This window comes from Candidatus Laterigemmans baculatus (assembly GCF_010367455.1).
Taxonomy (GTDB): Bacteria; Planctomycetota; Planctomycetia; order Pirellulales; family Pirellulaceae; genus Laterigemmans; species Laterigemmans baculatus.
The window spans coordinates 1-57,671 of sequence record NZ_WRPR01000017.1; the positions used below are offsets into that span (position 1 = coordinate 1).

Annotated in this window: 38 protein-coding genes (1 of these 38 running past the window's edge); 21 read left to right on the forward strand and 17 right to left on the reverse strand. The window is 65.6% G+C overall.

The window, feature by feature from the left end; genetic code table 11:
• The first annotated feature begins 810 nt into the window (after positions 1-810).
• Positions 811-1,113 (forward strand): flagellar biosynthesis anti-sigma factor FlgM, encoded by a 303-nt coding sequence (locus tag GNK13_RS03550; protein WP_164101067.1) that lies wholly within the window; start codon positions 811-813, stop codon positions 1,111-1,113.
• Positions 1,114-1,275: 162 nt separating this feature from the next.
• Positions 1,276-1,758 carry a Fur family transcriptional regulator gene (locus tag GNK13_RS03555; RefSeq protein WP_235934749.1) on the forward strand — a complete coding sequence of 161 codons (483 nt, stop codon included), beginning with the start codon at positions 1,276-1,278 and terminating at the stop codon, positions 1,756-1,758.
• Positions 1,759-2,346: 588 nt separating this feature from the next.
• Here GNK13_RS03555 and GNK13_RS03560 read toward each other — a convergent pair.
• On the reverse strand, positions 2,347-2,784 hold the full coding sequence (locus GNK13_RS03560; protein WP_164101069.1) for a hypothetical protein: 438 nt from the start codon (positions 2,782-2,784) through the stop codon (positions 2,347-2,349).
• A gap of 227 nt (positions 2,785-3,011) precedes the next feature.
• Between GNK13_RS03560 and GNK13_RS03565 the strand changes: the two genes are divergently transcribed.
• Entirely contained in the window at positions 3,012-3,902 is an 891-nt protein-coding gene (locus GNK13_RS03565; RefSeq protein ID WP_164101070.1) for a tetratricopeptide repeat protein, read from the forward strand.
• A gap of 291 nt (positions 3,903-4,193) precedes the next feature.
• Positions 4,194-4,571, forward strand: coding sequence for a hypothetical protein (locus GNK13_RS03570; RefSeq protein WP_235934750.1), 378 nt, complete (start codon positions 4,194-4,196; stop codon positions 4,569-4,571).
• Positions 4,572-4,602: 31 nt separating this feature from the next.
• On the opposite strand, the gene GNK13_RS03575 is transcribed toward GNK13_RS03570, so the two are convergent.
• The 3 genes from GNK13_RS03575 to GNK13_RS03585 are packed head-to-tail and all read right to left on the reverse strand — an operon-like array spanning position 4,603 to position 8,656.
• The gene (locus GNK13_RS03575; protein ID WP_235934751.1) at positions 4,603-5,571 is read right to left on the reverse strand and encodes a CNNM domain-containing protein; all 969 of its coding nucleotides are present in this window, start codon (positions 5,569-5,571) and stop codon (positions 4,603-4,605) included.
• Complete coding sequence (locus GNK13_RS03580) at positions 5,568-6,857, reverse strand: CNNM domain-containing protein (protein ID WP_164101071.1); 1,290 nt, start codon at positions 6,855-6,857, stop codon at positions 5,568-5,570. The genes GNK13_RS03575 and GNK13_RS03580 overlap by 4 nt, the downstream gene beginning before the upstream one ends.
• Positions 6,858-6,859: 2 nt before the next feature.
• Positions 6,860-8,656, reverse strand: a complete 1,797-nt coding sequence (locus tag GNK13_RS03585) for an ABC transporter permease (protein ID WP_164101072.1) — start codon at positions 8,654-8,656, stop codon at positions 6,860-6,862.
• A 321-nt stretch (positions 8,657-8,977) separates the two neighbouring features.
• Between GNK13_RS03585 and GNK13_RS03590 the strand changes: the two genes are divergently transcribed.
• The gene (locus tag GNK13_RS03590) at positions 8,978-9,172 is read left to right on the forward strand and encodes a Flp family type IVb pilin (RefSeq protein WP_235934752.1); all 195 of its coding nucleotides are present in this window, start codon (positions 8,978-8,980) and stop codon (positions 9,170-9,172) included.
• Between the two features lie 87 nt (positions 9,173-9,259).
• On the opposite strand, the gene GNK13_RS03595 is transcribed toward GNK13_RS03590, so the two are convergent.
• Together GNK13_RS03595 and GNK13_RS21410 are read right to left on the reverse strand one after the other, a co-directional pair.
• Positions 9,260-10,540, reverse strand: a complete 1,281-nt coding sequence (locus GNK13_RS03595) for a 1-acyl-sn-glycerol-3-phosphate acyltransferase (protein ID WP_164101073.1) — start codon at positions 10,538-10,540, stop codon at positions 9,260-9,262.
• Positions 10,541-10,559: 19 nt separating this feature from the next.
• Entirely contained in the window at positions 10,560-12,389 is a 1,830-nt protein-coding gene (locus GNK13_RS21410) for a serine/threonine protein kinase (protein WP_235934753.1), read from the reverse strand.
• 143 nt (positions 12,390-12,532) lie between these two features.
• On the opposite strand from GNK13_RS21410, the gene GNK13_RS03605 reads away from it, so the two are divergent.
• The 9 genes from GNK13_RS03605 to GNK13_RS03645 all read left to right on the forward strand — a co-directional run bounded on the left by GNK13_RS03605 (position 12,533) and on the right by GNK13_RS03645 (position 19,121).
• Positions 12,533-13,342, forward strand: coding sequence for a TIGR04282 family arsenosugar biosynthesis glycosyltransferase (locus tag GNK13_RS03605; protein ID WP_164101074.1), 810 nt, complete (start codon positions 12,533-12,535; stop codon positions 13,340-13,342).
• A 2-nt stretch (positions 13,343-13,344) separates the two neighbouring features.
• Positions 13,345-14,475 carry a glycine oxidase ThiO gene (gene thiO, locus GNK13_RS03610; protein WP_164101075.1) on the forward strand — a complete coding sequence of 377 codons (1,131 nt, stop codon included), beginning with the start codon at positions 13,345-13,347 and terminating at the stop codon, positions 14,473-14,475.
• 119 nt (positions 14,476-14,594) lie between these two features.
• Positions 14,595-15,347 carry an FAD-dependent oxidoreductase gene (locus tag GNK13_RS03615; protein WP_164101076.1) on the forward strand — a complete coding sequence of 251 codons (753 nt, stop codon included), beginning with the start codon at positions 14,595-14,597 and terminating at the stop codon, positions 15,345-15,347.
• A 108-nt stretch (positions 15,348-15,455) separates the two neighbouring features.
• Complete coding sequence (locus GNK13_RS03620) at positions 15,456-15,665, forward strand: flagellar FlbD family protein (RefSeq protein ID WP_164101077.1); 210 nt, start codon at positions 15,456-15,458, stop codon at positions 15,663-15,665.
• Positions 15,666-15,678: 13 nt separating this feature from the next.
• Positions 15,679-16,440, forward strand: a complete 762-nt coding sequence (locus GNK13_RS03625) for a motility protein A (RefSeq protein ID WP_164101078.1) — start codon at positions 15,679-15,681, stop codon at positions 16,438-16,440.
• 54 nt (positions 16,441-16,494) lie between these two features.
• Entirely contained in the window at positions 16,495-17,253 is a 759-nt protein-coding gene (locus tag GNK13_RS03630) for an OmpA/MotB family protein (protein ID WP_164101079.1), read from the forward strand.
• Positions 17,254-17,269: 16 nt separating this feature from the next.
• Positions 17,270-17,833 (forward strand): dihydrolipoamide acetyltransferase, encoded by a 564-nt coding sequence (locus GNK13_RS03635; RefSeq protein ID WP_164101080.1) that lies wholly within the window; start codon positions 17,270-17,272, stop codon positions 17,831-17,833.
• 43 nt (positions 17,834-17,876) lie between these two features.
• A complete protein-coding gene (gene fliN / locus GNK13_RS03640) occupies positions 17,877-18,359 on the forward strand; it encodes a flagellar motor switch protein FliN (protein WP_164101081.1) in 483 nt (160 codons plus the stop codon).
• A gap of 18 nt (positions 18,360-18,377) precedes the next feature.
• Positions 18,378-19,121: a FliO/MopB family protein gene (locus GNK13_RS03645; RefSeq protein WP_164101082.1), complete on the forward strand. Its 744-nt coding sequence runs from the start codon at positions 18,378-18,380 to the stop codon at positions 19,119-19,121.
• A gap of 253 nt (positions 19,122-19,374) precedes the next feature.
• Here GNK13_RS03645 and GNK13_RS03650 read toward each other — a convergent pair whose 3' ends face one another.
• The gene (locus GNK13_RS03650; RefSeq protein WP_203328906.1) at positions 19,375-20,334 is read right to left on the reverse strand and encodes an N-acetylglucosamine-6-phosphate deacetylase; all 960 of its coding nucleotides are present in this window, start codon (positions 20,332-20,334) and stop codon (positions 19,375-19,377) included.
• Positions 20,331-21,092 carry a glucosamine-6-phosphate deaminase gene (locus tag GNK13_RS03655; protein WP_235934754.1) on the reverse strand — a complete coding sequence of 254 codons (762 nt, stop codon included), beginning with the start codon at positions 21,090-21,092 and terminating at the stop codon, positions 20,331-20,333. Before GNK13_RS03655 ends, GNK13_RS03650 begins: the two co-directional genes overlap by 4 nt.
• A 93-nt stretch (positions 21,093-21,185) precedes the next feature.
• Here GNK13_RS03655 and GNK13_RS03660 point away from each other — a divergent pair, with 93 nt between their 5' ends.
• From GNK13_RS03660 to GNK13_RS03680, 5 genes are all read left to right on the forward strand, one after another.
• Positions 21,186-22,532, forward strand: a complete 1,347-nt coding sequence (locus GNK13_RS03660) for an NRAMP family divalent metal transporter (RefSeq protein ID WP_164101083.1) — start codon at positions 21,186-21,188, stop codon at positions 22,530-22,532.
• Positions 22,533-22,635: 103 nt separating this feature from the next.
• A complete protein-coding gene (gene fliP / locus GNK13_RS03665) occupies positions 22,636-23,643 on the forward strand; it encodes a flagellar type III secretion system pore protein FliP (protein ID WP_235934755.1) in 1,008 nt (335 codons plus the stop codon).
• Positions 23,644-23,799: 156 nt separating this feature from the next.
• The gene (locus tag GNK13_RS03670; protein ID WP_164101084.1) at positions 23,800-24,066 is read left to right on the forward strand and encodes a flagellar biosynthetic protein FliQ; all 267 of its coding nucleotides are present in this window, start codon (positions 23,800-23,802) and stop codon (positions 24,064-24,066) included.
• Complete coding sequence (locus GNK13_RS03675; protein ID WP_164101085.1) at positions 24,066-24,842, forward strand: flagellar biosynthetic protein FliR; 777 nt, start codon at positions 24,066-24,068, stop codon at positions 24,840-24,842. Before GNK13_RS03670 ends, GNK13_RS03675 begins: the two co-directional genes overlap by 1 nt.
• Before the next feature lie 13 nt (positions 24,843-24,855).
• Positions 24,856-25,932: an EscU/YscU/HrcU family type III secretion system export apparatus switch protein gene (locus GNK13_RS03680; RefSeq protein WP_164101086.1), complete on the forward strand. Its 1,077-nt coding sequence runs from the start codon at positions 24,856-24,858 to the stop codon at positions 25,930-25,932.
• A 185-nt stretch (positions 25,933-26,117) separates the two neighbouring features.
• Here GNK13_RS03680 and GNK13_RS03685 read toward each other — a convergent pair whose 3' ends face one another.
• The 4 genes from GNK13_RS03685 to GNK13_RS03700 form a co-directional block, all read right to left on the reverse strand.
• A complete protein-coding gene (locus tag GNK13_RS03685; RefSeq protein ID WP_164101087.1) occupies positions 26,118-26,564 on the reverse strand; it encodes a hypothetical protein in 447 nt (148 codons plus the stop codon).
• 7 nt (positions 26,565-26,571) lie between these two features.
• Positions 26,572-31,293 carry a tandem-95 repeat protein gene (locus GNK13_RS03690; protein WP_164101088.1) on the reverse strand — a complete coding sequence of 1,574 codons (4,722 nt, stop codon included), beginning with the start codon at positions 31,291-31,293 and terminating at the stop codon, positions 26,572-26,574.
• A gap of 127 nt (positions 31,294-31,420) precedes the next feature.
• Positions 31,421-34,123 (reverse strand): dockerin type I domain-containing protein, encoded by a 2,703-nt coding sequence (locus GNK13_RS03695; protein ID WP_164101089.1) that lies wholly within the window; start codon positions 34,121-34,123, stop codon positions 31,421-31,423.
• 269 nt (positions 34,124-34,392) lie between these two features.
• Complete coding sequence (locus GNK13_RS03700) at positions 34,393-47,454, reverse strand: dockerin type I domain-containing protein (RefSeq protein WP_164101090.1); 13,062 nt, start codon at positions 47,452-47,454, stop codon at positions 34,393-34,395.
• Between the two features lie 477 nt (positions 47,455-47,931).
• On the opposite strand from GNK13_RS03700, the gene GNK13_RS03705 reads away from it, so the two are divergent.
• Entirely contained in the window at positions 47,932-48,942 is a 1,011-nt protein-coding gene (locus GNK13_RS03705; RefSeq protein WP_164101091.1) for a hypothetical protein, read from the forward strand.
• A 146-nt stretch (positions 48,943-49,088) separates the two neighbouring features.
• Here the strand turns inward: GNK13_RS03705 and GNK13_RS03710 are convergent, their stop codons facing one another.
• The 3 genes from GNK13_RS03710 to GNK13_RS03720 form a co-directional block, all read right to left on the reverse strand.
• The gene (locus tag GNK13_RS03710) at positions 49,089-49,619 is read right to left on the reverse strand and encodes a hypothetical protein (RefSeq protein WP_164101092.1); all 531 of its coding nucleotides are present in this window, start codon (positions 49,617-49,619) and stop codon (positions 49,089-49,091) included.
• Entirely contained in the window at positions 49,609-50,649 is a 1,041-nt protein-coding gene (locus GNK13_RS03715; RefSeq protein ID WP_164101093.1) for a DUF1559 domain-containing protein, read from the reverse strand. The genes GNK13_RS03710 and GNK13_RS03715 overlap by 11 nt, the downstream gene beginning before the upstream one ends.
• Before the next feature lie 385 nt (positions 50,650-51,034).
• Complete coding sequence (locus GNK13_RS03720) at positions 51,035-52,006, reverse strand: dihydrodipicolinate synthase family protein (protein WP_164101094.1); 972 nt, start codon at positions 52,004-52,006, stop codon at positions 51,035-51,037.
• Between the two features lie 209 nt (positions 52,007-52,215).
• Between GNK13_RS03720 and GNK13_RS03725 the strand changes: the two genes are divergently transcribed.
• Positions 52,216-54,630 carry a hypothetical protein gene (locus GNK13_RS03725; RefSeq protein ID WP_164101095.1) on the forward strand — a complete coding sequence of 805 codons (2,415 nt, stop codon included), beginning with the start codon at positions 52,216-52,218 and terminating at the stop codon, positions 54,628-54,630.
• Between the two features lie 92 nt (positions 54,631-54,722).
• On the opposite strand, the gene GNK13_RS03730 is transcribed toward GNK13_RS03725, so the two are convergent.
• Entirely contained in the window at positions 54,723-57,200 is a 2,478-nt protein-coding gene (locus tag GNK13_RS03730; RefSeq protein WP_164101096.1) for a sodium-translocating pyrophosphatase, read from the reverse strand.
• A gap of 238 nt (positions 57,201-57,438) precedes the next feature.
• Positions 57,439-57,671, reverse strand: partial view of a hydroxysqualene dehydroxylase HpnE gene (gene hpnE, locus GNK13_RS03735; protein WP_164101097.1) — the 3' portion only. The gene runs 1,228 nt beyond the window's last position; the window shows 233 of its 1,461 coding nt (coding positions 1,229-1,461); the start codon falls outside the window, past its right edge; its stop codon occupies positions 57,439-57,441.

Genomic DNA, 57,671 nt, shown 5'->3' on the forward strand with positions numbered 1-57,671 from the left:
ACACGGAAGGGCACGGAAGAAAGAGGGCGGGGAAAAGATGTGTCGGGGCGGGGGGGCCACGGACGGACACGGAAGGGCACGGAAGAAAGAGGGCGGGGAAAAGATGTGTTGGGGCAGGGGGGGCCACGGACGGACACGGAAGGGCACGGAAGAAAGTGGGAAAGAGAGAAAGAGGGATCAATAAGTCTTCGAACTCCCTCTTCATCCGCGTTCTCCGTGCTATCCGCGGTCCCTCTCCTTTCCGTGCCCTTCCGTGTCCTTCCGTGGCCACCATTCGTACCCTTCCGTGTCCTTCCGTGTCCTTCCGTGTCCTTCCGTGCCCTTCCGTGGCCACCATTCGTGCGATTCGTGTCATTCGTGGTTGTATCCCCGGCCAGGTGCGGAGCTCGATTTCGGTAGCGGCAGGCCGCTTGAGGGAATCTGCGCCGAATTGGGGAAGTTTTTCGGGATCGCTCTAGGATTGGCTTGGCGGACTTTGCTACCGTGGGCGATCCTTGGGATGTGGGGACCGAAGTCAGATTCGAGCCGCATTGGAGTGAAGGTTGGGGGCTCGGTGGCCGATGAATACAGTCAGCTTCCGACACCAATATCGCGCTTGCGAAGTCTTGAACTGCTACGGATTGCACATTCCGGGACACGGAAAGCGGCGCCCGAAATCAGGAAGCTGGCGAAGGAACACGCGTCTCCGCATTTGCGCGGAACGGTTCGCGTGGTGCGCCTTCGTCCGGGTTTTGCGTAACCGCGCCGCCAGCGACCGCACCACGGAGGTGCTTGGGTCGCGTCTCCCAGATGCATTGGAGCAATCCGACCATGCAAGTTTTTGGTCCTTTTCGTGTGAACACCGCTCAAGGCCCCCAGGGTCCGAGCCGGATTTCGCAACCGCGCACCAGCGAAGCTCCCGCCTCGCGTTCCGCTGGTCCGGTCGACCAACTCGACCTCTCGGCGGCCGCTCGTGCTGCCAGCAGCGGTGAAGTTTCGGGACCGGCAACGGTTGGTGGGGATATGCGATTGGACAAAATCGCATCGCTGCGTCGCCAGATTGCCGACGGCAGTTACGACACACCCGAAAAGATGGACGCGGCGCTCGGTCGCCTGTTCGATTCGCTCGGCTAGCCGAGCGGTCTCGCGGTGACGGTTCCGGTTGGGGGATCGTCGCGAGGCGGGTAAACTGTCGTGACTGGGCCGTTGCCGCGAGCCGGCTCCCGCAGTGCACGATTCTCTAGCTTACCCGCCTCAGGGCTTCAGGTTGTTGTTGTGGATGTTGCCGAAGGTTCATTGGAACGCGTTCCCGTCGCCCTTTCGCCGGAAAAGCGTTTTGAAGAGTACCTGCAAAGCCGCAGCTTGCGGCAAACGGGCCAGCGACGCTTTCTTGTCGAGCAGGTTTTCAGCACGCATGAGCACTTTGACGCGGACAGTCTGATCGACCAGTTGCCCCGCAAGGGGGAACCGAACTACGTCAGCCGTCCGACCGTCTACCGCACGCTCAAAGAATTTGTCGACGCCGGGCTGCTGCGCAGTTTTCAACTCGACGGACGGACCGTCTACGAGCACGACTACGGCTATCCCCAGCACGACCATCTGTACTGCACCAAGTGCCGCAAGCTGACCGAGTTCCGCAGCGAAGAACTGCTGCGGCTCCGAGACGAGGTCGCTGCTGAGCACAACTTCCGCGTCGCCAGCCATCGCCTGATCATCCAAGGCGTCTGCCAAGCCTGCTCGCGAAAGCGCCGTAAAAAGCGGAAGCAGGATCTGATCTAGGGGCACAAAAAAGCCCGGCCGGACGCGAAGTCCGGCCGGGCTTTTTCCACCACGAAGCGGGTCCACTCCCAGTCGATGTGGGAGCAAGCGGAATGGCCGCCACCCATCGGCGACCGCTAACACCCTAAGACGCGGTGCGCAAGTCCTTGCGAATCGGAAACTGAAAGACGCGGGGGTTTTGCTTCGGGCCACCGCCCGGCCCCGGCTCTCGTCTGTCCCGGTTCCACGCGAGCCAGTTTCATCAAGAGGTCAATCACAGCAGTCGCTGGCTCGTTGAAGCAGCGTTAATAGCAGCCGCCGTACCAAACATTGCTGAGTTGGCGAGAAATTTTTTCCAGCGCGGTTTCTGCCCCATTTCTCGCGATCAGCACCCGCTACCGCCGCTTGGGCCCAGGCAGCTACGGCAGGGGGAGCGTGCAAAAGTTACAACGCTTTGCAGAAATGGGTACGACCTATAAATCAGCCGCCACGCGCTAGCGTCCGGTTCTGGCCGCGTCGTTGAGAACCGGGGGCTAGCGCCCGGCGGCTGATATATAACCCGCGGCTAGCGCCGTCGGCTCAGGAGGTTTCGGCGTGAACCGAGCCGCCTTATCCAAGCGACTCGCGGAGCGATTGGAGCATGGCCTGAAAGACTGGCTCGAGCCGATCAAAGTCGCGCGACTCCCCCTGGATCTGAACCAGCAGGACTTCGTCGCGATCGGCGATTCCCAGCAAGCGGGTCTCGACCAGCAGATCGAGGTAGTAAAAGCTCAGCTCGGCGCTTGCGTCGCGGGGGGTGGCCGTTTCGTCTTCCAGCGGCGTGACCTCGATCTCCTGATACTCGCCCTGCATCGCCGCAATCGCTTGGTCGACCACCTTTTGCGGCGAGACGTTCCCGGTGTAACGATTGACCGAGAAAAACGCTTTCTCAGGCGTCTCCAGCATCACGCCGGCGGTCGACTCCTCGCCGGGCTCGGTCTGCTCGACGATTTTCCAATTGTCCGGATAGAGAAACCGGACTCCAAAACCCTCGAACGAACTGGGCATAGCAACCGCGGCAATGGCGAAACAGGGGGAAGAAACCGAAGGAATTATACGGTTCCCCTCCCGCGTGCAAACCGGGACCGGCCGCCGCGCCGCCGCCGGCTTCGGCTTGCCCGGAGCGGTTCGATTTTGGTAGATCCGGGGGCGGGCTGCGTGCCGATGGAAGAGCGTGGGGGGGAACAGGGCGGATGCGGAGCCGAGCGAAGCGAAGGGCCGGAGCGGTCTCTCTGGTGGCAGCGTTATTGCTGCTGACCAGCTCCGCAGGCTGCCGCGCGATCCGCAAACACGTCGAGAGTCGCCAGGGGATCGCCGCCCGCAAACTCTCCCGCCAGGGCCTCGAGGCGATGCACGAGGGGCGCTGGAATGCCGCTGAAGAGCTGTTCTCCGGGGCGCTCGAGCTGAGCAAGCTCGACGACCGGGCCCAGTGGGGCATGGCCGAGTCGCTGTGGACCCGCGGCGAACAGCTCGATGCGATCGAGCACATGGAGCAGGCGGTCCGGCTGAGCGGTTCGGATCCACAGCTGGTCGTTCGGCTCGGGCGGATGTACTACGAGGTCGGCCGCTTCGAAGATGCCGCGCAGCAGTCGGAGGAAGCACTCGTCAGCGGCCGCTCACTCCCCGAGGCATGGAGGCTTCGCGGCGATATTTTGGGCAAACGCGGAGCCGATGACGCAGCGCTTGCCGCCTACCACCGGGCGTTGGCCCTGCAGGCCGATTATCCGGAGGTGCAGGTCGCGATCGCCGACGTCTACCACCGCCAGCGGCGCTACGATCGACTGCTGGCAACGCTCGACCGGCTGCGGGACAACGTCACCGCCGATGCCTCGCCGATCCGCGCCGAAATGCTGCGGGGCATCGCAATGGGAGAACTGGGGCGCCCTCGCGAAGCCGCCCAGTGCTTTGCCGCGATCGCCGAACGGAGCCCTGGCGATGTCGAGATCCTGCTGAAGTTGGCCGAAGCGGAGTACCAAGCGGGAGATCTGGCCGCGGCCCGCCACGCCCTCGACCGCGTGCTGCAGCTCGACTCCGAGCACAGCGAAGGGCTCGCCCTGGCCGCCCGGATCAACGACCCCCAGCAGCGGCTGGCACGCGAGCTCGAGAAGCCGACGAGCAACCACTGAGCAGAGTCGCCTTTCGCTCCGCAGAGTCGCCTTTCGCTCCGCAGAGTCGCCTTTCGCTCCGCGAAAGTAGCGTTGCCCTCCGCCACTTTCGCGGAGCGAAATGCGACTATCGCCACTTTCGCGGAGCGAAAGGCGACTATGGAGACGGTGTCAAAAAAACTGTTTCCCTGGCGTTTGCCGCGACGCATTCGGCGACCTAGGGTTTCCATGAGTCGAGCTATCGACATCGGGGAAGGCAATTCTCCGACTGCTGTCCAAGCTCTTTCCATCCATCGTCCCGGTGGTCCACCCATGCATTCCATGCCAGCGAGTACCACGCCCGCCAGCCCGCTCCCCGCGAATCCCCTGCCGCCGAGCCCCCTGTCGCCAAACTGTGACTCGGCAATTCCCGCTGCGGAACCGGACGCCCTGGGCCTCGGAGCAGGGAGTGGCGGCGATCCGCCCTCGTTCGTCGAACGGCGGCAGAACCACCAGCCGTCCCCGGCCGGGGAACGCCGGCAGTTTGCCAGCAGCCATCAAGGTCTCTCGCCGGCTGCCCGCGAGCTGGCTCTGGCGATCGATCGGTACAAGCTCGAACACCGGCGACGCTACGTGACGTTCGAAGAGATGCTGCAAGTGATCAGCGCCCTCGGCTATCAGAAACCCGAAGGGCAGTCGCCGGCTTCGTAGTGCGCCACGGCCGAACGTGCGGGTCGCCGCCTCAATCCGCGGGGGTTGGGGCCAGCAGCGGCTGGAGCAGTTGGCGGCGGGTGACGACCGCTCGCAGCGAACCTTCTTTGCTGCGGAGCAAGGCCACGTCGGAACCCGACTCGCAGAGTTCCAGCAAGACCGAAAAGTGCTTTTGCGAAGCTCGCCCCTGGACCACCGGCTGCAACGTCGGCGGGCTCTCCGGCGGGGCGGCTACGAGTTCGGCGTACCAGTAGTAGCCAATGATCTGGTCTTCGCTCTGGACCAGCACGATCGGGTGCCCCTGGCGGCGAGCCGCCGCCCGGGCCGCCGCCCGGTCAGCGGTGAGGTCGACGACCGCCAAGCGTTCGCGGGGAACGCCGAACCGGATCGCCCGCTGGTTGCCGACCTGGAACACATTCTGAGCCAACGTCCGCTGGGTTCCGGCGAGCAGCCCCGCTTCGTGCCCTTCGCGGAGGACTTGTTCGAGCTCGGCGCGGGCCATCCCCATCCGCACGCGGAACGGTGCTTGGCCGGTCAGCAGGCTGAGCAGTTGGCCGAGCAGACCGAGGACGATCGAGACCGGCATCAGCAGCACGGTGAAGAACAAAAAGGGACCGCCGGCCAGCTTCAGCAACCGGTACGGGGCGTTGAAGAAAAGGTATTTTGGGAGCAGCTCGCCGCAGACGAAAATCAACGGCGTCAGCAGGATCGGACCGAGCAACTCGACCGTCGCCCCTCCGCCCGGCCAGAGCGCGGCGGCGGCCAGCACGACCGAGAGGCTGGTGAAATAGTTGGCGATGTTGTTCCCGACCAGCGTCGTGGCGACGAACAGGGCGGGGTGGTTCAGGAGCCATACCAGCCCGCGGGCCACCCGGCTCCCGGAGAGCGCGTCGAGCACCAACCGAATTCGCGAGACGCGGTACATGCCCGTCTCGCTGCCGCTGAAAAAGGCGCTCAGGGCGAGCCCCACCGAAAAGAAGAGGAGGGCCAGGAGCATCATCCGGCGGCTTCTCCCTCGCCGGGGGTCTCGCGGATCTCGACCCGCAACTGGCCGCGTCCGCTCGTCTCGACGACCTCGAGCTCAAAGCGATCCCAGCGGCAGCTGTCACCGAGTCGCGGGAGCCGCTCGTTCTCTTCTTGCATCAGCCCCGCGATCGTGACGTATCGACTCTCCGGCGGCGTCGCGTGCAGATGGTCCGCCAGCCGGCGGACGCTCATCATGCCGCTGACCCGCCAGACCCCCGGGCGAATCACCTCGAAGTTGACATCCGCACCCTCTTCGATCGCCCGCCCTCCTTCGTTCCCCGACTCCGGCGAACCGACTCCGTGCAGCCGCAAGATCCCTTCGAGGATCATGTCGATCGTCACCACGCCGATCGTTTCGCCGTACTCGTTGATCACCGCGGCGACGTGCCGATCGGCGGAGTGCAAGGCGTCGAAGGTGTAGGCGACCGTGGCCGACCAGGGGACGTAGAGCACCGGCTCGATCGCCTCGCCGAGATCGTCCAACTGGCTCGGCCGCAGCGTACGGATTCCGATCGAGGAGATGATTTCCTCGCTGTCCGGTTCGATGATCAGCAGGTATCCGCCGGCCGGCAAGCCATTGGCGAGCGCGTCGATCTGGAGCGGCATGCGGTGCAGCTGCAGGTGTCGCCGCGGCAGCATCCACTGGTCGACGCGGATCTCGGTCAGCTGCATCAGTTGCCGCAACGCTGCCCGTTCGCGGGCGGCCAGCGCGGCGTCGCCGGTGCCGAGTTCGATCGCCCGCTCGATGTCGCTGACCTCCAGCTCCCGCTCGGCTCGGAACCCGGGCCAGATCAGCCGCCGCGCGATGGTGTTGGCGAGCTGGACCGCCGGCAGGAGCGGCGTCACGATGCGGACTGCCAAAACCACCAGAGGGCCTGCGATCCGGCTGAACCGCATCGGGCTGAGGACCGCGATGCTCTTGGGCAACATCTCGCCAAAGAAGATGATCGCCATCAGGCTGGCCGCGGTGAACAGCAGCGCGGCAGTCGGCTCCCGCGACTCGAGCCTCGCTCCGACGATCGAGGTGATCGCGAAGTAGGTCATGTTGATCCCGAGGTTCCAGAACAGCACGGCGGAGAGAAGCCGCTCGGGATCCTCGAGCAGTCCGACCGCCGCTCGGCCTCCACTGCCCGTCCGGGCCAGCGCGCGGCGATCCCGCGGCCGGAGGGAGAACAGCGCCGCCTCGCTGCCACTGAAAAAGCCGCTCAGGACCATCAGCCCGGTCATCGGTGCGAGCCAGGGCAGGATTGCCTGCCACATTCCTAAAGCCCCTCCTCGCTGCCGCCGTGCGAATGGCTGTCGGCGACCGAGAATTCGCTCAGCGCCGGAACCAGCATCGCCGCGGTTGCAAAGCCATAACCGGTGATCACCGTGGCCGCGACCGGCAACTGGTCCTGCTGCAATAGAAACTGAGTGATCGCGTAGTAGGTCACCAGCGGCAGCTCGATCGCGGCGGCGAAGATCGCCCCCGACGGGTTGCGCCAGCCGAGGGCCGCGTAGAGCGCCGCCCCGCCGCCCAAGATGATGATCAGGAACGGGGCCAGTTGCAGCTGGAACGCGCCCCGGAAACTGACCATGATCACCATGCAGATCGCGATCCCCACGCAGAGGAAGAACACCGTCCCGAGGCTCACCAGCGTCGCCGTTCTGCCGATCGGGTAGCTCAATCCGCAGTGGATCCCGAGCGTGGCGACGAAGATGTACAGCACTGCAGCTCCGAGCATCGCGTACACCGCGTTCTCCGCCGTCACCACGTCGCTGATTGCCAAGTAGACGATCAGGGCCATCGGCAACAGGACCATCTCCTTGGTCACGTACAGCACGCCCAGCAATTTGCCGAACAGGAACTCGCGGGGGCTGAGGTCGGTGACCATCAGCAGATCGAGCGCCAGCGCATCGCGCTCGCTGGTGATCGAGTTCACCGCCAGGGCGTTGACGATCACCAAGCTGACGACTCCCAGCGCCGCCATCGGCAACGTCGCCGCCGGCAGCACCCGGCCGCTGACTTCGGGACGCTCGACCGCGGCTCCCGAACGAATCGCCGTCCAGATCGTCACCGCGGCCAGGGCAAAGACCAGCAGGTAGGCGGCGCGGATCAGGATGATCTTGCTGCCGTAAGCCCGCGTTCGCACCTCCCGCCAGAGGATCGGGTTGGACCACACCCGGCGCGGCTCGCGGACCTTCCACGTCGCCGCGGCCGGCTCCTGGGCGGCTCCCGCACTCGCGAGCCCGGGTGGCGGTTCCTCGCTGCGAGGGGCGGCGTGTCCACGGACTTCGCGGGAGGGATTCCAGACTCGCACGCGAAGAATGCCCCAGCCCGTCACGAGCGCCGAGAGGCCGAGCATCAGCAGCGTGTAGGCCAGGGCGGGGCGGGCGATCCAGCGGCCGGTCTCCTGCAGCGGCTGGGCGGCCGAAAGCAGGGCCCGGATCGGGCTCAAGAGGCCGGCCAGTTGCGGATCGAGCCCCGGCACTCCGCCCGCGGCGACGATCTCCCAAAAGCCCAGCCAGAGGGTGATCGCGAGCAGCGTGACGGCGATCGTCTGAAAGCTCTTTTCCCGCCACAGGCCGACGACCGTACCGACAGCCGAAGCGGCAATCAAACTGGTCAGCGTGACCAGATAGACATCGAAGACTTGCTCGAGCGACACGCCGCCGAAGAGCGTTAGCGCCAAGAACAGCGGGAGGGCGGCGGCGAGCATCGAGCCGACCCCGAGCAACGCCGCGGCCAGTTTACCAACGACCAGCTCAAAGCCGCTGATCCGAGTCAGCAGGAGCAGCAAGAGCGTGCGGCGATCCTTCTCCTGAGCCACGCTGCTAGCCGCGCCGACCGCCGCTTGGAACGAGAGTACGAGCAACTGCAGCGGAGCGAGCAACAAAAACATCCAGCCACCGAAGCGGGCCAGGTCACCGGCGGTCCGCAGCGGCTGGGTCCCGGCGAGGACGAGATAGCCGGTGCACAGCAGCAGGAACAGGCTGAGCAAATAGACCGATCGCGCCAAATAGAATCGCGGGCGCCGAGGCGTGGCGATCGCTTCGCGCAAAAAGACCGGACCGAGCATGCGTCATTCACGAGCGGAACAGGGCTGGACGCTATGGAGATTAGCAGGTTGCCGAGAACCTCCATAGTAGCTGCGACCTCCACCGCCGCGGCGAGCATCCATCGTAATCGGCTCAGCCGTCAGAATCAGGGCGACCGGCAGGGAGCTCGCAGAACCTGCCGCAGGAATTTTCCTCGCACCGACGCCTCTCCCGCCGGGGTGACGTAGGGTTGCCATAGAGGGTCCGACGGTATCCACGCCGCCGGCGCTTGCTCGCTTGGGCCGAGACAGGGGCATCCGAGACAGGGGCATCCGGCCGACCACCACCTGAGACGGGTCATCATGAGTCTGCTGAACATCACAATGCAAAGCTGCCGGAGTTTCTTCTCCGACGAAGAAGGGCCCACGACGGTCGAGTATGCCGTCATGCTGGCGCTGATCGTCGCCGTCTGTGCCGGCACGGTCTCGACGCTCGCGAACGCAACCAACGAAAACTTCAACCGCTCGGCCCAGGCGATCCTCGAAGCAACCGAGTAGGGGATAGTCGCCTTTCGCTCCGCGAAAGTAGCGCAGAAACGCAGAAGCGCTACTTTCGCGGAGCGAAAGGCGACTATGGAAAGGCGACTATGGCTTGCCAGCGCAACTTTCGCGGAGCGAAAGGCGACTAACCATCGCGGTCGCCGGGACGACGGGCCTTCGCAGCGGATTGGCTTCGGCGGCCAAGCGGCCGAGCATCTCTCGGAGTTGCTCACCGATTTGGTCGAGGAGCGGATCGGAGCCGCCGCGCGTGGTCCGTTCGGCGGGCACCTCGATCGCTGTGCCGACTTCCATCACCGCATGCAGCGGACCGGGCCACCGCGATTTGCCCAGCGCGTCTTCTTGCAGTCGCTCGATCGTCTCGAGCACGCGCGTGTCGGTGACCGTGCTCGGATCGAGGTAGCCGCTCGGGTACGAATCCAGCTGCTGGACCAAGTCGACGTCGGCCACGGCGCGGCGGATCTGCTGCCGCTGTTCCTCCGGAGCGGCCGGATCGAGCAGGAGGGGAACCAGTTTGCTGCGGACCGTGCGGACCCGCGTCAGCACATCGGCTCGGTGCACTTCCCCGACATATCGCCGCTCGATCGGATGCATCAAGAACTCGACCAGCGCATCGCGGCGGGACTCGAGCGAGCCACTTTGGCTGTGCCCAAAATGCTCGACCTCTTTGAGCGCCAGCAGCCCTTCGGCGACTCGCGCGATCCGTGGCAGCAGCGGCAACTCGGGGCGGGGGTGCCATGACAGGTGCCGCTCGAGTTCGGCGAGCGCTCCGTCGGCCCAGACCTCGATGTCCCCACGGAACAGATACTTGATCCCCAGCGGATGGATCACGACTTGACCGCTGCCGGCTTTCGCGCGGCGGCGGGCGGCCGCCCGCGCGACGAACGTGGGGCCGTCGAGCAGCGGCCGCACGATGTCGTTGGTGCGGTTGGTCGTCCCCTCGGGAAAGATCAGCAGCGGGCGTTCGGCGTCGGCCAAAATTTGGATCGCCGTCTCGATCGATTGCCGATCGACGCCTTCTCGCCAGATGCTGAAGGCTCCCATCTTGGGGAGCGAAAACATGTCAAAGCGGCTGGCGTTGAACAGGTGCCAGCTGGCCATCGCATACAGATGCTGGTCGAGCTCTCGCGAGAGCCAGCCGAGCACCAGCGGATCGGCGTAGCGGCAATGGTTGGGGGTCAGCAGGATCCCGTGCCCGGCCCGGAGCGACGCGCCCAGCCGCTCGAGATGCCGGCATTCATGGCTGACCACGCCGTCCTTCTTGCGGAGGTAGCGATCGACCAGCCGAGTTCGCTGGATCAGCGATGGCCAGAGATTGCCGCGATGGGGAGGCACGAACCGGTACGGCTTTTCAACAACAACGCTCATGGGATCCGAAACTCGATGCTCAACCGGTCAATCGGGCGATGACGAATCCCATACCGACCGCGACGGCAAACATCAAGAGCAGGCCCAGGATCAGCAGCCACTTGGTCTGGCTCGAGCGGCTCGCGCCCGGCGGGTGCGGCGCGGCCGAGCGTCGGGCGGCATCGATCGCCGCAGCCCGCCGAACCGCCTCGGCTTTGGGATCGGCCGCTGCCGCCGCCCCGGCCGCCGCCCCGCGGCGACCGAGCCCTGAGCGACTGCTGCCGCTGGCCCCCACTCCCGAACGGTTTCCTGCTCCCGAGCGGCCCCCTGCTCCTGATCGGCCCCCTGCTCCTGAGCGGCCCGCCGAGCTGCCGTGCGAAGAGCCGCCGCGGCTGGGCATCTTGTAGCCCGATTCGACTTCCAGATCGATCATGCTGCCGCCGGAAGACTCGCCGGGGGATTTCATCCGGGGAACGACTGGCAACAACCGTCCGCTGTCGGAGGCGGATAATCCAGAGCGGCCGACGGTCGAGCCGGCTCCGGCTCTCGAAGCGGATCCGCCGGCGACCGTGTCTCCCGATTGCGAGGTGACCGTATCGTGATGGCCGATCCCGCCTGAGGAGGAGGCTCCCGCAGCGGAACCGCGACTGCTGCCCGATCCGCGGAGACCCGAACCCCGAGTGGCGGAGCCTGGGGTGGCGGAACTCCGGTTCGTGGAGCCCTCGGAGGGGGAGCCTTGGGAGAGGGAGCGGCGTTCGCCCCCGGCCGCGGCCCCGGCCGCGGCGGCGGTGGCCGACTTTGCCGTGGCGACCGCTTGTTGCTGGTCCGCTTCGTAGTCGGTTCGCCAGCGGTCGAGAGCTTCGACCACGTCGCTCATCGTTTGGTAGCGGAACCGCGGATCCTTTTGCAGCATCTTGACGCAGATCCCCTCGAGCTCCCCGGGGACTTCGGAGCGCTCCTTGCGGATCGACGAGGGCATTTCGGTCTGGTGCTTGGCGATCCGCTGGGCGAGCGTTCCCTCGGGGAAGGGGGGGTGGCCGGTGAGCAGGAAGTAGAGCGTGCAGCCGAGCCCATAGATGTCGACGCGGTGGTCGACTTTGTGGCTGTTGAGCGCTTGTTCCGGGGCCAAGTAGTCAGCCGTGCCGAGGACGTTCTCGTTGTTCGCCACCGTCAGCGATTCGTCGTCCTCGACGGTGAACAGGGCCAAGCCGAGGTCGAGCAACTTGATCTGCTCGTTGCGATCGACCAGCAGGTTGGCCGGTTTGACGTCGCGGTGGATCAGTCCCTTGTCGTGCGAATGCTGCAGGCCGCTGGCCGCTTGGCGGATGTAGCCCGCTGCTCGGACCACCTCCATGGGCCCTTCGCGGCGAATGATCGCTTGCAGATCGTCGCCGTCGACGTACTCCATCACGATGTAGTGCAGGTCGCCTTCGTTATCGATATCGAAGGCCCGCACGATGTTGGGATGGTTGAGAGCCGCGATCGCTTTGGCTTCCAGCTGAAACCGAGCCAGGTAGGTCGCATCGTCGACCCGCCGGCGGGGGAGCACCTTGATCGCCCGCAGGTCGTGCATCCGGGTGTGTTCGGCCAAGTAGACGCTGCTCATCCCTCCGGTGCCGATGTGGCCGAGCAGCTTGTAGCGACCGAGGAAAAATCCTTTATATTTTCCCCCCGCGAGCTTTTCGATCTGCCACTCGGTGAGCAGTTTGTCGTTGCGGAGGCGTTTGACCACGTGCCGCAGCGAGGGGAGTTGGCCGTCGTGCTCGGCCTTGAGGCGATCCAGAGATTTGGCCAGTGCGGCGGCTTCGACAAGCCGGCTTTTCTCGACGATTTCCAAGAATCGCTCGGTGGTCAGTTCAGGCGCGTCCAAGCGGAAGTTTCACTCTCGCAGGCGTTTCGCTTTTCGCAGCCTCGCCCCGCCAGGGAGGGTGTGCGAGAATCCGCGGGTTCTAAGCTGCTAGGGTAAGCGATGGGGTCGGGTTGTCAAAGTTTCGCGTATCGAAGTTACTGTAAATGAATTCTCGCTCGGAGCGACTCGCGGCGATTGGTTTGATGGCCAAATACTGGACGGCGGGGCGTGTGAAAACGCGGTTGGCCCCGGCGATCGGGAGCCAAGCCGCCGCGGATTTGCACCGCGCGATGGTCCGCTACCTGCTCCGCCAACTCGGTCACGTGGCCGCCCGCCGCGTGCTGGCGGTCGCCCCGGATAATCAGGCGATGCAGTTCGTCGGCGAGGCCGGCTGGCGGTGGCAGATCACCGCTCAAGGTCCAGGTTCGCTCGGCGACCGCATCGAACGGCTCCTGCGGCTGCTACTCTCCTTCGGCGACAAAGCCCTGCTGATCGGCTCGGATTGCCCGCGAGTCACCGCCGCAACCATGAACCGCGGCTGGGCCGAACTCGAAACGCACGACGTGGTCCTGGGGCCCGCGGCCGATGGCGGCTATTACCTGATCGGGCTCCGCGGTCCCTGGCACACCCATTATAGCGCGCTGTTCGCCGAAATCGCTTGGGGAACCGAACGGGTCGCCGAGCAGACGCGGCGAGCGGCGGCCGCGGCCGAGCTGAGCCTCGCGGAACTGGAACTCGAACACGATGTCGATCGGCCCGACGATCTGCCGAGGCTCGTCGAGTGGGTGCGGCAAGGGGGAGGGGACAAGGAATTTCGCCAAGCGGTGCTGGCGGTGGCGGAAAAGCTTGAGGGGGCGGAAAAGCTTGAGGGGGCGGAAGAGCTTGAGGGGGCGGAAGAGCTTGAGGGGGCGGAAGAGCTTGAGGGGGCGGAAAAGCTCAGGGGGGAAAGCGTCGTGGACGGACCGAGCCGGTGAGCGTGACGACGCCCCTTTCCGACCACGCATGCATCGTCGTTGGCGGCGGCGTGATCGGGCTGAGCATCGCTTGGGAGTTGGCTCTCCGCGGCGTCCGCTCGCTGGTGCTCGAGCGAGGCCGGCTCGGTCGCGGCACCTCCTGGGCCGGCGCTGGAATCCTTCCCCCGGCCAACTTTCAGACCGCCCTCGACCCGCTCGACCGGCTCCGCGGGCTGAGCCACGCCTTGCATCGCGAGTGGGCCGAGCGGATTCGCCGAGAGACGGGAATCGACACCGGCTATCGCGCCTGTGGCGGCATCTATTTGGCCCGCGGAGCGGGAGAGGCCGCGTCGCTGCAGGGGCTCGCCCAGTACTGGCGGGAGTACGAGATTCGCTGCGAACCGCTCGACGCCGAGTCGCTCGGCCGCCGTGAACCGGCTCTGGCGGATGCCCTCCGGCGGGCCGTGCTCCGTTCGGCTTGGTGGGTGCCCGACGAGGTGCAGATCCGCCCGCCGGACCATCTCCGTGGTCTGGCTGCCGCGGCGGCCCAGGCCGGGGTGGAGTTCCGCGAGCAGACCCCGGTCGAGCGACTCGTGCGGGAGGGTTCGCGAGTGGTCGGCGTGGAGACCGCGCAGGGGCCGATCACCGCCGACACCGTAATTTTGGCCGGGGGAGTTTGGGCGAGTGCTTTGAACGCGTCGGTCCACGTCGCTCGCGATTTGATTCCCGTGCGGGGGCAAGTCGTCCTCTATCGGGCTGCTCCCGGATTGCTCCACTCGGTGATCAACGAAGGGCACCGCTACCTCGTGCCCCGCGACGACGGTCACATCTACACCGGATCGAACGAGGAGGAGGTGGGGCTCGACGAGCGCACGACGCCCGAAGTCATCGCGTCGCTGCGGGAGTGGGCCGAAACGCTCGTGCCCGAGCTGCGGAGGGGCGAGGTCGAGCGGACTTGGAGCGGATTGCGGCCCGGCACGATCGATGGCTTTCCCTACCTCGGACGCGCTCCCGATTTTGAAAACCTGTACGTTGCCACGGGCCATTTCCGCAGCGGACTGCATCTCTCCTGTGGCACCGCCGTTGTCATCGCCGATCTGGTGACCGGCCGGACTCCCGCGGTGAACCTCGACGCTTTCCGCCCGGCTCGATAACCCGGATTCTGCATGCGCTCGGAGAACCGGACGCTAGCGCGTTGCGGCTGATGAATACTTCGGGCTAGGCTCTGTCTGAACACTACTTGTCCCTCGGCTTGGTTTGACGCAAACGCTCTATGACTCTCGACACACTGGATCCGCCCGGGCGGATTGCGATCCTCGGCGGCGGACCGATCGGCATCGAAGCAGCACTCTACGCCCGCTATCTCGGCTACTCGGTGGTCCTGTTCGAACGGGACCAGCTCGCCGCGCGGTTGCTGACCGAGAGCGAGGGAGTCCCGCCGGCGATCTGCACCTCTCCTCTGGGATTGGCTGCCGTGGCCGCTCAGCGGGGGCTCGGTGGGACGACGGTCGAGCTCGAGCCGGAGAGTTGTGAAGCGTGGGCGCGGGATTACTTCCTCCGCATCGCCGAAAGCGATCTGCTCTCGGGCCGCATCCGCACGGCGACCACCGTCGAGCGGCTCGAGTGGGCCCCGGAAGATGAGGATTCCGAAGATTCCGAAGACGCGGATGGTGGGGGTTCGGACGAAGCGGAGGAATTGGCGGAGGACGACGGACCGCTGCCCCCCGACTACTTGGTCCATTTCGTCGATTCCGAAGGGACGGCGGGAGTCGAGCGGTTCGAGGCGGTAATCGACGCTCGGGGCAGCGAGGCGGCTTGGATTGGACCGGGCGACGAACCGGCCGGCGAACCGGGCGGCGAACCGGGCGCCGGGGAGCCGCTCCCGGCCTATCTCTATCGGCTCGGCAGCCGAGCGGCGGCTGGGGCCGACTACCACGCCGGCTTGGTCCAGATCCGCGAGCTCTTCGCCGGCCTCTGGGGCCGCCCGGGGCTGGATGTCTACGCCAACTTAGGCGGCGAGATTTAACGGTGGCCGCGTTTCTTTTCTGCCTCAGCCGTCGCGGTCCGACATCATGACCTAGGGTTGCGTGAGCGAATCGATTTCGCTTGCTCCACGCACCCGGTGAGTTTCCTGATGATCAAGTTGACCCGACTCGACGGCGAGCCGTTTGTGCTCAACGCCGAATTGATTCGGTACGTCGAACGGCGTCCCGACACGTTCATCACGTTGACGACCGGCGATCGCTTGGTGGTCAGTGAGACGATGGATCGCGTGGTCGAGCTGGCGGTGGGCTACCAGCAACAGAAGCATCTGCTGCCGCGTCCGGCGGGACTCGCGGGCTAGAAGAGAGACAAACATGGATATCGCCAGCCTGGTCGGATTGATCCTGGCCATCGGATTGATTATCGGTTCGATCCTCATCGGCACTTCGCCGCTGTCGGCGTTCGTCGACGTGCCGTCGCTGCTGGTGGTCGTCGGCGGCGCGATCGCCGCGGCCCTGATCTGCTTTCCGCTGCGTTCGATCCTGGGGGCGCCGAAGGTCGCGATCAAAGTCTTCCTCAACAAGGACGAGGATCTTGCCAGCTTGGTCGCCGATCTGGTCGCGCTGGCCGAGACGGCTCGCCGCGATGGGCTGCTGGCGCTCGAAGGGAAGGTCGCCGAGATCTCCAATCCGCTGGTCCGCACCGGAATTCAGATGGCGGTCGACGGGAGCACGCCCGAAGTGGTCGAGGAAGTGCTGCGGACCGAAGTCAACGCGATCGCCACCCGGCACCGCGAAGGCAAGAGCATCATGGACCAGCTGGCGCGGTTCGCTCCGGCCTACGGGATGATCGGGACGCTGATGGGCTTGATCATGATGCTCAGCAACATGTCGGATCCCTCGAGCATCGGGGCCGGGATGGCGGTGGCTCTGATCACGACGCTCTACGGAGCGATCATGGCCAACGTGTTCTTCTCGCCGTTCGCGGAAAAACTGGGCCTGCTCAGCCGTCAGGAGATGGTCGGGATGGAGATCGCCATCCGCGGCGTGCTGGCCATCCAGTCGGGAGAGAGCCCTCGGGCGATCGACCAAAAGCTGCAGACTTTCATCCCGCCCCGAAGTCGCAAGAGCGAGTAAGTCGCAAGAGCGAGTAAGTCGCAAGAGCGAGTAAGTCGCAGGAACCGCTGAGCCATGGAACCGCAAGAAGACGAACCGATTCTGATCCCCGAGTGGGTGGTCACGTTTGGCGACATGATGTCGTTGCTGCTGACGTTCTTCATCATGCTGGTCTCGCTCAGCGAGATCAAAGAAGAGGAGCAGTACCAGGCGCTGGTCGAGTCGATGCGGCGGCAGTTTGGGTATGCGAATTCCCAGCAGAGTTTGGCTCCGGGCGATTCGCGTCCGCGGGCGACCGAGTTTCAGGTGATGGCGACCGTCGGGCGCGCCAAGCAGAAGGACCTGGCCAGCGGCGGCGTACCCGAGAAAGCGCCCCACGGCGAAGAGCAGCACGTGCGGATCATCCGCCCCGGGCGGCAGACCGCGGTCGGTACGGTGGTGTTCTTCGATGCCGGAGCGACCGAACTCGACCCGGCCGCCACCCGGGCTCTGGCCGCTCTGGCCGAACGGCTCCGGGGCAAGCCGCAAAAGATCGAAGTCCGCGGGCACACGACCCCGGAGGTCGCCGCCCGAGCCTTGCACGTCACCGACCCGATGGACATGGCCTACGCGCGGTGCGGAGCGGTGATGCGGTACCTGGTCGAAGAGCAGCAGATCGAGCCGCACCGCTTCCGGTTATCCACCGCTGGCGATCACGAACCGATGTTCCGGGAAGGCGATCCGGAAAAAGCGAGCAAGAATTCACGGGTCGAAGTCTTCTTGCTCGATGAGACCAGCGCCGATCTGCAAGACGCGGTGCCAAATCGCGACCGAAATCCGTCCGCCAACCGCTAACTCAAGGAGAGCACCGATGGCTGAGAAACCCAAGCCCGACACCGATTCGGCCGCGGCCGAGGAAGCGGCTTCCAAACCGGCTGGCGCTGGCAAGTACGTGATGGTCGGCTTCATCTCGACGTTGATGGTGATCGAGACCGCGCTGTTCTTCTTCCTCGTCCCGAGCGGAGAAGAGGTCGCCGCCTTGGCCGAAGCTCGCTTGGTCCAACGCGTTCAGGCTGGCGAGCAAGACGCGGCCGAACAGGAAAGCGAAGAAAACCAGGTCCAGGAATTCGACCTTGGCTCGTTCGGTGAAACCTTCAGCCCGATCGATGCCGACAACCGCTACCGCGTCGAATTTCGCCTGTTCGGGCTGGTGAAGCAGAAGGACGTCGAAAAACTGACGACCGAATTCGACGCCAAAGCCGGTCGGCTCCGCCATGCGATCCGGATGAAGGTTCGCAACAGCGAGCTGAGCGAGCTCGAAGAGAATCAACTGGGATTGCTTCAGCGTCGCATTTTGACGACATGTAACCATTTGCTCGAGGACGATCTCCTGCTGTCGGTCGGTTTTAACGATTACCAAGTCTTCCAGGAGTGATCGCCTCGCCACGGTGATCGCCTCGCCACGGAGGGAACCCGCGATGAGCGACGAACAGGATCCGCAGGACGCCAGCAGCGGCCCCACCGCGGGCGGTGCCGAGCGGGCGAGGGCTGAAGGGCTCGACAAAGACAGCATCGAATCGCTGCTGCAGCAGGCCGAGAGCGGGATTGCCGAGGCGGCCGGCGGTTCGCAAGGTGGAGGGGCTTCGCAGGGTGCGGGCTCGGCTCCGCCCACGGCTTTCGAACTGGGGGAACTCGAGCCGGGGGAAATCAACGGCCCCGGCCAATCGCTCGATCTGCTCGGCGACGTCGAACTCGATCTGCGAATCGAACTGGGTCGGACGATGATGCGGCTCGAGGACGTGCTGGAGCTGCGCGGCGGTTCGGTTGTGGTGCTCGATAAACTCGCCGGCGATCCGGTCGACATTTTCGTCAACGGTCGGCTCGTCGCCCGCGGCGAAGTCCTCGTGATGAACGACAACTTCTGCGTCCGCGTCACCGAGCTGGCCGGCTCGCTCGTTTAGGCCCCGGAGTCCGCTGCTATGCGATGGATCGCCACCCTCTGCCTCGCTCTCGCCGCGCTGCTCGGCTCCCAGTCGCTCGCTCCTCAGCCGCTCAGGGCCCAAGGCCAGTTCAGAGCCCAAGACCACTTCAGAGCCCAGGACCAGCTGGTGCGACCGACCGGCGTCGCGCTGGCGCCGACCGGCGGGTCGAGCGCGGAACCTGTTGCGGAGCCGAGCGTGGACGTGGCCGCGGAGCTCGCCGCGGAGCAGGGGAGGGAGTCGAGCGAAATCCCCGGTACGGGTTTCGATTCGCTCTCGGTCCCGCTCAAGCGGAGCGAGCGTGGCGGCGAGCGGCCGGCGGCCAGCGAGGGATGGTGGGGCGGACCAGTTGCCAAGATCACCGGCGGACTGGCGGTCACGCTGGGGTTGTTTGCGGTCCTGGTCGTCCTCGCCCGCCGCGGCGGCGGCGTGCATCTCCGCGGGCTGCCGCGGGAAGCTTTCGAGGTCATCGGACAGACTGCGATTGGACCGCGCCAACGACTGCTGGTCGTCCGCGTCGGGTCGCAAGCGCTGGTCGTCGGTACTTCGCCCTCTGGCATCCATCGCTTGGCGCAGATCGACGATCCCGACGAAGCGGGGCAGTTGATCGCCCAGTGCCGCGGAACCGGCTCGCAGGCCGCCTTCCGATCGACGCTCGACGAGCTGGAGCGGCAGCGAGTCGCACCGGGATTCGTCGACGACGCCCCGCCCGCCCGATCCGGGAACCTCTTCCTGCGAGCGTAAGTACGTCAGGCTATCGAGCCTGACCTGTCTCGCGCGCACCAGCCGCGGAGCGGCGGCATACAATAGCCAGGGGCGCGAGCCCCTGGTTAACGTGGCCCCACAAATCCCCCCACAGCCCCAGCGGGGCGACACAGACACCCACGCCGCAATTGTGTCGCCCCGCTGGGGCTGTGGGGGACGTAATTTGGCCTCACAACCCAGGGCTTGCGCCCTGGGCTATTCTCTATCGTCCCTCCGGGACTGCCCCTCGTTCTCAGCTACCGAGCAGGCGGCGGGGGTTGGTGATCGTCCAGCGATCGAACGCTTCGGAGCCGATTCCAAGCTGGGTTTGCAGCACTTCCCGCATCCGCTTGAGCGTTGCGGCCGAGCCGGCAAAGTGCGTCCGATCGGCGGACCAAGCGGCCCCTGCCTCGTCGACTTCCACCGTTTGGTTGGCGAACTGGAAGCGGCCCGGTCCGAGTCCGGCGGCAAGCATCGCATCGCTGACGATGATGATGTGCTCGTCGGGGACCCGCCGCAGGTAGTTCGAAAGCGCCGGGGCGGGGATGTGGTGCCCGTCGGCGATGAACGAGACGTAGAGCTGCTCGGAGAGGCTCAGCACGCGTTGGATGATGTTGTCGTGCCGATGGAGCAGTCCGGGGCAGCCGTTGCCGAGGTGGGTGAACAGCTGCAATCCGGCATCGATCGCCCGCCGCAACTGGTCGAGCGAAGCGTTGCTGTGTCCGGCGGCGACGGTGATCCCGCGGCTCCGCAGTTCGGCGGTGACGCGGGCGTCGTCATCCATCTCGGGGGCCAGCGTCACGAGCCGCGCGTGCCCGCCGGCCGCTTCGAGCAGCTGCTCGACGGCGCCCATTTCGGCTCGCCGCACGGCGTCGGCCGGATGGGCTCCAACGTAGCCCTCGACCGGGCTGATGAACGGCCCTTCGATGTGCAATCCGGCGATCATCGCGGCAACCAGCGGGTCGCTATCGATCCAGCCGGCCAGCTTCGCCAGCCGCGCGGACATCTGGGGCAGCTGGTCGGTGATCACGGTCGCCAGGATCGCGCCGACGCCGTCGCTCTCGAGCTGGCGGCAGACCGCGTGGACTTCTTCGAGCGTGAGGCTATCGGCGTTGAAGTCGATTCCCGCGTAGCCGTTGACCTGCAGGTCGACCGGCAGCGTGCCGTCGTCCTGGCCGGAGATCGGCGGAGTCTGGAGTTGCGAAGTGCTCATGCCGCTTCGGTCTTTTGGCGGGTTCCCGGGCTCAGCTTCGAGGCGGCCGCTTCGTCGATCACCAGGCAGGTGCCCGAGTGGGTTTGCAGGATGCTGGCCGGGACCTCGGGGGTCACCGGACCTTCGAGCGTGTTGCGGACCGCTTCGCTCTTCCGCTCGTCGGGAACGCTGCAGTAGATCGAGCGGGAGCGGAGGATCTGCCGCACCGACATGCTGATCGCTTGCTTGGGGACTTCGTCGAGCGAGCCGAACCAGCCTTCGCCGACTTGCTGCTGGCGGCAGGCTTCGTCGAGGTTGACGATCAAGTAGGGCTGTTCGGTTTCGAAGTCGGCCGGCGGATCGTTGAAAGCGAGGTGCCCGTTCTCGCCGATCCCGATCAGAGCCACGTCGACCGTGACGGCGGCCACTTTTGGCCCAACGCGATCGATTGTAGCCTGAGGGTCTTGGTCGCCGCGGAGATAGTGGAAGTCGGCCAAGGGGACTTTTTCGACGAACCGCTCACGCAAGTACTTGCAGAAACTCGCCGGGTGGTCGTCCGAGATCCCGACGTATTCGTCTAAATGGAACCCGGTAACTTTCGACCAATCGATTTCGCTATGTTTCACCAGAGCATCCAAGACCTCGAACTGTGAGGCCCCGGTCGCGACGATCAAGAACGCCTCGCCGCGGGCTTCGATCGCTGCGCAAAGGTCGGCGGCCGCATGGCGGGCGGCCCAGCTGCCCATGGCTTTGGGATCAGACGCTAAAATCGTTCGCATTCGCTCTACCTACGCTGATAATTTGGGACGGTCATTTCTACAGTGAAACTATCTGAAAATTCTCTCAATTCGCCAACCGGGGACCCCAAAACAGTGGAAGACGCTCCCGACACGCCACCCGGCACGACCGCTCCCACCGCTGCGGATGCGAAATCAGGCGGTTTTCTCAGCAGCCTGCTCCGCATCGGACCGGCCGTGGTCGTGGCTGCCGTGGTGCTCGGGCCGGGGAGTATCGTCGGAGCCAGCCGGATCGGCACCCAGTACGGCTACCAGTTGCTGTGGGTCGTCCCGGTCGCCGGCTTGCTGATGGTCTCGATGACGATCGCTTCGATGGCGATCGGAGTGCTCGGTCGTGTGACTCCGACGCAGGCGGTTGCCGAGCGGTTTGGGCGGCTGGCGGCCGTCGTGGTTGGCGGGATGGTGATGATCGCGGTGACGCTGTTCCAAGCCTCCAACAACAATGCACTGCTGATGGCCCTGGAGGGTTTTGGGTTCGGGGTCGCCGGCGAGACGCCGACGCTCGGCAGCCAATTGCTCCGCTGCCTCTCGCTGCTGGTTGTCAATCTGCTGGTGATCGGCCTATTGATGGCGGGCCGCCGCGATCTGTATCGCAACGTCGAGCGGGCGATGGCGGTGTTGGTCGGGATGATGGTTTTGGCGTTCGCGATCAACTTGGTCGCCGCCAAGCCGACCCTCTCGGGGATCGGTGGAGGGTTGGTCCCCAAGGTAGCCGAGAGCACGGGCGGTGAAGGTTTGGCCTGGCTCGCCGTCGGAGCCCTGATCGCGACGACTTTCTCGGTGGCTGCGGCTTACTACCAGTCGTACCAGGTCCGCGAAAAGGGCTGGACGGGCCGCGATCTGCGGCTGGGGATCACCGACTCGGCGATTGGGATCGGGACGCTGACGGTCGTCACGATGATGATCCTGGTCACCGCCGCGGCGGCTCTGTTTGGGAAGATTCCGGTCTCCGAGTTGACCGACGCGGCGGCGGTGGCACGAGCGCTCGAGCCGCTGTTCGGTTCCTGGGCCCGGATCGTATTCTCGGTCGGGATCATGGCCGGAGCGGTCAGCTCGTTCGTCGTCAACGCGATGGTCGGAGGCGTGATTTTCTCCGACAGCATCGGTACCGGGACAGCGATGAACTCCACCGGCGTGCGGATTTGGACGGTCGCCGCGTTGCTCTTCGGCTGGATGGTCGCTTCGGCAGCGATCCTGACCGGCGTCGATCTGGTCAGCTTCATCATCGTCGCCCAGGCGCTGACCGTCTTCGCCCTGCCGGTGCTGGCCGGCGTGCTCGTCTGGCAGCTGCACTCGCTGCCCCAGACGAAGGAGTTGCGGGTGCCGATGTGGGTCACGCCGATGTGCTGGATCGGATTGCTGGTCGTCGTCGGAATGGCGATCCGCACCGCAATGCAGTTGATCGAGCGGTTCAGCAGCTGAGAGCCCCGCTGGCTCCGAGAATCGGGCTTTCGCCGCGATCGGTCCGACGCGTATTCTCGTGGAACCAAAAGGGTTCCACGGCCGCGGGAAAGGATGTTCGCGGATGTTCCGAAAGCTGTTGTGCAGCGCGATAGGGCTGTTGGCCGCTGCGATCGCAGCGCCGTCGCTCGCCGTCGCGCAGTCGACGACAGAGGCGAGCCGCTTGCTCGACCCCGAGCTGTCGGTCGAAGCGGTGCTGGGCGAGCCGCAGCGAAGCGATTCGGGTTTAACTGGATCGGGGCTGGCGGGATCGGGGCTGGCGGGATCGGGGCAAAACGCTTCGGGAGCCGGGGCGCAAATCCTGCTCCCCACGCCGCTCTCGGTCGGGGGGCCAGCGGGTGAAGGGAGCATCGACCCGGCGTTCGAGTTCGCCCTCGGCGGTCCCGAGCGGTGGACCAGCCCGGAGGGGCTTTCAGGATCGCTGCAGATCGTCCTGCTGTTGACCGTGCTGAGCATGGCTCCGGCGGTGCTGTTGATGACGACCTGTTACGTGCGGATCATCGTCGTCCTCGGTTTGCTCCGCCAAGCGCTCGGGCTGCAGTCGTTGCCGCCGAGCCAAGTGATGACCAGCATCGCGCTGTTCATGACCCTGTTCGTGATGACGCCGGTCTGGAACCAGGTCTACACCGACGCGATCGAGCCCTACACGAATCCCGAGGTCGAGATGTCGACCGAGGAGGCGTGGGAGGCGGGGACGTTGCCGATCCGGCAGTTCATGGCTCGGCAAATCGAAGCGGCGGAGAACCACGACGACATCCACCTGTTCTCCCGCTACGCGAATCCCGACGAGCCGCTTCCGGAGACCTACGGCGACGTGCCGATCCGCGTGCTCCTGCCGGCCTACATGCTGAGCGAGCTGAAGACCGCCTTTCTAATGGGCTTTCAGATCTATTTGCCGTTCTTGATCGTCGACTTGGTGGTTGCCAGCGTGACGATCTCGATGGGGATGTTGATGTTGCCGCCGGCAGTGATTTCGCTGCCGTTCAAGTTGCTGTTGTTCGTGCTGGTCGACGGCTGGCGGTTGGTCGTGGAGATGTTGCTGACCAGTTTTGGCACGCTCCCGCTGTCATAGTTTGCGTATTTTTGAGCCGACGGCGCTAGCCGCGGGTTCGGTCGCGCTGCCGAACGGCGGACCGGATTGGGCCCGAGGCTAGCGCCTGCGGCTCAGGGGCCCGAGGCTAGCGCCTGCGGCTCAGGGGATATACGGAAAGGTCAACCGAGGGAGCGGATGGAAACGAGCGTCGCAGTCGATTTGGTTCGTGAAACGCTGATCGGTGCAGTGATCATCGGGGCCCCGGTGTTGCTGGTGGGGATGATCGCGGGCTTGGTCATCGGGCTGCTGCAGGCGTTAACGCAGGTCCAGGACCAGACGGTGTCGTTCGTGCCCAAGATCCTGGCGATGGCCGCGGCACTGATCGCCTGCCTGCCGTGGTTGATCGAGCGGATGCTCGAGCTGACCCGGCTGGCGTTCGAGAACGCTGCCCTGGTCCACTGATGGCAACGGTCGACGCACTGGCGAATTACTTTGGCGGACCGCTGATCCTGTTTTTGCTGGTCCTGACCCGGCTCGGCGTGATGCTGCTGGCGATGCCTGCGGTCGGCAGCGGAGTGCCGATGCGGGTCCGGGCGGTCCTCGCGATCGCCCTGGCGCTGATCCTGATGCCGCTGATCGAGCCTCGCTACACGCTCCCGGTCGACAGTTTGCTGAAGTTGACGATCTGCGTGATTCGCGAGGCGGGCATCGGGATGCTGATCGGGCTGGTGGTCCGCTTGCTCGTGACCGGGATGCAGTTGGCTGGCGAGGTGGCGACCAACAGCGGTGGGATGCAGCTGGGGGAATCGCAGGACCCGGAAATCCGCTCCAGCGTCCCCACGCTCGCCCGGCTGATCGGGTTGCTGGTCACGGCCGTGATGATCACCGCCGGTGGCCATCGAATGATGATCGAAGCGCTGATGGACAGCTTCGTGGCGATGCCGCCCGGAGAGGTCCGGTTTGAGATCGGGATGCTCGAGCTGGTCGTCTACGAACTGAGTTCCGGGATGTCGGCGGGGATTCGCGCCAGCGCGCCGATCGTCGCCTCGCTGCTGCTGACCAACCTGATCACGGGCCTGATCAGCCGCACGCTGCCCCAGTTGAACGTGCTGGTGATCGGATTGAGCATCAACGCCCTAGCGTTCCTGGTCGTCTCGGCGACGGCGATCAGCACCGCCGGATGGCTTTTCCGAGACGAACTGATGCTCCTCTTCGAGCGACTGCAGAAGGTTTGGTAGGGGAGACGAGAGCATGGCGGAGTCGGCGGGCGAAAAGAAACATCCAGCGAGCGAGCAGCGGCGCCGCAAGGCGCGGGAAGAAGGGCAAGTGGTCCGCAGCCAGGACTTGGCCTCGGCGATGCTCCTGCTCGCCTCGGTCGGGGTGCTGTGGTGGCGCGGTCCGCTGCTCGCTGAAGGGCTGGCGCGGATCGTCGTCGATGCGCTGGGAGATGCTTCGCCGCAGCCGTTCACCCCGCAAGACGCTTCGCACCGCCTCGCCCGCATGGCCCTCGAGACCGCCTCCTTGGCCGCTCCGATCCTGCTCGTGATGTTCGTCGCCGGAATCCTCTCGAACGTCCTGCAAACCGGCCCTTTGGTGGCGACGGCCAAGTTGATGCCGAAGTTCAGCCACATCAATCCGGCCAGCGGGCTCAAGCGCCTCTTCTCCGTCAGCGGTCTGGCGCGGCTTGGCTTCGGTCTGTTCAAGATCGCGGTCGTCTTGGCGGTGGCCTACGCGGTCGTGCTCCGCTGGCAAGCTGCCGTGCTGGGAATGAGTTACGTCGCGATCCCCGAAGTCGCCTCGCTGATCTTCCGCTGCTGCATGGAGACCGGGATGTGGATCGGCGGAGCGCTGTTCGTGCTGGCTCTGTTCGAATTCGGCTTTCAGTGGTGGAAGTTCGAACAGGACATGCGGATGACCGACCAGGAAGTTCGCGAAGAGATGAAAGAGAGCCAGGGGGATCCGCAGATGATCGCCCGTCGCCGTCAGGTCCAGCGACAGATGGCGATGCAGCGGCTCGGCGGCGAAGTTCCCAAAGCCGACGTCGTGGTGACAAACCCCACGGAACTGGCGATCGCGATCCGCTACGATCCCGAAACGATGGCCGCTCCGGTCGTCGTGGCCAAGGGGGCGGGGGTGATCGCTCAGCGGATTCGCCGCCTGGCGCTGGAGCACGAAATCCCCATCGTCGAACGCAAGCCGCTCGCTCAGATCCTCTATAAGACCGTCGATGTCGGGGGCAGCGTTCCGGTCGAGCAGTACAAGGCGGTGGCCGAGGTCCTCAAGTACGTCTACCAGCTGCAAGGCCGCAAGATGCCAAAGGTGGCCTAGCCAGAGTCGCCTTTCGCTCCGCCAGAGTCGCCTTTTGTTCCGCCATAGTCGCCTTTCGCTCCGCGAAAGAAGCGTCGTGGCTGCGCAACTTTCGCGGAGCGAAAGGCGACTCTCTGCGCAACTTTCGCGGAGCGAAAGGCGACTCTCTGCGCTACTTTCGCGGAGCGAAAGGCGACTATTTGGGCTCAGTCGTGGATCTCGAGCGTCACGATGCCAGTCAACCGGCATCCAGAGCTCTCGCCCTCGCGCGGCGTGAGCTCAAGCTCCAGGAGGTGATGCCCATGGAGCCGCTCGCTGACGGCCACTCGCAGCGGTGCTGCGTCCGAAGGCAGGGAATCGCAGAGCGGCGCGCCGTCGAGCCGCGCCACAAGCCTGCCGCTCCAGCTCTCGATGACCAGATCGACCGGGACGCGGCCGTCGCCATCCCCCAGGCCCGTGGGGCAATTGAAGGGGCGGAGGTAGCGGACCAGGCCCGCGTCGGAGGCGTTTGCACCGGGGAAGGTTTCCCGGTCGTCCGAAGGCAGATCGGGAAGCCCGACGGCCGTCTGCTGCGAGCCCGTCTGCTGCGAGCCCCGTTGCTGCGAGCCGGTTTGGCGGGTCCAACCGGCTCGCAGGCGAATCGAATGCGACACCGGGGCGTCAGATCACGCTGTCGGACTGGCTCAACAATTCGTCGACCGCCGACTGGTAGCTCAGCAGGCCGGCATCGCCGACGTCGAGCGTTCCATCGGCCACCAGGTCGAAGTCTTCCAAGCCGCCGAAGATTTGCACGACCGTATGGCCCGACTTGTCCCGCATGAAGAGGAACTGGTCGCTTGGAATCCAGCCGGTCAGGACGGTGCCATCGAGGAGCACGACGGTCAAAGCAGCGGTGTTGGCCGCGGCATTGATGTTGACTTCGCCGTAGCGAATGCCTTCGAAGCCCGCTCCCGCTTTAAACCATTCGGTCCGGCCCGAAGCGTCGATGACGGCGGTCGCTCCTTGCAGGCCAGACCTGGATGAGCTCGAGTTGGCGACGAAGAAGTCCGGGTTCGGATTGCTCTGGATGTAGCTGGAGACCAGCATGTCGAGCGCGTTGCCCGCCCGGCCGTTGGTTCCGTAGAGCGTGAAGTTGTAGCCGCTGGCGTCGATTCCGCCCGGCTCTTCGATCACGATCGTGAACTGGTTCTGGACCGTGTCCGCATCGCCCGCGGTGCCGGGGAAGTCGGCTCCGTCGTACACCAGATCGGGCACTTCGAAGATCACGCGATAGGTGCCGGGCGGAACGTTGTTGAACTCGTAATGGCCGTCGGCATCAGTCGCCATGGTCAGATCGATCGCCGATCCGGTTACGTTCGCACTGGCGCTGCTGACCAACCGCACCTTGGCCATCTGCAGACCCGGCTCGTCGGGATCCTGGACGCCGTTGCGGACCGGGTTTGAAACGCTCTGGTTGTAGTCGAAGAAGACCGCACCGGAGATGGTGCTCGGTTCGAACTCTTCGACGACGAATTCCACCGTGCCGGTGACCGTCGCCTCGCCGTCGGAGATGGTGATCTGGAATTCCGCCTCTCCGGTGTAGTCGGGATTCGGCGTGAAGGTGACGGAGTTCGTCGCGGCGTTGAAGACCACCGTCCCGTTGGAGTTCGCCGTCGCCGTTGCGCCGACGAGCGAGAGGGTCTGGCCGAGCAGAAATCGCTCGTTCTCCGGACCGACCGTCGAGGCGGCCAGCAGCTGGCTTTGCGAGTAGGTGATCGTGCTGTTGTTGTAAGCAACGATGTTCGGATTGCCGAACTCCGGCGGATCGTTCACCGGAGCGACTTCGACCGTCACCACACCGTCGGTGCTCTGACCACCGCTATCGGTGACCGTGATGGCGAAGGTGTCGGTGCCGAAGAAATCGTCGGCCGGCGTGTAGACGATTTGGCCGCTGCCGTTGATCGAGACGCTGCCGCCCTGAGCCGTCTGCCCCGAGGCATTTCCGACCGAGGTGACCGAGAGCGTTTGCTGAGCGAGTTCGTCGGTAGCCGATTGCGGGCCGGGCGCGGAGTCGCCGAGGATCGCTGCCGGCGAGACCGTCAGGACGTCGTCCTCGTCGACCGAGAGCGGATTCAGGTCGAGCACCGGGACGTCGTTGGCCGCTTCCACGTCGATCGTGAGCGTGCCCTCGGTGGTCCCGCCTGCGCCATCGCTGATCGTGTAGGTGAAGCTATCGAGGCCGTCGATCTGGGCATTGTAGTTCGCGGCCGGGTTGTAGGTGATCGTCTGGGCTTCGACATTCAGCGTCACCGTACCGCCTTTGGCCGTCGTGCCGCTGACGGCGGTGACCGTCAGCGTCTGGCCGCTTTCATTCGCCGCTCCCGGATCGTCGTTGGCCACGAGCACGCTAGCGTCGATCTGCAGTTCGGTGTCTTCGACCGCGTTGGCCACTGGGTCGCCAGCAAAGACGGGCTCGTCGTTGACCGGCGTGACCGTGATGGTCACCGTGCCGGTCGAAGCGGCGATCTCGTCCGCTTCATCGATCTCGGACAGCGGTGTGCCGGTGTCGGAGATGCGATAGGTGAAGACCACTTGGCCGTTGAAGTCCGCCGCCGGAGTGAACTCCACCGAGTTGCCATTCTGAACCAGCGTGCCTTGAGCGGCTGAGATGCTGCTGACCGACTCCAAGACGACCGTCTCGCCTTCGTTGGCCAAGTCGTTGTCGGTGATGGTGAAGGTGCTGGTTCCGCTGTCTTCGGCGACCGTTTCCGAGTCACCAATCGCTCGCGGACGGATCACGGGAACGACTTCGATGGTCACCGTCGCGGGATCCGAGGTGAGTCCGGTGCCGTTCTCGTCGGCGATCACATAGGAGAGGGTGACGGTCCCGACGAACGGCGGATTGCCGGCGTTGGGGGTGTACAGGATCGAGCGGCCGTCGTCGCTGATTCGAGCTTGGCCGTTGATGTTTCCGACCGGCGTCAAGGTAACGATGCGGAGCTCGCTGTTCTCGCTCTCCTCGCCCGGGCCGGCCGAATCGTTCGCGAGCACGTTCAGGACGTTGTCGACGCTCAATTCGTCGACGACCAGATCGGGATCATCTTCAGCGATCGGAGCATCGTTGACCGGGGTCACCGTGACGGTCACCATTCCGGAGGCCGTGGCTCCGCCGCTGTCGGTGACCGTGATCGGGAAGGTGTCGGTGCCCACGAAATCGTCCGCCGGCTCGTAGCTGATCCGCCCGCTGCCATCGACCGAAACGGTGCCACCCTGGGCGGTCGCTCCGGCGGTGCCGGCCGCGGTGATCAGCAGCGTCTGCGAGGCTTCGTCGGTCGCCGTGATCGGGCCGGGGCGCGAGGCACCGAGGACTGCCGATTGGGCGACCGAGAGCGTGGTGTCTTCCGCGGTGGTCAGCGGCGAGAGGGCCAGCTGCGGCGGGTCGTTGACTGCGGCCACGGAGACGGTCACCGTGCCCGTGGTCGTACCCCCGGCACCGTCGGAGATCGTGTAGGTGATTCGATCGGTGCCGTTGAAATTGCTCGGCGGCGTGTAGCTGATCGTGCCGTTGGCGAGCGTCGCCGTGCCGCCGGCGGTCGAAGTCGCCGCCACGGCAGTCACGGTCAGAGTCTGGCCGGTCTCGTTCGGTCCGACCGAATCGTTCGAGAGCAGCGGGGCGGTGGGGATCGCCAGCGGCGTGAGGGTGTCCTCGGTCGTGTTGCGGACCGAGTCGGCGACGAAAATCGGGTTGTCGTTGACCGCGTTGACCGTCACCGTCACCGTCCCGCTCGCCTCTTCGCCGGAGGTGTTGCGAATCACGTAGGTGAACGAGTCGCTGCCGAAGTAGTTCGTGTTCGGCGTGTAAACCACGTTGCCGTTGCTGTTGAACGTGACCGAACCGTTCTGCGGGGTGCCGACCGAGACCAGCGAGAGCGTTCCAGTGACCGTGGCATCGTTGGTCAGGACGTTCAACGATCCCGAAGCGTCCTCCTGCAGCGTCAACTGGTCGTTGGCCGCGGTGATGCTCTCGATGACGTTCAGGATCGCCAGACCCGGACGGTCATCCCCGGCGATCGCGGCACTGTCGTCAGTGTCGATCAGGATTTGGCTGTTGGGAACCTTCACCGGGACTGCCACCATCGACAGTTCCTGGTCGCCTCCGTCCGGCGGATCGACCTGGATCACCACGCCCGTCGCCGGTTCGACGGCCCGCACGAGGATGCTGAAGGCGCTAAACGGCTCGCTGTAGTCCTCGATGTCGTCGGTCGACAGCGTCGTGCCGCCGACTTCGTTGAATCCGACTTCCAACGCAGGGTCGTCTTCGGTGGCCGCTACCGGCACCGGAGTGTAGACGCCGCGAACGAAGTCCGAATAAACCGCTTCGCCGTTGGTGCGGCTGAAGACATCCAGGTTCTCGGCGACCGCGGCACCGTTGAGCGACCCGTCGGCGAGCACCGCGGGAATGATCCGGCGATCCACCGTGACCGGGCCGTTGTCGGTCACCAGCCCCGACGAGTCCACCGTCAGATTCGGAACGTCGGTGTTGTAGAACTCTTCGCCCAGGAAGCGAATCCGCACCTCCAGGCTGACCGGGACATTCTGGTCGTTGCGGATGATCTCATGGCTCACGTCCGGCGGCGTCGCCGCACCGGTCACGTCCTGGACCGCCTGGCTGACCGCGGCGAGCGTCTGCGAAATGGAATTGTTGCGGAGCTGCGCGGCCGTGATGCTCCGAGTCGTGCTCGTTCCTTCGGATCCAATTACCAAGGAGCCCGATTGCGCGGAGAAGATGTTGAGCGAAAACTCCGCGTACACCGTCTCGGTCAGCACCGGCTCGATCGCATCGGGCTGACTCACCAAGAAGTCGACGTAGGCGGTCGCCACACCCCGCGGCGTTTCGAACGCCGGTCGCAGGTCGCGGTAGAGCAGTTCGATTTTGAAGACTTGGCCGGGGGCGACATTCGCCGTTCGCGACCCGCTCGGAATCAAGCTGGTGCCGTTGAGATCGGTCAGTCCGACTTGCAACTCGACGACTTCGTTCGCCGCCTCCGCCGTGTTGCTGTTGAGCGCATTGACGACGCGGAGGGCGTCGATCGGCGACGCAAAGCCGTCGTTGTTGACGTCGACGTACGAGCTCGGAGCCAAGCCGCCGCCGGTCAGCGAGCGGGCGCCGTTGCGATTCAGATCGTTGATCACCGCCAGCGCGTCGAGCGGCGAAACCCGATCGTCCTGGTTGACGTCGGTCGGAGCCCAGTAGTTGTGGTGCGGCATCACCTCGACGACATCACCTGCCAACAGCTGACGATGCTCGAGCAACTCTCCCAGCAGCCGACGCTTGGTGGAGGCAGGACGAGGTCGACGGCTGCTGTCCGAGCTGCGAGTGGATCGACGCGAAAAATTCTTCATCGCCTGGGCTCAACGGTAGTGCAGAGGGAAATGTTTAAGACGCGCGTGGTGTCGGTTCGCAAAAGGCCCGAAACCGAAGCTCGGCCCTACATTTTTTCGATCGGAAAAGAGAAACGGGCATCTCGACTCAGCCGGGGTTGCCGTGGGAGCCAAGACCCACCAGCTCAAGAACAGCCAACCTCATTGACAGGTGCTCAAACCCTTGAATCGCACACAGTTTACCCAGAAGCTGCAGATTATCAAGTTTTGCCCGCGCTTCCGTGCTAAAGAGGCTGGAAATAGGACTTAGAGCGGTAGAACCCCCAAAAGTTCCCATCAACTCGCCCTCCCTGGTGGTAAAAATTTCATCCACCGCTGCGGCCGAGCCCGCCTGAAGCGTGCTCGACTGAAGTGGACTCGCCTCTAGCGTACTCGACTGCAGCGTACTCGCCTCCAGCCTGCTCGACTGCAGCGTGCTCGCTGGGAAGCTGCTCGACGGGAGCGGGATTCCCTCGCCGTGGCTCGGCATCCGGTTGAGGTAGTTGACCACTTGGAGCGCGTCGAGGGGGCTCAGCCAGCCATCGCCATTGATATCCACGAAGGGGCCCTCGGGATCCGAGGCATCGAGGATCCGCCCTCCGATGCGATTCAGGTCATTGATCACGACCAGGGCGTCGAGCGGGCTGACGATCCCGTCGTTGTTGGCGTCGAGCGCGTGGAGCGGATTCTGCCAGGGGCTGGGGACGACGACCAGCGGCACCGCCAGCGGCACCGCGGCGCCTGCCACGACGTCGACTTCGATCGGTCCAGCGGCCAAACCGTGGATGCCCAGCCGCGGCTGGACGTCCAGCGTGTATCGCCCATCGGGCAGGTCGGCGACCGAGAAGCGTCCGACCGCATCGCTCGTGATCGTCGCCGGTGGTCCGAAGCGGAGGTCGTCGAGCCCGACGTCGGTGCCGGCATGTCCGCTCGCCACGACGCGGTGAATCGAGCCGGTCGGATCGCTGACCCGGAGCGTCGCCGACTGGCCCACCGAGAGCGGTCCGACGGTATCGCGAGCGATCAGCTTGCCGTCGATGTCGTAGGCGGCAAAGCGGGCAAAGGCACCGTCGACGCCGCCGATAGCGGTGATCCTGGCGGTGGCGGTCGGGGTGTCGAAGGTAGCTGAAAACTCTCGCCCGGCGCGTGCGTTCCAGCGGTTGCCGATGTTGAGCGAGTTGTCGCGGTAGAAAAACTCGGCGATCGAAGACGAATTGCCAGCGGACGCGACAAGACCCGAGAGGACTCCTCCACCGGTGGCCACGATCTGCACGCCGGGCTGATCGCTCGGGATTCCGCCTCCCGCAAAATCGTCCGGCTCGACGCGTCCGACCGTCCCCTCGGCGAACCCTACGAGACTGACCGTCGCCGCCGGCAGCAATGCCTCGTCAGCATCCCACGCGGAGTCGCCATCGCGGTCGAGGAACACAAAGCCGCTGAGCGCGGCGTCGTTGCCCGCCGGCCGGTCGCGGGGGACCTGAATCGTCGGGCTCGTGATCCCGGTGGTGGCGTCGATCACCCGCAATTCGACTTCGCTGAACGACGCGGCGAGGGGAATTTCAAGATCGAACTCGACCTGCTGGGCGTCGGGCGTCGCGGCGGTGAGCCAGGCTCCGCCATCGATGCGGTACTCCAAGCGGCTGACGCGGTTCAACGTGATGTCGCTTTGCGTCCCCGAGGAGTTCGCGTTGAGCAGGGCGACCGCCGACGCGGAGCCGACGACGCGGAGCGATTCGCTCTCTGTGGAGTAAACCGCCGACGCGTTCAGCTCGAGCGGCACGTCGAGCACGTCGAACACGCCGTCGCCATCGCTGTCCTGCCAGCCGACCATCGCCAGCGTTGAAGCTGGGCTGAGGTGGTTTTCGTACGCTTCGCGAAGCACTTCGCCGGCCGACATGATGCTCGGCTGCTGCACGAACCCGGGCGTGGGGTTGTCCGCGGCGTTGGTGTTTTGGGCGTTGTAGTAGCCGCGGCGATCGGTCCAGGAACCGGCCCCTGGGTATTCGTCCCGAGCCCAAAAAATATGTCCCAGCTCGTGGGCATGCGTCGACGCCGGGCGGGCCGAGGGGGTGATGAAGAACAGCCCCCCGGCGAACGCGAACGCTTGGCTGAAGTCGCCGCCCGGGGCGAACAGCCCGTCCTCATTCAAGGTGTCGTGCGAGGAGTCGACGATGAAGACCGTGAACGCCCAATCGGTCGCGTGGGCTTGCCGCTGAGCGTGGTTGAAGGCCCGCATCGCGTCGGCCAGCGTGCCCTCGTCCGCAAAGCCCTGATCGTCCAGGAACCGGCCGACGTAGGCGGGGAAATCATTCGAAGGGCGGTCGATCGGCTCGTAGGGTGAGGGTTGCGGATTGCGTGCGAACTGCTCATCGATCACGAACTCCAGCGAGTGCCGGTCGGTGAGCGTGGCCAGCGTGTCGACCCACCACTGCGTCCCTTCGGCCAGCGTGGCGAGCACCGCATCGATCTCTTCGCTCGTCCAGTCCTCGGTGCTCGGATCGAACGATCCGTCGCTCTCGAGCAGCACGGGCGTCACCGCGACGCGGCCGAGCAGATACTCGCCGGTGTCCCGCGGCGTGGCTCCCAGCGGCAGAGACGACGTCAGCGGGACCGCCGAGAGCAATCGCCGCTCCTCCAGACTCTCGACCCTCAGCCGCCGCGAGGGAGTCGGACGCAGCGAGCACGCCTGCCGCAGGGCGGAGCGAAGGCGGCCCCTGAGGAGCGAGCGGCCCTTCAGTTGCGAGCGAGGTGAGCCGAAATGCATTGCGATCCTAAAGGGAGCCAGCGGTTTCGTCGCGGTTCGATCATGCACGCAGTCTTCAGACTACTGCTCGGTCTTTAGACTATGGCTTGGGCAGAGGATTTCACCGCAGCGGAAAAGTTTCCGGAGGCCGCCGAGAGGCTCGAAAATTTCAGCCGCCGTCGCACAACCCGGACAACCGTCGCGTCCGCCCTGGAAGGTGAACGCCAGCAAAGTCGCCTCCGAGTACGAGCATCTTTCACCTCTGCCTCTCCCAAGGCAAATCGGGAGGACCGACGGGCGGTCGATCCTCACCGATTTTCCGTGATCGCAGTCCGCCTTCAGCTCCCGAACTCGCCGAAGAACGCATCGACCGCGTCCAGCTCACTCGAGTTGCGGGTGCCGGTTTGGGCGACGGCCAATTCGTCGAGCAGATCGCCTTCACCCTCGCCACCTTCACCCTCGCCACCGCGAATCGCGTTCTCGATGTAATTGATCACCTGCAGGGCATCGAGCGGTCCGACCACTCCGTCACCGTTCACGTCCAAATAGGGCGGGCGGGTACCGGGGTTGTAGGGATCGAGCGGCGGCGGGTTGGAGCCGCCGCGGTTGATCGCGTTGATTACCTGCAGGGCGTCGAGCGGCGAGACGTCGCCGCTGGCGTTCACGTCGAAGCGGTTCGCTCCGTTCTGGAACGGATTGACCTGGATCGTGAAGGCGAAATCCTCGACCTCGCCATCCATGGCCGTTCCCCCAGGCCCATCGACGCCGTTGCTCGAGAGCCGGAAGCGGGCAAACGTCTCGCCTGCCTTGGAGAAGGCTTCCCCTGGGAACTCGGGCACGTCGAGCGGCGGAACGTCCACCGCGATCGGGTTGAGGCCGGCGGAGAGGTCCACGCCCCCGACCAGCCGCTCCCCACGCTCGTTCTCAGCGAAGATCCCGTCGCCGTTCCAGTCGACCCAGTAGTCGAGCACGAAGTTGTTGGAGTCGGCTTGAATCTCGACCGTGAAGCTGGCGCTGAAGCCGGTGTAGACGGTTTCCAGCAGGCTGATGCCGTCGTCGACGTCGCCGTCGTTGGGGATTGCATCCGCATCGGGCGTGATCGACGAGCCGAGCCGCAGGTTATCCGAGATCGCGTGCCGCGGTCCGTCGTTGACCCGAGACGAATCGTAGAGCGGTTCCGGAGCATCGCCGTAGTCGAAGCCCGATCCGAGGAAGATCGTGTACTGGGTCTCGTTATTGGCCCGGTTCGGCTGCAAGGCGTTGCCGGCCCGGTCGCGGATCGCTCCCACCTGCGTCACGCCGCTACCTTCGACCAACTGGGCATTGGCGAACCACAGCGAGCCGTCGCCCGGGGTGAACACGGGGCTGACCAGCGGAGTGCTCTCGAGAGCGGTCGAGACCGCCTCGGCCACGGCTTCGGACGAAAGCGTCGGCGAGGGGACGATCGGCACCGCCACCGCACCGCCGGGAACGCCGCTGAGGGTAAGTGCGGCGGTCGTCGGATCGGTGGCGAAATCGAGCAGGTCCAATTCATAGCCGAACGGTTCGTTGAGGCGGATTTCGCCATCCTCTCCGACCGTCGGGTCGAGTCCGATGTCGGCATTGCGGATCGCGTTGGCGATCTTCGCGGCAACCGCTTCGGGACCTTCGCCGACCGTCAAGCGGATCGGTTCGGCACCGATTTCCACGTCGCGATCGAAGCCCAATTCGAACAGCGTCGTCACTCCGTTGTGGACGATCGCGAACTGGTCGCCTTCGGCAAATCCCGCGGCACCCGTGGCCGCGACGCTCAGGACCAGCGAATCGGTCACTCCCGGAAGCCCGGTCGGTAGGATCGCCGAATTGCTCGTGTCGAGCAGATCGCCGACGCTGCCGCCAAGGTGCACGCTGCCGTCACCCAAGGCCTGCGGATTGGCCAGGTCAAGTCCGCTGTTGCGGATCGCCGTGGCCAATTTTTCGGCCAGCTGGATGTGGGTGTCGGTCCGCCGGAACGGGATCAGCACGTCCGATTCGTCGTCGGTGTCGAGGTCTCCCAGCAGGTTGAACTCGAAGGTGATGACGTTCGTTCCGTCGAAGTAGGTGACCGTGTCGCCGTCGGTGACGCCGCGGTCGACGCCGTCGACCAGGAGCGGCGAGGAGAGCGGATCGACGGTGTGCCCCTCGAGGCTGCCGAGCTGGATCTCGTTGTTCTCGAGCGCGACCGGGGCGATCTCGAGCGTGCCGCTGCGGCCGATCAAGGCGCCGAGGATCGCGTTGCGGACATCGGTCGCCGAGGCTCCCGCACTGAGCGGAATCTCGACGACGCCGTCGCTGACGTCCCCCGAGACGTTCAGCTCGAACGTTTCGCTGATGCCGCTCGGGCTGGTGATCGTGAACTGGTCGCCGTCACGGAATCCCTCCTCGCCACCGACGCCAAACGGCACGGTCAGCGTCAGCGTGCGGGGGACGTGCAGAACGTAGCCCGTCTCGTACTCGAGGAACGCCCGGACGCCGTTCTCGTCGGTCACGATGATCTGCTCGCCGTCGACCACTTCATTGCCGACCGGAGCCTGCAGGACGAAGCGGTCGCGGTTGTTGAGCGTCACTTCGTAGGCCGCGTTGGACCGCCAGATCCCCGTCAGCGGCGTCAACCGAATCGTGTTGCTCGTCTCGCTGTAGCCGAAGATGTAATCGACGCCCGGCTCCAGCCGCCGGCCGTTCTCGGTCAGCACCACTGCCTCGCTGGTGACGGTCATGTCGTTCAGCCCCGAACCGGTCGGCTCGAGCAGCTGGATCTCGAAGAACTCGAGCGTTCCGGTCGGCAGCCAGACGTAGCTGACGTCGCCATTGACGTCGCCGCCCACGGTCTGCACGCCTTGGCCTTCGACGAAATCGTCGGGAACGGTCAGCGAGGAAGTGGGACCGGCCAGGTCGGCCCGGTCGAGGGCACCGCGATCGATGAACACGTTCGCTCCGACACCGGCCGGCGTCTCGACCAGCGGATCGTCGATCCGCGGCTGGCCGTAGGCGTCGAACGACGGGGAGACGATCGGCGAGGGAGCGATTCCCGAGGGCTGTTTGACGGTGTTGAAGAACTCCTGCCGATCCGACAGCGAAGCGAATGAGCTGTCGATCGCCAGCGAACCGGGAGCCGGAATGTAGATCCCGTTGGCCGGGTCGGTGAACAGCGCCGCCTGGGAAGCGGGCAGCGTGTCGAGGTTGAACGACAAGCTGCCGAGCGGGAAGTTCGACGCGGTCGTATTGTCCTTATAGATATTGCCGCCGACGACCGTCGACTGGCTGGCGGCCGAACCGTCGATATCGACGCCGATGTCGAAGCCGGAGATGATGTTGTTCAGCACCGTCGGGCTGGCATTGGCGCCGACGCGGATCCCCACGCCCTGGGGTGTCGGTGCCGGGGCATTCGGATCGTTCGGATCGGGATCGGCCAAGGGAACCCCGACGACCGTGTTGTTGACGATCCGCCCGAAGGGCACGCCCCCCGGCATCGAACCGTTCGGCGACGCATCCCCTTCGAACAGAATTCCGCCGCTGCCCCCGGCGACGACCACGTTGTTGGTGATCACCGCACCGGGGAGCAAGCGAGCCGTGTTCTCGTTGCGGAGCAGCCGCGCCGCGCCGGGCTTCGGCAACGCCGTCCCGGCCAGCGGAGCCACGTCGGTGACGTCGCGGTCGCCGGCCGTGGCGCTGATTCCCCAGTTCTGCGAATTGCTGATGAAGTTCGAGCTGATCACGATCTGACCCTGGTCGCGGAACCGGTTCAGATCGCCCTCGTCCATGTGGTAGTCGACGTACAGCACGTCGTTGCGATTCGACGCCGGGCGCACCGTCAGCTGGTACTCGCCAAAGCCGGGGAGCTCGAACGGCGAGTCGGGCTGGCTGAGGACCATGATGTAGTAGTGTCCGTCGGCCGGTGCGGCGAAGCGGAGGAAGGCTTCCTCGATCGACTCGCCCGGGGCGGTTGCGCTCGAGCCGAGGTCTCGCGAAGTCGCCAGCACGATGCCGTCGGCATCGAAGACGGCCAGCATTGGCGTGGTCAGGCGGTTCGAGCCCTTGGCGGTGGTCACCGCATCGAGATCGATGTCGATCTCGTTGCCGGCGAACAGGTGCAGCTTGAGGATGTCCATGTCCGCCCAGGGGAGATCGCCGTCGATCTCGCCCCCCCTGCCGGTCGTCGCCCGGTCGCCGATCTTGCCGACCGCCACGAGCGTATCGGTCGCGCCATCGACGTACTGCGTCGGGTAGGCCCGAGCCAGCGTGTCGGGTTCGAGCACGTACTCGACCGGAGCGTCCGGCTCGGAGATCTGCGGGAACGTCTGGGCGGCCACCCGGTCATTGAAGTTTTCCTGCTTGACCAAATCGACCTTCAGATTCCGGCCGCTCGACGGGTTCACGAAGACGTACTCGCCGAACAGGTTGACCAGATGGCTGGTCGTCCCGCCGAGCTCGCGGCTGTCGCCAGTCGCCGCCCGGATGTTCAGGATCGACTGGACCTGCGAGCCGTTGATCGCGTTGCGGATCGCCGCGGCCACGTCGCTGGCGCTGCTGGTCCGCGGGTCGAACGAGACCCGCACGTTGCCCGGCTCGACCCCCGGGGCGGTGATCGAATCGAATTCGAAGGTCAGCGCCCGCGTGCCGTCGGTCAGCGTGAAGGTATCGCCGTCGCGGATCTCGCCGCCCGGCTGGGCGACCAGCGTGACCGCCCCGTCGAGGCGATCGTTGGTGTCGAACGAACGGCCGAGCGAAGCCTCTTCGTTGAGGATCAGGTTGATCGGATCGTAGTCGTCCGGCACGCCGTACTCCGCACTGCGGCGGATTTCGAGCGAGTAGCCGCCGGTGAAGATCTCGTTGGAGTTCTCCGGCTGCTCGGCGTTGTAGTCCGATTCCGGATTGCGGACGAAATCGAAGTCGCTTGCCGGAGCATTGATCACCACTTCGCCCCGTTCGGCGAACCCGATGATCAAGTTGTCGAGATACACGCCCTCGACCTCGTTGGCCTGACCCGGTCGCGGGTTGGCGTTGTTGAGTCGGTTGCTTTGGAAATCGCCGAACTCATCGCCCGGCAGGTAGCTGCTCAGCCCGAACGGTCCAGCGTCGAGAACCGTGTGGTTATGCAGCACCACGCGATCGGCAAAGGTCTTGAAGTTCGCCGTGGTCGCCACCGGCTCGTCGTTCTCGTCGACTTCGCCGAGCCCGATCACAAAAGCTTCTTGGAGCCGCGTGATCACTTCTTCAGCCGTCAGGTCGCCTTCGACCTCGATCGGCACCGAGTCCAAACCGACGCCCGGAGTGCTCGAGAAGAACACGCCCGATCCGAAAGCGTTGTTATCCACGTCGACCGCGTTGGTCAGCCCCACCGAGCTCTGCCCGAAGCGACGCGCATCGATGCCGACATCGAGCGCTGCCAGGACCGCAGCGGCGACTTGGCTCGAAGTCATCCCCGGCGTGACCCGAACCTCGCCCGGACCGGCCGGGAGGTTGGTGAAGGTCACCGTCTGCGTCAGCGTGTCGGGGCTGCCCTCGCTCAGCGGGTAGACGACCGTGAACGAATCGCCCGGGTTGATCTCGCCTCCGGAGGGGAAGTCGAGGACGTAGCCAAGGTCGACTTCGAAGGTCGTGAATTCGAAGGTCGTGCCGCCGAAGACCGGGTCGAAGACCTGCTTGGCGATCTCCAGCGTTTGGCCGTCGCGCAGCCGATCCGCGGCGACCGATTTGATCTCGTCTCGGTAGGAGAGGAACGCATTGCCGCCGAAGCCGATGCCACCGGCGGTCGAGAAGTCAAACCGCAGACGGATCTCTTGGTTGCCGGCCAGCGGCGAGATGTCGACCCGAGCCTGCCGCCAGCTGTCCGAGTTGTCGTGCAGCTCCTGGACGGGAATCCCGGTCTGGGCAAAGTAGTCGAACTCGTCGCCGCGCTCGAACTCCTTGAAGCTGTTGTTCGTCGCCAGCAGCTGCCACTGGCCGTCGTCCCCGGCGGCGAAGACGCGGAAGCTGTCCCGCATCAGGTTGACGCCCGGGTTGTAGTTGGTCCCGTCGGTCTCGAGGAAGTAATCGAAGTAGACGGTCGGTTTGTCGGCCGAACTGTAGCCGGCCAGGCTGAACGGAGCGGTCACGACCGAACCGTGCGAGCCACCCGGAGCGAGCGTCCCGCGGCTATCGTTCTCGGGGTGCTCGAGCCGGTTGTCGGCCTGGTTGTTCGTCGGCTCGAAGCCGAAGTACAGGCTCGTTCCACCGCCGAGGCCGGTCGGGAAACGGCTCTGGTCGTACGGCATGTAGTTGCCGTGGCCGGGATCGGTGCGGCGGTCGATCGTTTCGTGCCAGGGGTTTTCCTCGAGCGTGCTGAAGGCCACCCCGACCGGACGCACCGAGAGCGGAGTCCCGTCGCTGTACATCATCGGCACCGCGCTGGCGCCGCCGCTGAAGATGGGCGCCGGGACGGCTGCCAAATCGGGGCCGCTGTCGTCGAGCCCGATCGCGTACATCCAGCCGTCGATGGTCGTGGCGAACATCGTCTGGCGATAGGCCCCGTTTTCGGTCGTGCGGGGGCCGAGCGTCATCCCGCTGAACTCAGGGAACCCGGCCGGATGGTTCGCGTTGACGGCGATCGTGCCGAGATACTCGGTCTCCAACACGCTGCTATAGCTGCCTGGCGAGAGCGCCGAGAAGTCGACCGTCCGTCGCGGAGCGAACAGGTCCACCCGGTAAACGCCGCCGCGATCGTCGACTGCGTAGATGTACCGCGTGTTGTCCGGATCGACCGCCATCCCGGTGATGTTGCCCCCTTCACCCGGGCTGAGGATCGCGTTCCCGTCGTCGTCGACGTCCGGCAGTCCTCCGGTGTCGACGATGCCCAGCTCGAACTTCTGCGAGGCCGGTCCAAACGGCTCGCGGTAAGGACCTTGGCCGAAGTCGCGGTCGTCGGCCGTGGTGCTTCCGCGGTTGGTCGTCGCTCCACTGGTGGCGACGTTGGAGTACATGATGTTGCGAGTCCACACGACTTCGCCGGACCGCCCCGCGTTGTCGCGGTTGCCGACGACGTACACGCGGTCGTTGCCGTCGACGCTCGTGTCGTTCGGGTTGTAGGCCATCGCGTGAACGATGAGCTGGGCGTTGTCGTCCGCCTCGGTTCCATCGCCAGCCGCGTTGTTCCGCCGGAAGGTCAGCCCGTCGTCGCCGACGTTCGTGTCGTTCCCGTTGATCGTGCTGATGTTCAGGTAGTTGCCGACGTTCCCGTTGTTGCTGGGCCCAGTCTGGGGAGCGGTCGAGTAGGAGTACAGCTCGCCGTCGCCGCGGATCGCCAGGTCGCTGACCTGCGGGCCGGTCTCGCCGAGGGTCCGTTCGAACATGCCGGTGAACGGGTCGAACGTGGCGATCGTCGTCCGCTCGGTGCCGCCGTTGATCCCTTGCTGGAGGGCGACGAACATCGTCACGTCTTCCAGGCTGTAGGGGACGACCGACTCGTTGGTGAACGCCGGCTGGATCGGCTGATCGGCCGTGAAGTTGCGGCCGTCCAAGTCGTCCGAGACGATCGGACGCAGCGAGTTGATCGGCATCCGCCGGACGAGGTCGTAGGGCGTGGTGCCGTTGACCGCTTGGCCGAGCGGGGCGGGCATCAGCAGATCGCTGTGGACCGCCACGTAGTAAACCCCTTCAGGCAACTCGACCGGGCCGATGTGGGCGTCGAGCACCCCGGCCGAACCGGCCGAGAGGTTCGTCATGTCGACCCCTCGCAGCGGCGTTCCCACGTCGCCAGCGACGTTCGAGTCGCGGCCGCTGAGGATCAGCCGCCCGGCCGAGTCGTAGATCGAGATCGAGGTGTTGACCCGCCCCAGACCGTCGGCGTAGTCGATGTCGAAGGTCAGCGGCACGAACCGGTTGTCGGGCCGGAAGATTTCGGTTTCCAGCGAATCGTAGAACAGGTCCAAGCGGAACAGGTCGATGTCGACATCCGGCATCGCCGTCGGGTTGACCGTGAACGACTGGTTGCCGATCTCGCCGGTGACCGTCAGCGAGGCGCGGTCGGTGCTGAGCAGGTTGCCCAGCGGATCGGCCGTCGCGGGGTTGGCCGTCATCGAGCCGCCGTTGCGGTCGACGAGGATCGGATTGCCGAGCGGATCGGTTTCGTTGAACAACCGCTCGGCCGCTTCGCCAGCCAGCGGCGAGTGCAGCGGGGCGCTGACCAAATCGATCCCGTTGACCGCGTAGCGGATGTCGGCGAACTGGACCGTCGAGCCGGCCACTTCGTCGACTTCGCGGAGCCGAATCCCGAGCCGGTAGGCGCCGTGGCTCAACCCATCGCGGACCTTGCCGCGGTCGGTCAGATCGCCGCTGCCATCCGGAGCGAGGTTGCTGCTGCGGACGCGGACATAGTAGACGTTGCTCGCGCCGGTCGCTCCGGGGAGCAAGACGCGGAAGCCGCCGTCCTCGGGGTTCGGCGATTCGCTCTGGCCGATCCCCGACTTGCGAAGCGAGTTGACCGCGTGGTCTTCGAGCGACGGATCGCGATAGATCTGGTTCGGGTTGCCCGCTTCGCTAAACGATTTGTCCGAGAGGACCAGGATGTTGCCGTTCTCGTCGATCAACTCGACGACGCTGTCGAGCCCGTAGGTCGTGCGGTCCAGGTCGATCCAGACTTCGCTGCCGGCTTGGCCGAGGAAGCTGTAGACGTCGACGTCGCCCGGGTTGGTCAGCGTGCCCTGGATTTCGAAGCCGAGTCGCTTGTTCTCGTCGCCGAGCTTCTCGCCGGCGGCCAGCGAACCGATCCGCTGGGCGGTGCCGGGGATCGCGTTCTGGCCGGCCGAGGTCGAAACCGGGGGCTCGTTTTCGAGCACGATCTGGACGTTGCGGTCGTTGGCAAAGCTGTCCAGGACGATGCCGTGCCAGTCGCCCGGCTGCGGCTCGGTCGGCGAATTGTTCGTGTCGGTCTGCGACTGGCCGTCGAAGGTGAAGCCCGCGCCGACCGAGTCGTCGTGGATCGAGGTCAGCACGACCGGGAAGCCGGGCTGGCCGACGACCTGCAGCGATCCGCCGATCCGATCGTCGATGTCCAGCGGCCGACCGGTGGCCAGCAGCCGCGCGCCGGCGGTGAACTTGACCACCAAGCTCTGCAGCGGGCTGCTCTCGAGCCGCAGTCCGCCATTGTAGTGGTGATCGACCGTGACGACGTCGCCGCCGACGACGTGGACGATGTCCGCGTCGTCCCAGACGCTCTCGGTGGTCAGGACCTCGCCCCGCACGACCATCCCGTTGATGGCGTTGTTCTCGAGGCGGTTCTGCCGTACCAGCGGACCTTGGTTGTCGGCGTACCCGCTGAACCGATCGAGTTCACCGGTCGCCCGGCCGCGGTCGGTGACGTTGCTGAAGTTCAGCGCATCGGGGTTGATGCTGAGCGCCGCTCCAGCGTTATCGCGGAACACGTTGTCGACGATGATCGGCTGCGAGCCGCGGATGAACAGCGTTGCCGAGTCGTTGAATCCGTAGCCGCCGCGGGTCAGCGAGTCGTCCTCGCCCGAGGCGTTGTTGGCGAACGTGGTGTTGGTGATCCGGGCCCGCGCCTGGAGCACTTCCATCGCATTGAACGAGGCGAAGTTGCCGTCGGTCGAAGTCTCGCCACCACCGAACTCGATCACCGCGAAGTCGACGCTCGCATCGCTTCCCTGGCGGAACACGAGCCCGCCCCAGTCGCCGGGAGCGGCCGCGTCGCCGCTGCTGATCACGTTGCCGTTGGCGTCGAGCACGCGGTCGTTGTTCGTGTCGAACGTGCCGCCGGCGCCGTAGCGGTCATCCTGGCGGCTGGTGAAAATCACTTCCCGACCGTCGACCCCTTCGGCATAGAAGTCCGCCCCGAAGGTGGTCTCGATCCGCGAGCCCTGCATCTTGACGACCATCCCGGGATCGACGCTCAAGCGAGCGTCGTACCGCGGGCGGAAGCTCTCGGCGATCGTGCGGTCGATCGTCCCGCCCCGCGTGGCGCCGGTGTCGGTGAACGTCCCCTGCGAACGGTTCAGCTGATCGACGAATTCGTACTCGCCGCTGGTCGGGTTCAGCCGGTACAGCCGGCGTCCGACAAAACCCTCCGGAGCGGCCGGCAGGCCCGAAAGCCGGATCGCTTGACCGTTGACGGTCGTCGACCGCGTCAGCTCCGAGGCCAGCGATTCGTTGCCATCGACGTCGACGAAGGTCAGCACGTAGTTGTAGGTGCCGCTGAGGGTCGAGCTGCCGGTGGTCGGGTTGACGGTCACGCCAAACACGTTCGGACGCTCGGTCTGCAGGATCGGCCCGCCCGGGGTGCCCTGGACGACCAGCACTTGGCTGATCACGTGCGTGATGTCGGTATCGTCAAAGCGACCGCTGACGGTCATCGGCTCGAGCTGGCCGACCGCCGGCGTATCGATCCGCACGAACAGACCATTGATGCTGTTGTTGACGAACTGGATGCCCGCCAGATCGGGACCGACGCGGTCGTAATCGCTGGTGAACGAATCGCCTCGCTGGTACACCGGAGCGTGGAAGTTGGTCTCTTCGAAGCTGTTCGGGTCGGCGCTGAGGGCCGCGTCGGCACTGTTGCGAATGATGCTGTAGTGGACCGTCGGCCGGGCCTCGTGCATCTCGATCGGAGTCACCGGAACCTGGCCGCCGGCGGTCCCGCCACCGTAGCGAATGTCGGCCTGGGCGACGTAGTTCAGGAAGATCCCTTCGTTCTCATGCACCGGCCGTCCCTGGGCATAGTCGACGTCGTTGCGGAACGACAGCCCGCCCCACTGGCCCGCGGTGGGAGTCGTCTGCAGCGGGTTCGTGTCGACCCCGACTTGCTGGTCGTCGTAGGAGGTGAAGACGACCCGGCCGGAAACCGCCGCGCCGCCCGGCCCGCGGACCGCCGTGCCGTTGCCGCCGACCAGGATCGGCGTCCCGAGCACTTGCAGGGCGCTCTCCGAACGGTCGGTGTCGACCGTGTTCGAGCCGACGGAAATCCCCGCGTTGCGGAGCTTCAGGATCACCCCGGCGTCGACCATCACGGTTACGCCGCGGGGAATCTCCAGATTCAAACCGTCGGACAATTCCTGGTTGTTGACCCCGCCGCGACCGATCTCGTAGGCCCGGTTGTCGCTGAGCGTGTCGAACCGACCATCGTTGCCAGCGTTCGGCAGGACGCGGATGATGTCGCCGGGGCGCGAGCGGCGGACCGCTTCATCGATCGTCTGCAGGGGCGACGCGATCGCCCCGTTGCCGCTCGCGTCGCTGCCCATTTTGTCGACGAAGATGACCTTCGGCTGGCTGCTCGGAGCCGTGGGGTCCACGGCTCGGGCGGTGCGGAACCAGAAGTTGTAATCCCCGCCAGCGACGCCATCGGCATCGCCGTCGAGAGCGCTGCCGGAGGTGTCGGTGATCGCTGCGGTCGCCGCGCTGCGGAAGACCAACCGCAATTGGTACTTGCCTTCGCTGCGTCCGCCGAGCCCCGAATCGGCGATCGCCGGGTTGTAGGTGTCGTTGCCCGAAGCGGAGACGCCGACGACGTACTCGCCGGCGGTCAGATCGATGCCGACGAACGAGTCGTTGCTGTAGAAGTCGTCATTGCGGGCGACCAGTTCGAAATCGTTCGGGCCCCCGCCATCGACTCGCCGCCACAGCGTCAGCGACGTGTCGAGCAAGCTCGAGCCGTTCATCCGCTCGGCAAATGTCTCGGCGGTCAAGCGGCCCGCCTCATTGACGCTGAAGCGGTACAGGTCGATGTCCCGGCCTTCGGCGCGGAACAGATGCTGGCCGACCGTGATGTCGCTCTGGCTGAGGAAGTCGGGCTCGGTCGGCAGCCCAAAGTCGAGATCCGACTCGGAGCCGGCCGCCGTCCCCGGCGGACGATCGAACATGTCGCCGATGCCGAGCAGCGAGCCGATCCCGCGGAGCGCTTCGAGGAACCAGCTCGGCCGGCCGTCGGGGCTCTGGCCGTAGCCGTCGTACCAGTTCTCACCGGCGTCGAGAATCAACAATCCAATGCCCGGATCGGAATCGTCGCTGCGGAAGATGCTGAGCCCGGTTCCCTGGCCGGTGTCGGCGGTCACTTCGACCGCCCGCATGTCGCCGGTGACGATCTGCAGCCCAAGATTCTCGGTCTCGACGAACCGCACCCCGAGATGCTCTTCGTAAAGGCTCAAGATCTCGCGAGTCCGCTGCCGCTGGGCCGGAGTGATCGCGTTGTCGAGCCGGTTGCCCTGGGTGTCGTCGCCGTAATCGCGTTTGAAGTTGTAGTACAGCGTCGTGATGCCGAGCTCGGTGTCGGCGCGGCCGAACAACTGGCTGTTGCGGCGGATCTCGCGAACCCCCGGCTCGTCCGGAGCCCCCGGCCACTGCAGCAAGTATTCCTGGGTCGGTGCGATCTCGCTCTCGATGACCACGCTCTTGCCCGCTCCGTCGAAGAGCGTCCCGAGCGAGGTGGCCGAGCCAAACGTGTCGCCCGGAGCGTTCGCCCCCGTTTCATCGGCCGGCAGCACCAACGACTCGGGAGCCGCCAGCCGCCCTTCGTTCGAACCGATCCGCAGCCGCAACGTGCCCGCCCCGTCGGCCGCGGCGACCGGCGCCCATTCGGACAGATCGGTGTTGAAGGTCAGCACGGCCCGGTTGAGCGCCGGATCGTAAGTGATCGACGTCGGCAGCAAGACCTCGTCGTCGGTGTTCTCGACCGTGTCGGCGGTGAAGTACAGCTTGTAGAACTGCGGATTGACGACCGACGCGCTCGACGAACCCGTCGTCACCGGGCCGGCTCCCGGAGCGCTCAACGGATCGTTGTTGAAGAACACATGGATCTGCGCACGCTGCTGGCGGCGAACCCCATTGATCGTCTCGATCGGCTGCGGCACGACGGCCGTCACCAGGGCGCCGAGCTCGACATCGAAGTACAGCTCTTCCCGGTCCGCTCCCGCGTTGGACGGCTGGAACAGATCCCCCTCGATGTTCCGCAGCCCCACGATCCCCGAAGCGGCTTGGTCAAACCCAAAAATCTCGATCTTGTACTGATCGTCCGGCAGCGCCTCGGCGAACCGCGCAATCACGATCCGCTCGGTCTCCCCAAAACCGAGATAGCCGGGCGTGACGATCCGATCGTTACCGTTGCCGAAGAACCCGTCGCCGCCGGCCGCCGTGATCCGAATCCCCTGCAGCGTGTCCGGATCGATCTGCTGGTCGCCGCCAAAGCGGAAGGTCAGCTCCGAAGGGCTGCGCGTCACCTCGTTGATCGAAGCGAAGTCGAAGATCTGCCCGTCGTTGGGACTGACGCTGATCAAGCTCGGGGCCGCGTCGGCAGCCATCAACTCGCGACGCTCCAGCTGCTGGTGCAAGAGCTGGCGTCGGCTCACCCGGAGTTTGTTGCGCAGAGTGTTGTGCTTTTTCGCGTGGGAGCGATTGGCCATCGGGGCAAACCTTCGGCAAGATCAGGGGAAATCGAAAACTGGGTAGCCGCGCCTCGCAAACCGTCACCGATCGCGGCAAACCGCCGCTCCGAACCAGGAAAAGCCGGCCGGGCGGGCCCTTCCGCACCTCGCACCAACCTCGAACTCCACGTCCGGCGGGTCCGTCGGGCGCTCAAGTGTAGGTTTAAGATAGGGGAGGAGGAGAGGATGGGAGGTTTGGCGGCGGTTGCAGTGGATTTTAATTCGGGCCCTGCTTAGTTCAACGAAAATCAGGAGCAGAGCAGCCTTTACGACGATTCGTAGCGGTCGAATCGGTCGCTCCGTCAGGACCGAATGTGAGGCTTTGGATACACCCGAGGCCGGGAAAGTTCCTCGGAAAGTTGGGATTGATCCCGCTCCGCCGCCGCAATTACCGTCGTTCCCCACCGGCTCCCCGCGCGGAGCCCGCGTCGTCTCCCATCCGCACCGAGCGCGTCGATGTTCCGACTGTCCTGCACCGAGCGACTCCGCCGCTTCCATCTCAGCGGGAATCTCCGTTGGGCCGCCGCAGCCATCGCGCTCGGGGCCCCAACTCTTGAGGCTCAATCCCTTGGGGCCCAGGCAGTTGCAGCCGAGGAAAACCGCACCGTCGGTCGCTCGCCGTCCCAGGGACTCCGCCCGATCGGGGCCCCCAGTCCCGTCGATGCCTTCGAGCCCGCGACAGGTCCCTCGCGGCGGTCCCAGCCAGCCGTATCCCAGCCAGCCGTATCCCAGCCAGCCGCTGCCGCGCAGCGCGTCGGGAGTGCCGCTGGCGGAGTCGCTCAGACGGCGTTCATGCAGGGAGGCGGGTTCGCGATGCCTCCGAGCGGCGGCACATCGGCTCCTTCGGCTGGAGGAGGTGGCCCTGCTTCTGGAGGAGGCGTGGGTGCCGCTCCAGCCGCCGGGCCTCGCCCCGCACCGGCGGTGACGGGCGGAAGCGGCCTGCAAGCTCCTCCCTTGGCTGGCGGCCCACCGGCGGCACCTCCCGCGGCAGGCTCGACGGCGTTGCCAGACGGGCTGCAGCCGGTGCCTTCGACGACCACGGCGCCACTGACCGCTCCGCCGCAAGCGTCTCCTCTCAACGCTTCACCACTGACCGCTTCACCACTGACTGCATCACCGAGCGACGTGACACCGGTGCCTCAGCCGCAGCTCGGTTCCACCTGGGCGACGGCCGACAATTGCAACCTCGTCAGCCCGCCGTCGGGCTACCGGGCCGAGTTCGTCCCTTGCGGGCCCGCGCCGGTAGTGCCGCTCGCCTACACGGCTCCTCCGGCGGTGGTCGTTCCGCCGACGGTCATGCCCGGCGCCGCCCCCCCGGTCCTCCCGGCCACCGCCGGCCACCGGCCGCTCTTCACGCTCGGTCAGGAGTACTACAACGTGCAGCTCGGGCAGGGGATCATCGGGCAGCCGACCGCCTACGTCCCGGGGCAGCACATCCGCAATTTCATCCGCTACCTGTCGCCCTAGCAGTTGGTTGTGAGGCGTTCGGAATCGAACCGCTCATGAAAAAAATCGTTTAACGGCAAGCCGAAGGCGACTGTGTTTTAAAAAGCAGTCGCCTTCGGCTTGCCGTTAAACAACTGCGCCACCAATCGCGTTGGGGCGCTCTTCAGCTAGTCTTCGAGCTCGAGGTCGACCGTCTGCTCGCCGGGGTGGATCTGGACTTCCAGCGGCGTGGTTGCCGCGAGGCGGTACCGCGGCGGGACCCGAGGGAGCGGCGAGCGTCGCCGCTGGCGGCTGTTCTCGGCGGCATAGTCTTCGATCACGACTTTGTGCCATCCGACGACCGATCCGGAGCGGTTCGCCGTGCCGCGGTACGCCAATACGTAGCGGCCCGAGGCGTCGGTCAGCCCCGAAGCGTGACCGCCCAGCGTGGCGCGATCCGGGTCGGGCAGATACGTCACCAGCAGTCCGTCGAGCGGTCGATCGTCCGGGGCGATGACTTGACCCGAAACCCGGGCCAAGGGCGGCTCGGAACCGCACCCGCTGGTGGCCAGCAGCCCGACGGCCAGCCACCCGACGGCCAGCAAACGCCTCGTGGGCAAACGCCTCGTGGGCAATCGCCTTGTGGGCAACCCGGTGGCGAGGACTTCGCGGCAGCGCCGCCGGGCTGACGCGGTGGTGGTCTGCGGGTTACTGGTCATCGTTCACGACCTCCCCACCGCTGCGGGTCGCTAAAGCTTGCAGGACGACCAGCGGGACGGTCTCGGAGATGAAACGCGTCGAGCCGTCGCAGAGGGCGAATTGGGCTCCGCCAGGGTGCCCGCTGCCGTAGGCCGACATCCGCAGGTTGACCATCGCGTAGCCGATCCGCTCCGGCTCGAGCTCGGCGGGGACGATGAAGTTGATCGGTGCGTTGGCGCGGGCCGAGGCGAGGACGTGCGTCGTTCCGTTGGCTCCACCGGTCCAGCCCCACGCGCCCCATTTGCGGATCGGGTAGCGGCTGTAGAGACCGTTCTCGTGCAGCAGCCGGTCGAAGGTCGGATCGTGATGGAAGCGTTCCCCAAACAGCAGCGTTTGGCTCAGCCCGTCGCGAATGTCGGCGATCGCGCAGGGGGCCGCGCCAGGCTGTAGGGCGTCCTGGTCGGCGTAGGGCTTGGAAAGTTCGCCGGTCATGTAGAACACGCCGTCGGCCTGCATCTCGGGATCGCCAAAATAGGTCGAGTGCGTGCCGCCATTCCCGACGTAGCTCGAAATCCCAAAGTAGCCGGTCGAGTAGCCGGTGCGGGCGTAGTCGAGTTCGACGGGGCCGTCGCCGAGCAGGTCCGCGGGGCAGCGGAGGATTTCGAGAACCGTCGCGCTCGCCGCTCGGCGGCTGCGGGTTCCGTCGTCGGGATCGCGGGTGTTCGCGATCGCCGCCTCCAGCGTCTCTTCGTAATCCCAGGCTTCCGCGAGCGCCGTTTGCTCGAGGTAGGGGAGCAAGAACGCAAAGCAGGTGTTGCCGTGGAACCCGTCGGGGTCGTAGCTGTGATTGGTCGTCAGCCCCGGCGGAAGATGCTCGTGGACCGTCTCGAAATTCTGGGCTGCCAGGCCGAGCTGGCGGAGATGGTTGGAGCAGGCGATCCGGCGGGCGGACCCGCGGGCGCTCTGCACGGCCGGCAGAAGTAGCGCCGCCACGGCTCCGAGGATGGCGACGACCACGACAAGTTCGATCAGAGTAAAAGCCCGCCGCATAGGAACACTCCTCCGGTTCCGTCGGTAGTCGGCTTCTCATCCGTGCAAGAGCGAGTGGCGGTGTACAAACATCCCTCACGCCACCACCTTTGTAGGGTGGCTCTAGCAGCAGCCAAGGGGGTTGTTGCGGATTTTTTCGGATTTTTTTGAGCCGAGAGTGCTCTTCGTCACCATCACCCTCTCCTCGGGAGGGTCGGGCTCTTAGGCCCGGGGAGCGTCGGCTGCGTTCATCTCTGCTATCGGCGCGACCTCTCGCGTTGCCCTCCCCGCTCGTCCCTCGCGACCCTCCCGGGGGGAGGGTGCCGGGCGGGCTTCTGACAGCACCTGCCCCCCGGCGGCTGATAAAGAATGGGGCTAGCCCGGCGGCTGAAATGGGGGATCGGCTCTACCGCAGTTGGCTGAGCACGCGGCGGACGATCTGGTCGAGATCTTGAGGGCGGAGCCGCACCGGTGCCGTGGCGGCGGCAGCCGGAATCAGGTCGGCCATCTGCTGCTGAGCGTCCGAAGCGGCGGCCCGCTGAGCATCGGTCAGCGGCTGACGCCCGGGGCCCAAGTCCCAACCGCGGACGCGGACTCCCGCCCGGAAACCCTCGGGGAATTCGCTCGTTCCGATCATCAAATCGAACAGCGGCAGCAGGGCGTGCTGCAGCTGCATCGCCCGATCGACATCCTGAGCGGCGCAGGCTGCATAGATCGCTCGGGTCAACTCGGGAACGACGCCGCTCGAGGCGCACGTTCCTCCGTCGACACCCGAGAGCAGCATTGGGGAGAGGGCGGCATCCCAGCCGGTGAGGAACGAGAACTCGGGCCGCTGGTTCCGCACCGCCGCGATCATCCGCAGCATGTGGGGCAGGTCGCCCGAGCTGTCTTTGATGCCCACGACGCGCGGGCACTCCATCGCCAAGCGGCGGACCGTTTCGACGTCGATCGGCGAGGCGAACAGAGGGATATTGTAGAGCGTCACGTCGACCGAGACGGCGTCGGCGATTTTGCGGAAGTAGGCATAAACCCCATCGGGGCTGAGCCGATAGTAGAACGGAGCGACGATCGCGACGGCCCGAACTCCCAGCTCGCCATAGGCGTGGCAGGCGGCGATCGTTTCGTCGGCATTCGCTTCGGCGGCTCCGGCCAACACCGGCACCCGGCCCCCCGCCGCGTGCACGACCGTGCGGACGATCTCCTGGCGTTCGCTCGCGGTGAACCGCACGAATTCGCCGGTGCTGCCGTTGGGATACAATCCATCCACCCCACGCTCGATCAACCAATCGACGTAACCGGCCAAGGTTTCATGATCGACCCGACCGCGGGAATCGACCGGCGTGATGTTAGGCGTCAGGATGCCGGAGATCGGAGGCATGGCAGGTGGGGGGGCCGAGGGGAGAGATGTGCAAAACACCGACGCTTCGGGCAGCCGAATCGTCCGCCCGGTTGCAAAATTGTAGATCGAGGTTTGAACGTTCGCGATCGTTTTCGCTAGCGAGGAAGGTTTTTTCCTCGATCCAACATTCGCCAATCGAAGCTAGGGAAGCTGAACCGCGGATAGCACGAGAACTTGACGAAGGTTGAATGGCGAAGAAAAAGCAGCCGAGTAATCCTCCCAAGTCCAGCGGAACGGGCGGGACCATTGAGCGGGGCGGATCGGGCGTGCGACTTGCAATCGCCGGGCTGCTCAGCCTCGTCTGGGTGCTGCTGCTCTGGAGTCAGCCGATCGCCGAAAACACGCTGCGGTGGATCCTGCTGCTGATTCCCGACGCAACCTTTGGAGCCTGGTTCGATGGGCCGGTGACCGTCCAAGGAGTGGTCGACCGAGCGGCGGTGGTGGGCGTCGCCGTGCTGGTGGTCGCTCAGGCAGCGGCCGGCGGGGGACTGCTGCTCCGCGGCTTCGGCGGATCGCTTTGGTTCGCACGCCTGGACCGGATCGCGCTGGCGGCCGCGTTGGGGCTGGGGATCCAAGCCAACGTGATTTTGCTGCTGGGGCTCGGCGGAGGATTGCGGCTCCCGGCCGCGGCCTGCTCGGTGGCCGTCGCCACCTGGGGCTGCGGCGCCCTGGGCGGCTGGCTGATCCGTCGCCTCCTAGCCCGCGCAGCCTCCAGCCGAGCCCTTCCACCCACGCAAACCACAGAAGCTGAGCGGGCGGCGGAGGTGGAGCGCGGCGAGCCGGCGGGGGGCTGGGGGACGAAGGTGCCTCGGCTCGTCGCTGGTCTGTTCGCTTTGCTGCTGATCTTTCGCGCGGTTTTGCCGCCGGCTGAGTACGACGTCCGCGAGTACCACCTGCAGGCGGCGAAGGAGTGGTGGCAGGCGGGGGAGATTGGTTTTCTGCCGCACAATATCTATGCGAACATGCCGATGGCGGCCGAATCGCACGCGATCGCTGGCATGATGTGGTTCGATCTGCTGGGCTTCGATGATGCCGACGCCTGGTGGTGGGGAGCTCTGGCGGGCAAGCTCGTGATCGCCGCTTACGCGATCCTCGCGGCCTTGCTGGTCGGCGGCGTCGCTCGGCGTCTGCTCGGCGTCGCTCGAGGAAATTGCGACCCCGCGGCTGCACGGCTGGCCGCCGAGTGGAGCGTGGTTCTGGCGATCGCGTTTCCCGGCGTGGTCGAAGTCTCTTCGCTGGGGCTGATCGAATCGGCCGTCGCGATGTACTTGGCCGCCGGACTGCTCTTCGCGGTCGCCCGAGATTCGGAGGCGGCTCGAGGCGATGGGGCGGCCTGCAGTGTGGTGGGGGCTGCCGGCGCGGGGGGGACTGGCGGAGCGAACCGCGTGGCGGTGGCGGTTGGATTGGGGCTGGCGAGCGGCTTTGCCCTCGCTTGCAAGTATCCCGCCGTGGTGTTGGTCGTGCCGGTGCTGGCCGCTTGCCTTGTCTTTCCGCCGGCAATCGCAGTTCCAGGGACGGGGGTCGAGGGAGCTGAAGGGCAGGGGGAAAGCGAGTGGCGGCGGCTGCGGAGAGTCGCCGTGGCGCTTCGGCGGTGTCGCCCCGGCGAGATCGGAGTCTTCGTGCTTGCCGCATTTCTCGCCGGCGGCTCCTGGTATGCGAAGAACGCGGTGCTAGCGGGCAACCCGGTCTACCCGCTGCTTGGAAACTGGCTGGGAGGCGAGACGCTAACCTCGGCGAAAGTCGAGCAGTGGAACCGTGGGCATGCCGTTCCGGGATATTCGCTCGAGCAGCTCGGGGGCTCGATTGCGGGGCTGCTCTGGGGGTGGCGTTTGCAAGGCTGGCTGGTGGTGCCAGCGGTCCTCTGGGGGGTGCTGCTCGCGTGGCGATATCCGGCGGTGCGGTGGTTGGCGGCTAGCGGCGGATACGCTTTCGCTGCGTGGTGGCTGGTGACGCATCGGCTCGAGCGTTTTCTGTTGCCAGCCGCGCCGCTGATGTTCGTGCTGGCCGCGTTCGGGATCGCTGCCTGGTTTCGAGTGACCGGAGCGGGGGGAGTTGGAGTTGGAGCGGGGGGAGTCCGCTGGGGGACCGGGGTGCTCTGCGGCTTGGCGGCGATGAATGCGCTGTATGTGGCCAGCCCCGTGCTGGGGGATTCGCGGATCGCGGTCGATCTCCGCTATCTGCGCCGCGACGACGAGTCGAAGAGTTCGATCGCCCGGTTGCCCGAGCATGTTCGCTGGGTCAACGAGCACCTCGGCGCCGAGGATCGGATCTTGATCGTCGGGGACGCCGCAGTCTTTGACTACGAAGTTCCATTGAGCTACTCGACGACCTTTGATCGCTCACCGCTGGCGGAGGTCATCGAGCGACCCGAAAGCGAATGGTCGGCGGCGCTCGCCGAGCAGGGCCACACGCATCTCCTGGTTCACTGGGGAGAGATTCAGCGGCTGCGTTCGACTTACGGATTCGACGAGCGGATCACGCCGGAGCTCGTTGCGCGGATGCTCCGCGCCGGGGCGATCAAACCGCTCAAGGTGAATCTCAACCAGGGAGCGGTCCAGGTTTATGAGGTCGTGCCGCACCGCGGCTCGGTCTTTGAGCCGTAGGCGCTAGCCTCGGGCCTCGCAGCCCTTGCGTTTCCGCTGCAGAACCCGCGGCTAGCGCCGTCGGCTCAGGGTTTTCGAAGGAGCCTGGGCTCTTACAGCCATCCCAGGGCAACCAGGCTGTAGCGGACGATCAAGCCGGCGACGACGACGCTGACCATGCTCATCAGCTTGATCAGAATATTGAGGCTCGGGCCGCTGGTGTCTTTGAACGGGTCGCCCACGGTGTCGCCAACGACGGCCGCTTTGTGAGCGTCGGAGCCTTTGCCGCCGAGGTGATCGGCTTCGATGTACTTTTTGGCGTTATCCCAAGCGCCGCCCGCATTGGCCATGTAGATCGCGACGCAGAAGCCGGTGGTCAGGGAGCCGACGAGCAAACCGAGCACGCCTCCGACGCCGAGCGAGAGTCCGACGAGGATTGGCAGCAGCAGGCCGATCAGGCTGGGGATGACCATCTCGTGCTGAGCCGCTTTGGTGCTCAGGGCGACCGGCCGCGCGTAGTCGGGCGTCTCGCTGCCGTCGAGAATCCCGGGGTGTTCGCGGAGCTGGCGGCGGACTTCCAAGACCATCCCTTGAGCGGCCCGTCCGACAGCTTTCATCGTCATCGCGCAGAACACGAACGTGGCCATCGCTCCCAAAAATAGCCCCACGATGACGCGGGGATTTAGCAGCGACGCGTCGTAGTAGGCGGTGAAGTCGCGGAGCGTGGCCGTGCGGAGGGGCACCAGCCGGGCGCCGCTAGCCGAGAACGCCGGAACGTCCTGGAGAATCGTGAACAGGGTATCGGGAAGCCGCGCCGGTTCGGTCGCCCGGGCGTCGAAGAGAGGCCAATCGGGTTTGACACGCGAATCGTCGACCACGGCCGGAAGAGCCAAATAGGGCGTGTTCTGGTCGTCGTGGCGGTGCAGGATGAAGCCGGGGGAGAGCTGATAAAATCCATCCTCGGTGATCTCCGCGGCGACCGAGTCGGACCAGCGGACAAAGCCGTCACGGACTCCTTCGACGTAGGCCGCCATCAACGCCAGCGCGGTGAGCGCGGCGGAGCCGATCGCGAACCCTTTGCCCGTCGCGGCGGTCGTGTTGCCGAGCGAGTCGAGCGCATCGGTGCGGCTGCGGACCGTCGGCTCCAAGCCCGCCATCTCCGCGTTGCCCCCAGCGTTGTCGGCGATCGGACCGTAGGCGTCGGTGGCGAGCGTGATCCCGAGCGTGCTGAGCATCCCCACCGCGGCGACGCCGATTCCATACAGCCCCAGGGCAAAATACTCGAGGTCGGTGAAGTTGCCTCCGTTGGCAAATCCGAACGCGGCCATGCTGGCCAGGCAGATCACGATCACCGGAACCCACACGCTGAGCATCCCGTCGGCGATCCCACCGATGATGATCGTCGCCGGCCCCGTCTCAGCTTGATCGGCCAGCCGCTGCGTCGGTTTGTATTCGTCGCTGGTCGAGTACTCGGTCCATTTGCCGATCAACCATCCCGCGGCGAGCCCCGTGATGATGCTCAACGCGATCCCCGGAATCCCAAAGATCGCGGTCCCGGGGATGACCGGGATCAGCCACCAAGCCAGCACGAATGATGCGACGACCACTAGGGCCGCGGCCAAATTGATCCCGCGACCAAGTGCGCCCAACAGTGCCTTTTGCGAGAGCTCCTCGCCGGTCCGCACGGCATAGATGCCGACGATCGAGAGCAGGATCCCGACCGCTGCGATCGCCATCGGAAAAACCAGGGCCATGATCTGGGCTTCCTGCCGATCGACGCTCGAAGGCAACTGCACGCTGGTGAACGCCGCCACCCCGAGCGCTCCGGCCGCCAGGATCGATCCGCAGTACGACTCGTAGAGGTCCGCTCCCATCCCTGCCACGTCGCCGACGTTGTCACCCACGTTGTCGGCGATCGTCGCCGGGTTGCGAGGCGAATCCTCGTGCATCCCCTGCTCGACCTTGCCAACCAAGTCCGCGCCGACGTCCGCCGCCTTGGTGAAGATGCCTCCGCCGACGCGGGCGAACAGCGCTTGGGCGCTGGCCCCCATCCCGAACGAGAGCATCGTCACCGAGATCTGTTCGAGCGAGAGCGGATCGCCGCCCAGGAGCGGGACGAGCCAGTACAGCACGGCGAACCAAAGCGTGATGTAGAGCAAACCCATCCCGACCACGATCAACCCCATCACCGCCCCGGAGCGAAAGGCGATCTGCAGCCCCGCATTGAGCGAGTGCTGCGCCCCGGCGGCCGTGCGGGCGCTGGCGTGCGTGGCGGTCTTCATTCCAAACCAGCCGCACAGCCCCGAGAAAAAACCGCCGGTCAGAAACGCGATCGGGACGAAACCGCTCTGCAGCTCGAATCCGAACGAGGCGATCCCCAGCAGCACGGCGACCAGCAGAAAGACGATCGTGACCAGCCGGTTCTGCTGCTTCAGATACGCGTTCGCGCCGTGACGCACGTTGCTGGCGATCTCTCGCATCAGCGGTGTCCCTTCCTCGGCCGCCATCATCTGGACGTAAAACCGGTACGCCCAGAGGAGCGCGATGACCGATGTCCCGAAGGCTAACATCCACACAATCGCTTCACGCATTGCTGCCGATCCTGAAAACCATTGTCGCGATAGAGACCACCGACCGCCCCTTTTCAGCCCCCGCGCCTCTGGTGCCCGAGGCACGCACCCATGACCCATCCCGGTGCCGCACTGGCCACCAGACGCGCGGGGGCTGTGGCGATACTGTAACCGAGCCGCAAGGGCAAAGGGTGAGCAGGGGGCGTAATTCGCGGGCGATCCGAATCAAGGGGCAATCGGAATCAAGGGGCGATCGGAATTAAGGGGCAATCAGGCAGCGGGCCAGCCGCGACGCGGCCAGCGGCGGTTGCACGACCGCTGCGGGCAGCCCATGGCGGCGGCGGATCGCAGCCGCCGCGCGGTAGCCGCTGAGCACGGCGCCCTCCATCGTCGCAGGCCAACCGGTCTGGACCCAATCGCCGGCCAAGTACAAGCCGGGCTGGGCGGTCTCGGTCGCCGGCCGCGCCGCCTCGACTTCCGGGCGGACCGAAA

Excerpts from the sequence above, each read along its gene's own strand:
- GNK13_RS03585 (WP_164101072.1), bottom strand. The coding sequence starts at position 8,656 with ATGCTCGGTCCGGTCTTTTTGCGCGAAGCGATCGCCACGCCTCGGCGC.
- GNK13_RS03650 (WP_203328906.1), bottom strand. The coding sequence starts at position 20,334 with ATGAGCACTTCGCAACTCCAGACTCCGCCGATCTCCGGCCAGGACGAC.
- GNK13_RS03620 (WP_164101077.1), top strand. The coding sequence starts at position 15,456 with ATGATCAAGTTGACCCGACTCGACGGCGAGCCGTTTGTGCTCAACGCC.
- GNK13_RS03645 (WP_164101082.1), top strand. The coding sequence starts at position 18,378 with ATGCGATGGATCGCCACCCTCTGCCTCGCTCTCGCCGCGCTGCTCGGC.
- GNK13_RS03560 (WP_164101069.1), bottom strand. The coding sequence starts at position 2,784 with ATGCCCAGTTCGTTCGAGGGTTTTGGAGTCCGGTTTCTCTATCCGGAC.
- GNK13_RS03590 (WP_235934752.1), top strand. The coding sequence starts at position 8,978 with ATGAGTCTGCTGAACATCACAATGCAAAGCTGCCGGAGTTTCTTCTCC.
- GNK13_RS03595 (WP_164101073.1), bottom strand. The coding sequence starts at position 10,540 with ATGAGCGTTGTTGTTGAAAAGCCGTACCGGTTCGTGCCTCCCCATCGC.
- GNK13_RS03630 (WP_164101079.1), top strand. The coding sequence starts at position 16,495 with ATGGAACCGCAAGAAGACGAACCGATTCTGATCCCCGAGTGGGTGGTC.
- GNK13_RS03715 (WP_164101093.1), bottom strand. The coding sequence starts at position 50,649 with ATGCGGCGGGCTTTTACTCTGATCGAACTTGTCGTGGTCGTCGCCATC.
- GNK13_RS03720 (WP_164101094.1), bottom strand. The coding sequence starts at position 52,006 with ATGCCTCCGATCTCCGGCATCCTGACGCCTAACATCACGCCGGTCGAT.
- GNK13_RS03700 (WP_164101090.1), bottom strand. The coding sequence starts at position 47,454 with ATGGCCAATCGCTCCCACGCGAAAAAGCACAACACTCTGCGCAACAAA.
- GNK13_RS03725 (WP_164101095.1), top strand. The coding sequence starts at position 52,216 with ATGGCGAAGAAAAAGCAGCCGAGTAATCCTCCCAAGTCCAGCGGAACG.
- GNK13_RS03680 (WP_164101086.1), top strand. The coding sequence starts at position 24,856 with ATGGCGGAGTCGGCGGGCGAAAAGAAACATCCAGCGAGCGAGCAGCGG.
- GNK13_RS03690 (WP_164101088.1), bottom strand. The coding sequence starts at position 31,293 with ATGAAGAATTTTTCGCGTCGATCCACTCGCAGCTCGGACAGCAGCCGT.
- GNK13_RS03710 (WP_164101092.1), bottom strand. The coding sequence starts at position 49,619 with ATGACCAGTAACCCGCAGACCACCACCGCGTCAGCCCGGCGGCGCTGC.
- fliP (WP_235934755.1), top strand. The coding sequence starts at position 22,636 with ATGTTCCGAAAGCTGTTGTGCAGCGCGATAGGGCTGTTGGCCGCTGCG.
- fliN (WP_164101081.1), top strand. The coding sequence starts at position 17,877 with ATGAGCGACGAACAGGATCCGCAGGACGCCAGCAGCGGCCCCACCGCG.
- GNK13_RS03730 (WP_164101096.1), bottom strand. The coding sequence starts at position 57,200 with ATGCGTGAAGCGATTGTGTGGATGTTAGCCTTCGGGACATCGGTCATC.
- GNK13_RS03670 (WP_164101084.1), top strand. The coding sequence starts at position 23,800 with ATGGAAACGAGCGTCGCAGTCGATTTGGTTCGTGAAACGCTGATCGGT.
- GNK13_RS03570 (WP_235934750.1), top strand. The coding sequence starts at position 4,194 with ATGCATTCCATGCCAGCGAGTACCACGCCCGCCAGCCCGCTCCCCGCG.
- GNK13_RS03615 (WP_164101076.1), top strand. The coding sequence starts at position 14,595 with ATGACTCTCGACACACTGGATCCGCCCGGGCGGATTGCGATCCTCGGC.
- GNK13_RS03575 (WP_235934751.1), bottom strand. The coding sequence starts at position 5,571 with ATGATGCTCCTGGCCCTCCTCTTCTTTTCGGTGGGGCTCGCCCTGAGC.
- GNK13_RS03625 (WP_164101078.1), top strand. The coding sequence starts at position 15,679 with ATGGATATCGCCAGCCTGGTCGGATTGATCCTGGCCATCGGATTGATT.
- GNK13_RS03635 (WP_164101080.1), top strand. The coding sequence starts at position 17,270 with ATGGCTGAGAAACCCAAGCCCGACACCGATTCGGCCGCGGCCGAGGAA.
- GNK13_RS03605 (WP_164101074.1), top strand. The coding sequence starts at position 12,533 with ATGAATTCTCGCTCGGAGCGACTCGCGGCGATTGGTTTGATGGCCAAA.
- GNK13_RS03550 (WP_164101067.1), top strand. The coding sequence starts at position 811 with ATGCAAGTTTTTGGTCCTTTTCGTGTGAACACCGCTCAAGGCCCCCAG.
- GNK13_RS03705 (WP_164101091.1), top strand. The coding sequence starts at position 47,932 with ATGTTCCGACTGTCCTGCACCGAGCGACTCCGCCGCTTCCATCTCAGC.
- GNK13_RS03655 (WP_235934754.1), bottom strand. The coding sequence starts at position 21,092 with ATGCGAACGATTTTAGCGTCTGATCCCAAAGCCATGGGCAGCTGGGCC.
- GNK13_RS03675 (WP_164101085.1), top strand. The coding sequence starts at position 24,066 with ATGGCAACGGTCGACGCACTGGCGAATTACTTTGGCGGACCGCTGATC.
- GNK13_RS03580 (WP_164101071.1), bottom strand. The coding sequence starts at position 6,857 with ATGTGGCAGGCAATCCTGCCCTGGCTCGCACCGATGACCGGGCTGATG.